The sequence below is a fragment of the Streptomyces sp. ICC4 genome (genome assembly GCF_003287915.1).
GTDB classification, from domain to species: domain Bacteria; phylum Actinomycetota; class Actinomycetes; order Streptomycetales; family Streptomycetaceae; genus Streptomyces; species Streptomyces tritrimontium.
This window is the reverse complement of sequence record NZ_CP030286.1, coordinates 3843266-3899711: the sequence shown is the minus strand read 5'-3', so window position 1 is coordinate 3899711 and position 56446 is coordinate 3843266. Positions and strand designations below refer to the sequence as shown.

Here is a 56446-nt window from a genome sequence, read left to right as displayed (position 1 = left end):
GCGTCCGGACACGCGACGGCCGGGCACTCCGCCCGTACCTCCGCGCCGGCCGATGCGGGCGATGCGGCCGGTTCGGCCCGCGAGGCGTTCGAGGAGCTCGCCGGAAGCGCCGCCGGAGCCGGCCGGGAGCGGCCCGGGCTGCCGGCGGCCGAGCCCGCCAACCCCGAGGCCGTGCTCGTCTCGCGCCCCGTCCCGGTGCGCCCTCGCACCGAGCCCGCCCGACCGGAGCCCCCGGCCCCCTCCGCGGCGGTGGTCGGCGCGCTCGGCACCGAGCCGAACGAGCGCGCCGCCGATCTGGCCGCGCACATACGGCCCCTCGGAACGGGGTTCGCCCTGATGGGGACGGGTCTCGGATTCATGGGGATGCGGCTGCGCCGAGGGCGCTGAGGCCTTCCCGCGGCGGGGCCGCGAAGCCCCTCCCCGCACCGCCGCGCCTCCCTCCCGAGACGTACGGATCGGCCGCCTCCCCCTCATGACCTACGTCTCAGGGTGGTTGCGGCCGCGGGCATACTCGGTATACATACTGAGTATGTCGATCCGCCACGGCCTTCTCGCCCTGCTGGAACGGGGCCCCCGGTACGGCTCCCAGCTGCGCACCGAGTTCGAATCACGCACCGGTTCCACCTGGCCGCTCAACGTCGGGCAGGTGTACACCACCCTCGCGCGCCTGGAGCGCGACGGCCTCGTCGCACCCGGCGGCGAGGACACGGCCGGACACACCCTCTACGCCATCACCGAGACCGGGCGGTCCGAACTGCGCGAGTGGTTCGAGCGCCCCGTCGACCGGGCCAACCCGCCCCGCGACGAACTCGCCATCAAGCTCGCCATGGCCGTCGGCGCCCCCGGCGTGAACATCCGCGCCGTCATCCAGGCCCAGCGGCACGCCACCGTCCAGGCCATGCAGGACTACACCCGGCTCAAGGCCCAGGCGCTCACCGCCATCGAGACCGGGCGCGGCGGCGAGCGCGACGACATCGCCTGGCTGCTGGTCCTGGAACAGCTGATCTTCCAGACCGAGGCCGAGGCCCGCTGGCTCGACCACTGCGAGTCCCGGCTCGTCCGGCTCGCCGCCGGCCGGGAGCTCGCACCGGCCGAGGCCGAGCCGCCCGACCACCGGGACCCCGGCCGGCCGGCCGCCGCCACCGCCGTCCCCACCACCACCCCGACCACGACCACGACCACCGACCGGACTCCGCCCCGTACCGCCCGCTCGCGGCGGGGCTGAACCACCGCTCCACCTCCCAGGGGGGAACCTTCATGCCCGACCAGCCCGTATTGCAGCTGGACAAGCTCGTCCGCACCCACGGCAGCGGCGCCACCGAGGTGCACGCCCTGCGCGGGATCGACCTCAGCGTGTACCCCGGCGAACTCGTCGCCGTCATGGGCCCCTCCGGGTCCGGCAAGTCCACGCTGCTGACCCTCGCCGGCGGACTCGACAAGCCCAGCAGCGGCAAGGTGATAGTCGAAGGCACCGACATCACCACCGCCAGCCGCAAGCAGCTCGCCGCCCTGCGCCGCCGCAGCATCGGCTACGTCTTCCAGGACTACAACCTGATCCCGGCCCTCACCGCGGCCGAGAACGTCGCCCTGCCGCTCGAACTCGACGGCGTCTCCGCCCGCAAGGCCCGCGGCAGCGCACTGGCGGCCCTGGAGGAGATGAACCTCGGGCAGCTCGCCGACCGCTTCCCCGACGAGATGTCCGGCGGCCAGCAGCAGCGCGTCGCCATCGCCCGCGCCCTGGTCGGCGACCGCCGCCTCGTCCTCGCCGACGAGCCGACCGGCGCCCTCGACTCCGAGACCGGGGAATCCGTACTCGCCCTGCTGCGCTCGCGCTGCGAGGCCGGCGCGGCCGGCATCCTCGTCACGCACGAGCCGCGCTTCGCGGCCTGGGCCGACCGCGTGGTGTTCCTGCGCGACGGCAGCGTCGTCGACGAGACCCTGCGCAGCCACGCCGACTCCCTGCTCACCGGGCAGGCGGCCGCTCAGTGATCTCCTCGTACCACTCCTGGATCGCGGCCATCCGGATAGCCCGCCGCGACGCCTGGCGCTCCAAGGGCCGCAGCTCCCTCGTGCTGGCCATGATCGCCCTGCCGATCGTCGGCGTGAGCGCCGTCGACCTCACCGTGCGCAGCTCCCAGCTCTCCCCCGAGCAGCGCGTGGAGCGCGTGCTCGGCGCCGCCGACGCCAAGGTGACCGACTCCGAGATGGGCGCGGCCATCTACCAGAGTCCCGACGCCCAGAGCTACGCCCCGGTCGGCGGATACGACAAGTACGAGCGGAGCGCCGGCGGCAACCGGGACGAGCTCGCCAAGCCCACGCCCGAACTCCCCGCCGGAGCCCAGTCCGTCAAGGACAGCAAGTCCTACGGCAAGGTCCGCACCCGGTTCGGGATCCTGGAGACCGAGCTGCGGGAGACCGACGCGGCGAACCCGCTGGTCAAGGGCCTGTGGACGCTGGAGCGCGGCCGGCTGCCGCAAGCGGCGGGCGAGATCCTCGCCACCACCGCCTTCCTGGAGGAGTCCGGCTACTTCGTCGGCTCCAGCGTCACCCCGCGCGAGTCGACCACCTCGTACAAGATCGTGGGCGCCTACGAGCTGCCCGACGCCCTGAACCAGCCGCAGCTGCTCGCCCCTCCCGGCACCCTGCTCGCCCCGCTCGACCGGGACCTGAAGGCCGCCGGCGGCCAGGGACTGCGCGCCCAGGACAGCCACCTCGTGAAGGTGGGCGGCGCCGGCTTCACCTGGGACATGGTCAAGCAGGCCAACGCCAAGCAGCTGCTCATCGAATCGCGGGTCGTGCTGATCAACCCGCCGGCCGACTCCGAGGTGCCGCTCTACACGGAGCAGCCCGGCGACCGCTGGAACCCCGGCGGATTCGTCAGCGCCACCGAACTCGCCATCCTCTCCACCGTCGTCGGCCTGGCCATGCTGGAGATCTGCCTGCTGGCCGGACCCGCCTTCGCGGTGGGCGCCCGGCGCTCGCGCCGCCAGCTCGGCCTCGTCGGCGCCAACGGCGGCGACCGGCGGCACATCCGCGCCATCGTGCTCTCCGGCGGCCTCGTCATCGGCGCCGCGGCCGCCGTCACCGGCACCGTCATCGGCGTGGCCCTGACCATCGGGCTCCGGCCCGTGCTGGAAGACACGATCGGCCAGCGCTTCGGCGGCTTCGACGTCCGCCCGCTGGAACTCCTCGCCATCGGCCTGCTCGCCGTCCTGACCGGGCTGCTGGCCGCCATCGTCCCGGCCGTCAACGCCTCCCGGCAGACCGTGCTCGCCTCCCTCACCGGCCGCCGCGGCGTGCGCCGGGCCAACCGGGTGCTGCCCGTCCTCGGCCTGCTCGCCATCGCGGGCGGCGCGGCCATCGCCCTGTTCGGCTCCGTGTCCAAGATGGGCTCCACCGTCGTCGCCGGCGGCAGCGCCATCGCCGAGCTCGGCGTCGTCGCCCTCACCCCCACCCTGGTCGGCATGTTCGGGCGCGCCGGGCGCTGGCTGCCGCTGTCGCCCCGGCTCGCGCTGCGCGACGCCGTCCGCAACCGGGGGCGTACGGCTCCGGCCGTGGCCGCCGTGCTCGCCGCCGTCGCCGGCACCGTCGCGGTGGCCACGTACCAGCACAGCAAGGACGTGCAGGCGCGCGCCGAGTACAGCGCCCATCTGCCCTACGGGGCCGGGCTGATCGAGACCAACGAGAACTCCGCGTTCCGCGACGTCACCTCGATGCGCGAGCTCCTGTCGAAGGAACTCCCGGTCAACGTGCGGGCCGATGTGGACCGCCTCGTCGTCGGCAGGCCGGGCTGCTCCTCGTACTCCTCCAGCCCGGACTGCGGGCGGGCCGAGATCATCATCCCGAAGGAGCAGCGCTGCCCGCTCTACACGGCGGAGAACGGCCCCAGCTCCTTCACCCCGGAACAGCGCAGGGAACTGCGCAACGACTGGCGGTGCGCGGACGAGCCCTTCGGCATCCGGGCACCCCTGGTCGTCGCGGACGAGAAGCTGCTCTCCGTCCTGGCCGTCGAGGACCCGGGCGCGGTGGCCGCGCTGAAGGCGGGCAAGGCCGTCTCCTTCAAGAAGCAGAACGTGCTCGCCGACAAGGTCACCGTCCGGCTGATCATGGGCCGTGACGAGCCGGTCGGGGGGTACGCCCCCGGCGAGCCGGCGCCCGGCCAGGACAAGGTGTTCGCCGCGTACCAGGCGCCCGAGTCGGCGAAGGGCTACGGCCTGGAGCTGGTGCTCCCGGCCTCGGCCGCGAAGGGCGCCGCCATCGAAACCGCACCCTTCGGCTCGTACTTCACCCTCGACGGGGGCGCGAGCTCCGAGCAGCGGCAGCGGCTGGACGGGTCCCTGGACAAGATGGGCCTGGACGCGTCCGTACGGATCGAGAAGGGCTACGAGGGCAACGACAGCCTCGCCATGCTCGCCCTGACCGTCTTCGCGGGCCTGGTCACCATCGGCGCGGCCGGCATCGCCACCGGACTGGCCCAGGCGGACGCCGAGGGCGATCTGAAGACCCTGGCGGCGGTCGGCGCACCGCCGCGGGTGCGGCGCACGCTCAGCGGCTTCCAGTGCGGGGTGGTCGCCCTGATGGGCGTCGTCCTCGGCTCGGCGGCCGGCATCCTGCCCGCGGTCGGACTGCGGCTCACCGAGCGGCGGGCCGCGGCCGACATGATCCGCACGGGCATCGAGAACGGCTACACGGCGGCCTCCGAGACCGTCCCCTACATGCCGATCGCGGTGCCGTGGGCCACGCTGGCCGGTCTGCTGGTCGCGGTCCCGCTGGGCGCGGCCCTGCTGGCCGCCCTGGTCACCCGTTCGAGCGGGGCGCTGGCCCGGCGCGAGGTCTGACGGCCGGCGGCTCCCCGCGCTCCCGCACAGGTGGTACACGGCGGCGCATTGGTGCCCCCGCACAGGGTGGATCACGCCTGTGCGGGGGCACACCGTGTGAGTACGAAGGTGTGCGAGAGAATGACGGCATGGAGATGCCGAGGAGTGAACGGTCGCAGGACAGCCCCCCGCACGGCCTGATCGTGGGGCAGGACGGGATGCCGGTCGGCGGCGCCGATGACGAGTCGCGCGAGGTCCCGGTGACGGAGATGGTCGAACAGCCCGCCAAGGTCATGCGGATCGGCAGCATGATCAAGCAACTCCTGGAAGAGGTACGCGCCGCACCTCTGGACGAGGCCAGCCGGGTCCGTCTCAAGGACATCCACGCGGCATCGGTGAAGGAGCTGGAGGACGGTCTGGCTCCCGAGCTCGTCGAGGAACTGGAGCGGCTCTCCCTGCCCTTCACCGAGGAGGCGATCCCCTCCGAGGCGGAACTGCGGATCGCCCAGGCCCAGTTGGTGGGCTGGCTGGAGGGCCTGTTCCACGGCATCCAGACGGCCCTGTTCGCGCAGCAGATGGCGGCGCGGGCCCAACTGGAGCAGATGCGCCGCGCCCTGCCCCCCGGCTCCTCCCACGAGGACGACGAGGACGGCCCGCACGGCGCGGTCCGCTCGGGCCCGTATCTCTAGGCCCGTACCTCTCACCCCTGCAGGCCCGTACCTCAGGCCCGTACCTTCAGGCCCTGGGTTCAGGTCCTGGGTTCAGGCCCTGCCGCCCGCCGTACTGAACGCACCCTCCGGGGCCGTCCGCACCCTCCGGGGCCGCGGGCGGCCCCGGAGCCGTTCGGGGCGGCGGGCGATCTCACCACGCGGCCGTAAGGGCCCGGTAAACGGCGGAACACATCCGCAACGCGGCCCCCGCATACTCAGGGCATGACGTACGACGCCATCGTCCTGGCCGGCGGCGCCGCGCGGCGACTGGGCGGGGCCGACAAGCCCGGCCTGCTCGTCGGCGGCCGCCCCCTCCTCGACCGCGTCCTCGACGCCTGCGCCGACGCGCGGACCACCGTCGTCGTCGGCGGCCGCAGGCCGACCGCCCGGCCCGTCCAGTGGGCCCGGGAGGACCCGCCCGGCGGCGGCCCCCTGGCCGCGCTGGACGCCGGGCTGCGCCGCCTGCCGCCGCGGGACGGGGGGCTGGACGTCGCCCGGGACGAGGGGCTGGTCGTCGTGCTCTCCGCCGATCTGCCGTTCCTGGACCGCGACACGGTCCGGGCCCTGCTCGACGCGCCCGGCGGCGACGGGGCCCTGCTCCGGGATCCGGACGGCCGCGACCAGCCCCTCGTCGCCGCGTACCGGGCGGAGCCGCTGCGTAGGGAAATCGCCCTGCTGGCGGCCGAGCACGGCTCCGTGACCGGCCTCCCGCTCCGCGCCCTCACCGCCGAACTCGAGCTCGCGCACGTCACCGCGGCCGCGCCGCTCGCCTCCTTCGACTGCGACACCTGGGACGATCTCGCCGCCGCTCGCGCCCGGATCAGGGAGCATGGAACCGTGCTGGAATCATGGATCACCGCTGCCAAGGCCGAGCTGGGCATCGACGTCGACGTCGACATCACGGTGCTGCTCGACCTCGCCCGTGACGCCGCCCACGGCGTCGCCCGGCCCGCCGCCCCGCTGACCACCTTCCTGGTCGGCTACGCGGCGGCCCGCGCCGAAGCCGCCGGCGCCGACCCCGCCGAGGCCGTCGCCGAGGCCTCCCGCAAGGTTGCCGACCTGGCCCTGCGCTGGGCCGCGGAGGCCGCCGAGAGCGCCGGCGCCGAAGAGACCGGGTCCGGATGACCGCCGCCTCCGACGCCGACCGCGCCCTGGACCAGGCACTCGCCCTGGTCAGCCGCAACCCGGACGGCGGCGGCCACCGCGCCGCCCCCTGGCTCCGGGCCCGCCAGACCGCCGTTCGCGCCGGGACGGTGCTCCCCGTCCGCAGCCACCGCATCCCCCTGGCCGAGGCGCTCGGCCAGGTGCTGACCGAGCCCCTGACCGCCCTCGGCGACCTGCCCTCCTTCGACACCTCCGCCATGGACGGCTGGGCCGTCGCCGGACCCGGACCCTGGAGCGTCCGCCCCGGCGGCAGCGCGCTGGCCGGCAGCGAACGCCCCGCGCCCCTGGCCGACGGCGAGGCCGTACGGATCGCCACCGGCGCCCGGGTCCCCGCCGACACCAGCGCCGTGATCCGCAGCGAGCACTCGCACGAGGCCGGCACCCAGCTGTACGCCGACCGGCCCGTCGCCACCGGCCAGGACATCCGCCCGCGCGGCCAGGAGTGCCGCTCGGGCGACCTCCTGCTGCCCTCCGGATCCCTGGTCACCCCGGCCGTCCTCGGCCTCGCCGCGGCCGCCGGGTACGACGAGCTCACCACCCGGCCCCGGCCCCGCGTCGAGATCCTGGTGCTCGGCGACGAGCTGCTCACCGAAGGCCGCCCGCACGACGGCCTGATCCGCGACGCGCTGAGCCCCATGCTGGCCCCCTGGCTGACCCGGCTCGGCGCGGAGGTGGTCTCCGTGCGGCGGCTCGGCGACGATCCGGCGGGCGCCGAGGAACTGCTGCGGGCCGTCACCTCCTCCACCGCCGACCTGATCGTCACCACCGGCGGCACCGCCTCCGGCCCCGTGGACCACGTGCACCCCGTGCTCGCCGAGGCCGGGGCCGAGCTGCTCGTCGACGGGGTGGCCGTGCGCCCCGGGCACCCGATGCTGCTGGCCCGGCTCGGCGGCCGCGCCGACACCCGCCACCTCGTGGGCCTGCCCGGGAACCCGCTCGCCGCCGTCTCCGGGCTGCTGACCCTCGCCGAGCCGCTGCTGCGCGCCCTCGCCGGCCGCGGCGCCCGCCCCCGGTACGCGGTGCCCGTGCAGGGCGGCGTACCGGGACACCCGCGCGACACCCGGCTCGTACCGGTCCGGCTGACCGACGAGCACGCCGTGCCGCTGCGCTACAACGGCCCCGCGATGCTGCGCGGGGTGGCCGCCGCCGACGGGCTGGCCGTCGTACCGCCCCACGGGGCGCGCTCCGGGCAGGACCTGGAGATCCTCGACCTGCCGTGGGCTTCAGGGGGATGTTTCACGTGAAACTGCACGGCTCCGACGCGATGGCACGCGGCGCCGACGAGAAACTCGTCTCGCGCCGCATCAAACTGCCCCGGCGCATCGTCGAGAAACCGATGCGGCAGGTCAGCCGACGGCTGTTGATGGCGCTGTTCGTGATGTGCCTGACGGTCCTGATCGTGTGGATCGACCGCGACGGCTACCACGACAACGCCAACGGCAAGGTCGACTTCCTCGACTGCGTCTACTACGCGACCGTCACCCTGTCGACCACCGGCTACGGCGACGTCGTCCCGTACAGCGACAGCGCGCGGCTGGTCAACGTCCTGCTCATCACGCCGCTCCGCGTCCTGTTCCTGATCATCCTGGTCGGAACCACGCTGGAAGTGCTGACCGAGCGGACCAGAGAAGAGTGGCGGCTCAACCGCTGGAGGAAGAACTTGCGTGACCACACGGTCGTCGTCGGCTTCGGCACGAAGGGCCGCTCGGCCCTTCAGACGCTGCTGGCCACCGGCCTCCAGAAGGAGCAGGTCGTCATCGTCGACCCCAGCGCCAAGGTGATCGACATGGCCAACTCGGAGGGGTTCACCGGGGTCGTCGGCGATGCCACGCGCTCCGACGTACTGCTGCGCGCCGAACTGCAGAAGGCCCGTCAGATCGTCATCGCCACCCAGCGGGACGACACGGCGGTGCTGGTCACCCTGACGGCCCGCCAGCTCAACCGCGGCGCGAAGATCGTGGCGGCGGTCCGGGAAGAGGAGAACGCGCCGCTGCTGCGCCAGTCGGGCGCGGACGCGGTCATCACCAGTGCGAGCGCGGCGGGCCGGCTGCTCGGGCTGTCGGTGCTCAGCCCGAGCGCGGGCACGGTGATGGAGGACCTCATCCAGCAGGGCAGCGGCCTCGACCTGATCGAGCGTCCGGTCACCAAGTCCGAGGTGGGCAAGTCGGTCCGCGACACCCACGACCTGGTCGTCAGCGTCCTGCGCGGCCACCGGCTGCTCCCGTACGACGATCCGCACGCGAGCCCGCTCCAGCTGACGGACCGTCTCATCAGCATCGTCCGCGCGGCCCCGCCGTCCTCCCCGCCGGTGGTCCTGGGCTCGGCCGAGTAGGCACGTCCGCCGCCGGCCCCGGGTGTCCGGGCGGTAGCCTCCGGCCATGCATGCGATCACCATCGAACAGCCCGGCGGTCCCGACGCCCTGGTGTGGGGCGAAGCGCCCGATCCGGTGGCCGGGGACGGCGAAGTCCTCGTCGAGGTCGCGGCCAGCGCCGTGAACCGCGCCGACGTCCTGCAGCGGCAGGGGTTCTACGCCCCTCCGCCCGGGGCCTCGCCCCATCCCGGCCTGGAGTGCTCCGGGCGGATCTCCGCGATCGGCCCCGGGGTCTCGGGCTGGTCGGTCGGCGACGAGGTGTGCGCGCTGCTGGCCGGCGGCGGCTACGCGCAGAAGGTCGCCGTCCCGGCGGGCCAGCTGCTGCCCGTTCCGGCGGGCGTGGACCTGGTGACGGCGGCGGCGCTCCCGGAGGTCGTCACGACGGTCTGGTCCAACGTGTTCATGGTCGCGGGGCTGCGCCCCGGCGAGACCCTGCTGGTGCACGGCGGGTCGAGCGGCATCGGGACCATGGCGATCCAGCTGGCCAAGGCGGTCGGCGCACGGGTCGCGGTGACGGCGGGCGGCAAGGAGAAGCTGGCGCGCTGCGCGGAGCTGGGCGCGGACATCCTGATCGACTACCGCGAGCAGGACTTCGTGGAGGAGGTCCGGGCGGCCACCGGCGGCGCCGGGGCGGACGTGATCCTGGACATCATGGGCGCCAAGTACCTGACGCGGAACGTGGAGGCGCTGGCCGTCAACGGGCGCCTCGCGATCATCGGGCTCCAGGGCGGGGTCAAGGCGGAGCTCAACCTGGGCGCCCTGCTGGCCAAGCGCGCGGCGATCACCGCCACCACGCTGCGGGCGCGTCCGCTGGAGGAGAAGGCGGCCATCGTCGCGGCCGTACGGGAGCACGTGTGGCCCCTGGTCGGGTCGGGCCGGATCCACCCGGTGGTGCACGCGACGTACCCGATGGCGCAGGCGCCCGAGGCCCACCGCGTCCTGGAGTCCAGTGCGCACGTGGGCAAGATCCTGCTGACGCTCTGACCCTCTGACGCTCTGACCCACTGCCGGCGGGGCTGGTCTCAGCCCCGCCGGGCCGGGGTGGCTACAGAGTGCGCAGCAGGACCGCCGGCGACTCGACGCAGTCCGCCACGTACCGCAGGAAGCCGCCCGCCGTGCCGCCGTCGCACACCCGGTGGTCGAAGGTGAGGGACAGCTGCACGACCTGGCGGACCGCCAGCTCTCCCCCGTGCACCCACGGCTTGGCCATGATCCGGCCCACGCCGAGCATCGCGGCTTCCGGGTGGTTGATGATCGGCGTGGAGCCGTCCACCCCGAACACCCCGTAGTTGTTCAGGGTGAAGGTGCCTCCGGTGAGGTCGGCCGGGGCGAGCTTCCCCGCCCTGGCCAGCTCCGTGAGGCGGGCGAACTCCGCCGACAGGGACTCGGCTCCCCGGGCCTGCGCGTCCCGGACGACCGGGACCATCAGGCCCCGCTCCGTCTGCGCGGCGAAGCCGAGGTGCACGGCCGGGAGCCGGACGATCTCGTTCGCCGCGAGGTCCACGGTGGAGTTGAGCTCCGGGTACCGCGCCAGCGCCGCCGTGCAGATGCGGGCCAGTACGGCGAGCACCGAGATCTTCGGCCCGCCCACCGCGTTCATCGCCGCCCGGGCCGCCATCAGCTCCGTGGCGTCCGCGTCGACCCAGCACGTGGCGTCGGGGATCTCGCGCCGGCTGCGCGACAGCTTGTCCGCGACCGCGCCCCGCACGCCCTTGAGCGGGATCCGCGTGGCGCCCTGCGGCGCGGTGGAGGCGGCGGGGGCAGGGGCGACGGCCGGAACCGGAGCCGGAGCCTGGGCCTGGGCCTGGGCCTGGGCCGCCGGGGCGCGCAGGGCCGTCTCGACGTCCGTGCGCAGGATCAGGCCCTCCGGGCCGGAGCCGCGCAGCGCGCGCAGGTCCACCCCGTGGTCCCGGGCGAGCTTGCGCACCAGCGGCGAGATGACCGGCACGGGCCCGGCGACGACGGCCGGTGCGGCGGCCGCCGGTGCCGTGACCACGGGAGCCGCGGCCGGAGCCGGTGCGGCGGGAGCCGTGGAGCCGCCTCCCGGCGCGGCGGAGCCGGGTCGCACCCGCCTCCGACGCGCCGGACGCGAATGGTCCGTCCCGTAGCCGACCAGGACGTTGCCCGAGCCGGAGGAAGCCTCCGCGGGCCCGTCGGAGAGCTCGGCCGGCTCGCCCACCGCGACGGTGATCAGCGGTGCGCCGACCGGCAGTTCCGTCCCCTCCTCGCCGAAGCGGGCGGTGACGACGCCCCCGTACGGGCAGGGCACCTCCACCATCGCCTTGGCCGTCTCGACCTCGACGACGGGCTGGTCGATGGCGACGACGTCGCCGACCTCCACCAGCCAGCGGACGATCTCCGCCTCCGTCAGCCCTTCCCCCAGGTCCGGCAGCTTGAACTCCATGACCTGCGGCATCAGTTCTCCCACTGCAGACGGGCCACGGTGTCCAGGATCCGGTCCACGCCGGGCAGGTGGTGCTTCTCCAGCATCGGCGGCGGATACGGGATGTCGAAGCCGGTCACGCGCAGCACCGGCGCCTCCAGGTGGTGGAAGCACCGCTCCGTGACGCGGGCGGCGATCTCCGCGCCCGGGCCGCCGAAGCCGCCGGACTCGTGGACCACGACCGCGCGCCCGGTCCGGCGCACGGAGGCCACGACGGTCTCCTCGTCGAAGGGGACCAGCGAGCGCAGGTCCACGACCTCCAGGTCCCAGCCCTCCTCGCGCGCCGCCTCGGCCGCCTCCATGCACACCGGCAGGGAGGGCCCGTAGGTGATCAGCGTCGCGCTCGTGCCGGTCCGCCGGACGAGGGCCTCGCCGATCCCCGGGACCGCGGCGGGCGCCTCGGGAGACCAGTCGGCCTTGGACCAGTACAGCCGCTTCGGCTCCAGGAAGACCACCGGGTCGTCGCTGGCTATCGACGCGCGCAGCAGCCCGTACGCGTCCTCGACCGTCGCCGGGGTCACGACGGTGAGCCCGGGCGTGGCCACGTAGTAGGCCTCGGAGGAGTCACTGTGGTGCTCCACGCCGCCGATCCCGCCGCCGTAGGGCACGCGGATGGTGATCGGGAGCGGCATCGCGCCGCGCGTGCGGTTGCGCATCTTGGCCACGTGGGAGATCAGCTGCTCGAAGGCCGGGTAGGCGAACGCGTCGAACTGCATCTCCACGACCGGCCGCAGCCCGTACATGGCCATGCCGACGGCCGCGCCGAGGATGCCCGCCTCCGCGAGCGGGGTGTCCGTACAGCGGTCCTCGCCGAACTCCTTCGCGAGCCCGTCCGTGATGCGGAAGACCCCGCCGAGCGCCCCGACGTCCTCGCCCATCACGTGGACGGTCGGATCCTCGGCCATCGCGTCGCGCATGGCCCGGTTCAGGGCCTGCGCCATGGTCGCCGGCTTCGTGGTCGTCGGCTTCGCCGCCACCGTGGTCATGACGGGTCCTCCTCTTCTGCCGCGTCCTGCTCGGCCGCGTCCAGCTCGGCACGGAGCATGGCCGCCTGTTCGCGGAGCCGGCCGGTCTGCTGCGCGTAGACGTTTTCGAAGAGGTCCATCGGATCGAGCACGGGCTCCGCGTTCATCCCGTCCCGGAGCGCCGCCGCCATCTCCTCGGCCGCGTCCTTGGCCGCCTGGATGCCCGCCTCGTCCAGCAGCCCGCGGGCGGTCAGCTCGCGCTCCAGCAGCTGGATCGGGTCGTGCGCCTTCCAGGCCTCCACCTCGGCGTCGCCCCGGTAGCGGGTGGCGTCGTCGGCGTTGGTGTGGGCCTCGATGCGGTAGGTGACGGCCTCGATCATGGTCGGTCCGCCGCCGGCCCGGGCCCGCCGGACCGCCTCGGACAGCACCTCGTGCATGGCGGCGATGTCGTTGCCGTCGACGAGGCGGCCCGGCATCCCGTACCCCACGGCCTTGTGGGCCAGGGTCGGGGCGGCGGTCTGCTTGGCGAGCGGGACGGATATCGCGAAGCCGTTGTTCTGGACGAGGAAGACCACCGGCGCCTGCCAGACGGCGGCGAAGTTCATGGCCTCGTGGAAATCGCCCTCGCTGGTTCCGCCGTCGCCGACCATGGCGAGGGCGACCACGTCGTCGCCGCGCAGCCGCGCGGCGTGCGCCAGGCCGACCGCGTGCGGCAGCTGGGTGGCGAGGGGGGTCGACAGCGGGGCGATCCGGCGCTCGCGCGGGTCGTAGCCGGTGTGCCAGTCGCCGCGCAGGAGGGTCAGGGCCTCCACGGGGTCCAGTCCGCGCGCCACGGCCGCGAGGGTGTCGCGGTAGCTCGGGAACAGCCAGTCCTGCTCCTCCAGGACCATCGCGGCGGCAATCTCGCACGCCTCCTGACCCACGGTGGAGGGATATACGGCCAATCGGCCCTGCCGGGTGAGGGCGGTGGCCTGGGCGTTGTAGCGGCGGCCGCGCACCAGCTCGGCGTAGCACCGGCGCATCAGCTCGGGGTCGAGCCGGTCTGCGGCCGGGGTGCCCAGCACCCGGTACGGCTCGGGGTCCGGGAGCAGCGGGGCGGCATCCGTACGGGGCCTCCAGGCGGGCGGCGGGGTGGAGCGGTGGGGGGGACGCGTGCGGTGGGCGGGAAAACCCTGCGGCTCGGACAGCCGCCGGATCGCCGCCATCGGCACGTGCAGCCAGTCGGGGCGGTGCCGGGACTCGTAACGGGCCTCGTACACCGCCTTGTCCGTCTCGTACGCGCGCAGCAGGACGGGGTCCTCGCGCGGGTCGCGGCCGGTCGTGCGGGCGTAGCCCTCGCAGAAGGCGGCCCGGCAGGCGTCCGCCCAGGCGGGGGCGAACGGCCGGTGCGAGCGGGCCGCGTAGTCGAAGGAGCGCAGTATGCCGGCGATGTCCCGCACCGCCGGCTCGGGGCGGCGGCGGTCGGCCAGCGGCCGGGCCGGCTCGCCCTCGAAGTCGATCAGCGCCCAACTGCCGTCCGCGGTGCGCAGGGTCTGCCCCAGGTGCAGGTCCCCGTGGATCCGCTGGGCGGGAACCCCGGCCCCGCGGGAGGCGGCGAGCGCGTCGAAGGCGCCGCGCAGCCCGGCCTCGTAGGGCCGCAGTGCCGGGACCTCGCGGGCGGTGGCGGCCAGCCGCGCGGTCATCCCGGCGGCCAGCCGGGCCGTCTGCTCCGGGCCGAGCGCGAGGGTGGGCAGGGCCCCGGCCAGCGCGCTGTGCACCTCGGCGGTGGCCCGGCCGAGCGCGTGCGCCTCGGCGGTGAAGTCGGCCCCGGTGCGCAGCCGGTGCAGCGCGAGCTGCCAGCCGTCGTCGGAGCCGCGCAGGTAGGGCTGGAGCACGCCCAGGGTCAGCGGTTCGGAGCCGGGCAGTTCGGCCTCGTACCAGGCGACCGGCGCGGGCACCCGGGTGCAGCCGGCGGCGGCCAGGGCCCGGGGCAGCTCCAGGTCCGGGTTGACTCCGGGGCCGACCCGTCTGAACACCTTCAGGATGTACGAATCCCCGTAGATCAGCGAGGAGTTGGTCTGCTCCCCGGACAGTGGCCGGGGGGTCGGCGCCTCGGGGATGACGGTGGCCGGGTCCCGGTCGAAGCGGAGCGGGCCGAGCGTCCCGGGGGAGCGCAGCCGTTCCAGCAGCAGCGAGGCGAGCCGCGGATCGCCCAGTCCCTCGTAGACCGACTGGCCGGCGTACGGGCCCTGCTCGGCGCGGCCGATCAGCGCGGGCGCGAGCGCGGGCGGCAGCGGGCTCGGGCGCACCCCGAGCAGCAGTTGGTAGCAGTCCCCGTCCACGTCCAGCAGCAGGTGCAGGAGCCCCGGCGTGGATCCGGGCGGCAGCAGTTCGGCCGCCGAGATCGTCCTCAGCCGTCCGATGGCGCGGCCCTTGCCCGCGAACCAGCGCTGTGCGGGCAGCCAGGCCCGCAGCATCGGTTCCAGTGGGCCGAGCCCGGTGGCCCGGTCGGCCGTGAGCCGATTCCGGGCGGATGCAGCCTCCGACATGGCGTCGCGTCCTTTCCCCGGGCCGTCAAAGAATGCGCAAGTGTCCCGGATCGCGGTGGTTGCTTCTCCGGTGTGGGCGAGTGTCGGGTCAGGATGGTCCGTACAGGGGCGGGCGATTGACCCATTCGCCGCGCCCGCCCCCGGGCCGGGCTGTTATTCGGAGCGCAGGCGGAACCAGTAGAAGCCGTGGCCCGCCAGGGTCAGCAGGTACGGCCACTCGCCGATCGGCGGGAAGCGGACGTCACCCGTCAGCTCCACCGGGACCCGTCCGTTGAACGACTGCAGATCCAGCTCCGTGGGCTGCGCGAAGCGCGAGAAGTTGTGCACGCACAGCACCAGGTCGTCCCCGTACTCGCGCAGGAACGCGAGCACCGCCGGGTTCGACGACGGCAGTTCGGTGTACGAGCCGAGTCCGAAGGCGGGGTTCGCCTTGCGGACTTCGATCATCCGGCGGGTCCAGTGCAGCAACGACGAGGGCGACGCCATGGCCGCCTCGACATTGGTGACCTGGTACCCGTGGACCGGGTCCATGATGACCGGCAGGTTCAGCCTGCCCGGATCGCACGAGGAGAAACCGGCGTTGCGGTCCGGCGTCCACTGCATCGGGGTGCGCACCCCGTCGCGGTCGCCGAGCCAGATGTTGTCGCCCATGCCGATCTCGTCCCCGTAGTAGAGGACGGGCGACCCGGGCAGCGACAGCAGCAGGGCCGTGAACAGCTCCATCTGGTTGCGGTCGTTGTCCAGCAGCGGGGCGAGGCGGCGCCGGATGCCGATGTTGGCCCGCATGCGCGGGTCCTTGGCGTACTCGGCGTACATGTAGTCGCGCTCTTCGTCGGTGACCATTTCGAGGGTCAGCTCGTCGTGGTTGCGCAGGAAGATGCCCCACTGGCAGCGGTCCGGGATCGCCGGGGTCTTGGCCAGGATCTCGGAGACCGGGTAGCGGGACTCTCTTCGCACGGCCATGAAGATGCGCGGCATGACGGGGAAGTGGAAGGCCATGTGGCACTCGTCCCCGCCCTTCGTGAAGTCGCCGAAGTAGTCGACGACGTCCTCGGGCCACTGGTTGGCCTCGGCGAGCAGCACGGTGTCCGGGTAGTGCGCGTCGATCTCGGCGCGGACCGCCTTGAGGAGGGTGTGCGTGCGCGGCAGGTTCTCGCAGTTGGTGCCCTCCTCGGCGTACAGGTAGGGCACGGCGTCGAGGCGGAAGCCGTCGATCCCGAGGTCGAGCCAGAACCGGAGCGAGGAGACGATCTCCTCGACGACGGCCGGGTTCTCGTAGTTGAGGTCCGGCTGGTGGGAGAAGAACCGGTGCCAGTAGTACTGCTTGCGGACCGGGTCGTACGTCCAGTTCGAGGTCTCGGTGTCGACGAAGATGATGCGGGCGTCCTGGTACTGCTTGTCGTTGTCGGCCCACATGTAGTAGTCGCCGTAGGGCCCGTCGGGGTCCTTGCGGGACTGCTGGAACCACTCGTGCTGGTCGCTCGTGTGGTTCATGACGAAGTCGATGATCACCCGCATGCCGCGGGTGTGCGCCGCGTCCACGAACTCCACGAAGTCGGCGAGGTCGCCGAACTCCGGGAGCACGGAGGTGTAGTCGGCGACGTCGTAGCCCCCGTCGCGGAGGGGGGAGGCGAAGAACGGCGGCAGCCACAGGCAGTCGACGCCGAGCCACTGCAGGTAGTCCAGCTTGGCGGTGAGCCCCTTGAGGTCACCCACGCCGTCGCCGTTGCTGTCGTGGAAGGAGCGGACGAGGACCTCGTAGAAGACCGCCCGCTTGAACCAGTCGGGATCGCGGTCCTTGGCGGGGGTGTCCTCGAAGGTGTCGTGGACGGGATCGTTGATCATCATGTGGTGGGTGACCCTCCGGTGGGCGGGGACGGTCGCAGAGCTGCCAACACGTGCGCGGGCGTACGGCCCGGCTCTAGGCGCACGTAGTTCGCCCTGCCCCAGTGATAGGTCTCGCCGGTGAGCTCGTCGCGCACCGCGAGGGACCCGTGCCAGTCGAGGCCGAGTACCGGCATGTCCAACGAGACCGTCGCCTCCTGGGTGTGGTGCGGATCGAGGTTGACGACCACCAGTACGGAATTGGCTCCGGCGTGCTTCGAATAGGCGATCACCTGTTCGTTGTCGGTCGGATGGAAATGGATGTCGCGCAGCTGCTGGAGCGCCGGGTTGCGCCGGCGCAGCCGGTTCAGGGCGGTGATCAGCGGGGCGATCGTGCGGCCCTCGCGGTCGGCGGCGGCCCAGTCGCGCGGCCGCAGCTCGTACTTCTCGGAGTTCAGGTACTCCTCGCTGCCCTCCTTGACGGCGGAGTTCTCGCAGAGCTCGTAGCCGGCGTAGACCCCCCAGGTGGGGGAGAGGGTGGCGGCGAGCACCGCGCGGACCTCGAAGGCGGGGCGGCCGCCGTGCTGAAGGTACGCATGCAGGATGTCGGGGGTGTTGACGAAGAAATTCGGCCGCATGACGGAGGCGGAGCGGGTGTCCGCCAGTTCGGTCAGGTACTCGGTGAGCTCGGCCTTCGTGTTGCGCCACGTGAAGTACGTGTAGGACTGCTGGAAGCCGACGGCGGCCAGGGCCCGCATCATCGCGGGGCGGGTGAAGGCCTCGGCGAGGAAGATCACGTCGGGATCGGTCTTGTTGATGTCCGCGATCACCTTCTGCCAGAAGACCACCGGCTTGGTGTGCGGGTTGTCGACCCGGAAGATGCGGACGCCGTGGTCCATCCAGTGCCGCAGCACCCGGACCGTCTCCCCGATGATGCCGGCCATGTCGGTGTCGAAGTGGATCGGGACGATGTCCTGGTACTTCTTCGGCGGGTTCTCCGCGTACGCGATCGTGCCGTCGGCGCGGTGGCGGAACCACTCCGGGTGCTTCTCCACCCACGGATGGTCCGGAGAGCACTGCAGGGCGAAGTCCAGCGCCACCTCGATCCGCAGCTCGCGGGCCTTGGCGACGAAGGCGTCGAAGTCCTCGATGGTGCCGAGCTCCGGGTGGACCGCGTCGTGGCCGCCCTCGGTGGAACCGATGGCCCACGGCACGCCCGGATCCCAACTCCCGGCGGACAGGGTGTTGTTCGGGCCCTTGCGGTACGTGCTGCCGATGGGGTGGATGGGCGGCAGGTACACGACGTCGAAACCCATGGCGGCGATGGCCGCCAACCGCTCGGCGGCGGTGCGGAAGGTGCCGCTGACGGGCGCCGCGCCGGGCTCCAGCACCGCCCCCTCCGACCGGGGGAACATCTCGTACCAGGAACCGAAGAGCGCCCGCTTGCGCTCGATCAGCAGCGGCAGCGGCTTGGAGGCGGTGACCAGCTCCCGGTACGGGCGCTTGGCGAGCGCCGCCGCGGCGGCCGGCGCCAGGGCCGCCGCGTACCGCGCGGAGACCTCCCGGTCCTCGTCGCGCATCGCGTCGGCGGCCGCGAGCACGTGCTCGCGCCCGTCGCGCTTGGGAACCTTCGCCGCGGCCCGCTCGTACAGCTCGGCGCCTTCGAGGAGCGTCAGCCCCGGGTCGATCCCGGCGGGGATCTTGATCGCCGCGTGGGCCCGCCAGGTGGCCACCGGGTCACTCCACGCCTCGACGGTGTACGTCCACCTCCCTTCCACCTCGACGGACACCCGGGCCCCCCACCGGTCGGTGCCGGGAGCGAGCTCGGACAGGGGCACGGGGGGCCGCAGCCGCCCGCTCGGATCTCGGAGCACGACATGGGCCGCCACGGCGTCGTGCCCCTCGCGGAACACGGTGGCGGAAATCTCGAATACCTCGTCCACGACCGCCTTGGCGGGTCTGACGCCGCAGTCGACGGCGGGGCGGACGTCCAGCACGGGAATGCGACCGATCATGATGGGATCACCTGGGGGCAGTTCGCAGGGCTCGGTGACGACAGGCCAGCCGGCATGGCGGCTGGTAGTGCACGCTCTGTTCGCTCTGTTTCTAGCCGCTCGGAAGACGGCTGGGCTGCGGGCATGGCCGCTCCTGTCCGCGTTCACTCGGGTGGCGGGAGAGGTCGGGGAGGGGGTGCGCCGTGCGCGTACCCGGGAGCCCTGCCCACTCCAGCCCGGCCCAATCCGTGTGTTCGGTTAACTACTCGTACGTAGCCGCACGGTCGTCGCGCAGCTCCGGCCCGAGATTCGCCGATGCTGCGTCAACTCGGAAAGGACTACCGGAGGTCCACGCCGATCCACGCTCGCGCGCGGGCCGCCGGAGGGGCGATGGAGGCGCCATGGCCGGGAGGGGGAGGCGCCGCTAGCCTTCCGAGGGTGACGCTCGCGGTGCACAGCGTGGTGCGGCCGCTTCGATCCGTAATCCCCTGCGAAGGTGGAACGCGTGAAGGCTATCCGTCGATTCACCGTGCGCCCCGTCCTCCCCGAAACCCTGTCGCCGCTCGCCGACCTCGCGCGCAACCTGCGCTGGTCCTGGCATACGGAGACCCGTGAGCTCTTCCAATCCGTCGATCCCGAGGGCTGGCAGGCCGCCGGCGGGGATCCCGTCCGGCTGCTCGGCACCGTCTCCGCCGCGCGCATCGAGGAGCTCGCCGCGGACCGGCGGTTCCTGCGCCGGCTCGCCGTCGCCGCCGCCGACCTCGATGACTACGTCCACGGCGGGAGGTGGTACCAGGGCCACGAGGCCGCCGCGGACCTGCCCGCCGGCATCGCCTACTTCTCGCCCGAGTTCGGGATCACCGCCGCCCTGCCCCAGTACTCCGGCGGCCTCGGCATCCTCGCCGGGGACCACCTCAAAGCCGCCAGCGACCTCGGCGTACCCCTCATCGGCGTCGGACTGCTCTACCGCCACGGGTACTTCCGACAGTCCCTGTCCCGGGACGGCTGGCAGCAGGAGCACTACCCGGTGCTCGACCCCAACGAACTGCCCGTCTCGCTCGTGCGCGAGGAGGACGGGTCGCCCGCCCGGGTGTCGCTGAGCCTGCCCGGCGGGCGGGCCCTGCACGCCCACGTCTGGCAGGCCCGCGTCGGCCGGGTGCCGCTGCTGCTCCTCGACTCCGACGTCGAGGACAACGACGCCGCCGCCCGCGAGGTGACCGACCGCCTCTACGGCGGAGGCAGCGACCACCGCCTGCTGCAGGAGATGCTCCTGGGCATCGGCGGGGTGCGGGCCGTGCGGACCTACTGCCGGATCACCGGGCATCCCGACCCCGAGGTGTTCCACACCAACGAGGGGCACGCCGGGTTCCTGGGACTCGAGCGCATAAGGGAACTGGAGGGACAGCGGGGGCTGGGCTTCGACGCCGCCGTCGAATCCGTGCGGGCCGGCACCGTCTTCACCACCCACACGCCCGTCCCCGCCGGCATCGACCGCTTCGACCGGTCGCTGGTCGCCCGCCACTTCGGCGAGGGCGGCGAACTGGCCGGCGTACCCGTCGACCGGATCCTCGCCCTCGGCGCGGAGACCTACCCCGGAGGCGACCCCGGGGTGTTCAACATGGCCGTGATGGGACTGCGCCTGGCCCAGCGGGCCAACGGCGTCTCCACCCTGCACGGCGCCGTCAGCCGGGAGATGTTCGCCGGGCTGTGGCCCGGCTTCGACCCCGCCGACGTGCCCATCACCTCCGTCACCAACGGGGTGCACGCCCCGACCTGGGTGGCACCGGAAGTGGTCAAGCTCGGCGCGCGCCAGATCGGCGCCGGGCGCACCGAGGACGCCCTGTCCGTCGGCGGCTCGCAGCGCTGGGACGCCGTCGCCGACATCCCCGACCAGGACGTCTGGGACCTGCGCCGGGTGCTCCGGGAGCAGCTGGTCCAAGAGGTACGGGACCGCCTGCGGGCCTCCTGGCGCCAGCGCGGGGCCGCCGCCGCCGAACTGGGCTGGGTGGACTCGGTCCTCGACCCGGACGTGCTGACCATCGGCTTCGCCCGCCGGGTCCCGTCCTACAAGCGGCTCACGCTGATGCTGCGCGACCCGGACCGGCTGCGCCGCCTGCTGCTGGACCCGGACCGCCCGGTGCAGATCGTGGTGGCGGGCAAGGCGCACCCGGCCGACGACGGCGGGAAGCGGCTCGTCCAGGAGCTGGTGCGGTTCGCCGACGACCCGCGCGTGCGCCACCGGATCGTCTTCCTGCCCGACTACGGCATGGCCATGGCACAGAAGCTCTACCCGGGCTGCGACGTCTGGCTCAACAACCCGCTGCGCCCGCTCGAGGCCTGCGGGACCAGCGGGATGAAGGCGGCGCTCAACGGCTGCCTGAACCTCTCGGTCCTGGACGGCTGGTGGGACGAGTGGTTCGAGCCGGACTTCGGCTGGGCCATCCCGACCGCCGACGGCCTGGGCTCGGACGAGGACCGGCGCGACGACCTGGAGGCGAACGCCCTCTACGACCTGATCGAGGGCCGGGTCGCGCCCCGGTTCTACGACCGGACCGGGCGCGCGGCGCTCCCGGTGCGCTGGATCGAGATGGTCCGGCGCACCCTCGTCTCACTGGGGCCCAAGGTGCTGGCGGGACGGATGGTGCGGGAGTACGTGGAGCGGCTCTACGCTCCGGCCGCCCTCGCCCACCGCGCCCTGACCCCGGAGGCGGCCCGCGACCTCGCCTGGTGGAAGGGCCGGGTCCGCGCGGCCTGGCCGCAGCTCACCGTCGAGCACGTGGAGGCGCTGACGGCGGGCCCGGTCGGCGGCACCGCCGAACTCGGGGCCACCCTCACCCTGCGCGTGCAGGTCTCGCTCGACGCGCTCGCGCCCGAGGACGTCGAGGTGCAGGCCGTCGCGGGCCGGGTCGACGCGCAGGACGTGATCCAGGGCGGGCGTGCCTTCCCGCTCAAGCCGGCCGGCGGGCCCGACCTGGAGGGGCGCTGGCTGTACGAGGGCCCGCTGGCCCTCGACCGTACGGGGCCCTTCGGCTACACCGTGCGGATCCTGCCGACGCACCCGCTGCTGGCGACCCCGGCAGAACTGGGCCTGGTCGCCGGACCGGTGGACACGGACGCGGGAGGCGGCGTACTCCTGCGCTAGTGCTGTGACCGGAAAGGTTCACCGGGTCGCGGCGCCCGGCACGGCACCTCGCCGCGTTGTCGGACCACACCGGTACGTCCAGTACGAGGCGTGGTCCTCCGCTTTGCGATGCACCGCACCGGACACCGCGACCCGGCAAACCTTCCCGGCCACAGCACTAGCGAAAGGGCCCGCCCGGGGTCGGGCGGGTTCAGGGGACGGGCGGCGGGTCCACCAGCCGCCCGTCCTCCACCAGCATCCCGGCCCGTTTGACGCTGCGCAGGGACGGGATCACCTCCACGTGGCCCACGCCGTCCACCGCGCCGATCCGCTCGGTCAGGTACGTGTAGAGCGCGTCGGTGTCCCGGCACACCACCACCGCCATCAGGGAGGCCGCCCCGGTCACGGCCGCCGCGAACGCCACCTCGCGGTGGCCCGCCAGGGCGGCCCCCACCTGCGCCAGCCGGGCCGGCGGGACGGTCAGCACGAGCGTCGCCTCCGCCTCGTAGCCGAAGAGCGCGGGGACGAACTCCACGTCGAAGAAGAGCGCCCCGCGATCGCGCAGCCGCTCCAGGCGGCGCCGCGCGGTGGACTCCGACAGCCCGGTGGCGCGCGCCAGTTCCGGATACCCGGCGCGGCCGTCCCGGCCCAGCACCGCGAGCAGTGCGAGCTCCTGCGCGTCGAGGGCGTACGGGGCGTCGCGGTCGCCCGACTCCTCGGGCCCGGGCCCGGGCGGGGCGGCGGGCCGTTGCAGGGCGGCGATCTGGTCGGGGCGCAGCACGTCCAGACCCACCCAGGAATCGGGGCCGCCGAAGAACTTCCGCAGGATGGTGTGGGCGCTGATGCCGGTCACCCGCCGGGTGCGCGGCAGCTTCTCCATAGGCCGTCACCGAGTCCCGCGACCCGCGGGCCAAGGGCCTGGACCTGCCCGGCACGGCCGCCTTCACCACCGCCGCCGCCACCGTCACCTACGCCCTGATCCGGGTCGGCGAGAACGGCTGGAGTTCCGCCACCACGCTGGGCCTGTTCGGTCTGGGCGCGGCCGCCTTCGCCGCCTTCGTCCTCGTCGAACTGCGCAGCTCCCGGCCGATGCTGGACCTGTCGCTGTTCCGCAGCCCGTCCTTCGTCGCGGTCATGGCCGCCTCCCTGCTGATGTCGGGCGCCGCCTTCGCGTACCTGATGTACGTCTCCCTGTGGCTGCAGACCGCCGAGGGCATGGGCCCGGTCGGCGCCGGGCTGGCCCTGGTGCCGCTCAGCCTGGCCGGCTTCTTCGTGGCCGCCGCGACGGGCAAGCTGATGCACGCCGTCTCGTACCGGATCACCATCGGCGGCGGGCTGTTCCTCATCGGCGCCGGCGCCCTGCTCCAGGGCTGGATGCTGGACGCCGGGGACGGCTGGACCGCGCTGGTGCCCGGCCTGCTCGTCACCGGCGTGGGCGTGGGCATGATCTCCCCGGCCGTGGCGGCCGCCGCGATGGGCTCGGTGCCCCCGGCCCGGGTGGGCATGGCCGGCGGCGCGCTGAACACCGCGCGGCAGCTGGGCACGGCGCTGGGCATCGCGGTGCTCGGCGCGGTCTTCCAGGCCGGGCTGGCGGACGGGCTCGAAGGCTCGGGCCGGCCGCACGGCACCGCCGAGGCGCTGGCCGCCGACGGCGCGGGCAAGGTGCTGGCGGCGGCGCCGGAGGCCGCGGGCTGGGTGGAGGCGGCCTTCGCGAGCGGGCTGCGCGAGACCTTCTGGGTCTCGGGAGCGATGGGCCTCGCGGGGGCGCTGATCTTCCTGGTGCTGTTCCGCACCACCGCCGCGCAGCCCCCGGCGGACCGGCGGGGCCCGGCCGGGGCCGGGGCCGCCGCGGGGGTCGGCGAACCCGCCGCCGGAGCCGCGGAGCGCGCCGCCGTCTGAGCCGCCTCGGCGGCGCCGTACGCGGCCGTGCACCCCGGATCCTGCGCGGATCCGGGGCGCGAGGGGCGCGCCCGCCGCGGGGCGACCGGGAGGGTGAACCTTCGAACGCGCCTGCGTGCCACATCGCTCCGGCGTGACCGTCCGCTCCTACGCTGCCCGCGGATGCCAACCGGACCAGGCATCCGAGGAACCCGTGTACCCCGAGGAACGGACCCCCCATGCGTCTTCGCTCCACCGCAGCCGCTCTCGTCGGCGCGCTCGCGCTCGTCCTGCCCGCCGCCGGGCTGTCCTTCGCCAACGACCACGACGACCGCGAGAACCTCGGCACGCTGTACTACCGGTACACCGACGAGGACGGCGACCGCCGCAACGGACAGATCCATCCGGCGGACAACGACACCTGCTACCGGCTGACGCACACCACCGAGAACCGGCCCGCGTTCGAGGTGAAGAACGAGACGGAGTCCCTCGCGGTGGTCTACAGCAACCGCAACTGCGGCGGGGTGCCGGAGGCGTCGCTGGAGCCGGGTGAGCGGCTGCGGGACACGGACGTGGCCTCCGTCTACTTCAAGCCCGTCGACGACGACCGCCACGAGGGCCGCCACGACGGGCGCGACGACGACCGCGAGGACGGCCGGCACGACGGCCGGCACGACGGACGCGACGACGACCGCCGTGACGACCGCCGTGACGACGAGCGCGACGACGAGGACCGCAGCCACGGCGGCCGCGCGGCCGAGGCCCCGGCCCGGCAGATGACGCCGGACATCCTCGACTCGGTCTTCCGCTCCATCGGCTGATCCCCGGCCGGCAGAACGCCGCAGGACCCGGCACCCCTCGGGGTGCCGGGTCCTCCCGCATGCGCCGGGCGCCTCAGCCGGCCGCGCCGCAGCCCCGCGCCTCAGCCGGCCGTGGGCCGCCCCGCGCCGGCCGCCAACCAGCGCACCACGTCCGCCGCCGCGTACGGCTCGGCGTCCGGCGCCAGCGCCGGCAGGAACGAAAGGTCCTTGCCGATGGTCACCAGCGGGGGCTCGATCCGGCCGTGCGGCCGCCGCTGCGCCAGCCCGATGGTGGCCAGCAGGCCGTTGCACAGGCACTGGCGGCCCTGGGTGTCGGCGGCGTCGCCGCCCTTGCGGACGTACGCGGCCACCGGCTCGGCCGCGCACCGGTAGACCAGGCCGCGGGGGCCCCGTACGGCAGTGCGCAGGAACCCGAGGTCGCAGACGCGGCGCCGGGCCGCGGCCACCTCCGGCTCGGCGACGGTCCCGGGCAGGTCGGCCACCTTGAAGGGGAAGGACGTCGGCGAGGCCTCCGGGTCGTTGCGGACCGAGAGGGTGCCGGCGTGGGCCCGGCCCAGCAGCTCCTCGCGCAGGTGGCGGGCCATCCCGGACTCCTCGCACAGCGCGAACGCGCTGCCGACCTGGACCCCGGCCGCCCCCTCGGCGAGGGCCCCGGCCACCGCCTCGGGGCTGGCCTGGCCGCCGGCGAGCCAGAACGGCAGCCCGAGCGCCGCCATTTTGGCGAGATCCGGGGTGTCGCGCGGCCCGTAGACCGGCTCGCCTTCCTCGTCGAGCTTCATCGGGCCGCGCGGCGGGGCGCTGTGGCCGCCCGCCGTGCTGGTTTCGATCACGAAGCCGTCGGGGCGGGTGGCCTCGTCCCGGGCCAGGTAGGTGGCGAGCACCGGGAGGGAGACGATGGCCAGCACCCGGGGGCGGCGCAGCGGGCCGGGCAGGTGCCCGGCGAGCAGGGCGCCGGGGTCGAAGAGGTGTTCCAGGGGCTCTTCCCCATGAGGTCCTCCTTCCACGTGGACCTTGTTCACGCAGCGTTCGTAGCGCGCCAGCCGCGTGGCGAGGGCAGGGATCTGACCGGGGACTCCCGCGCCCACGAGCACGTAGTCGACGCCTGCCAGGATCGCGCCGAACATCGCGGGGGCGGTGGCGAGCTGGATCTTCTCCAGGTAGTTGATGCCGATGACACCTTCGTGTCCCTCCTTGGCGAGCCAGACCTCGACGAAGTTGCCGAGGACGGTGAGGATCTCCGCCTGCGCCCCGCCCGTCGCCCGCAGCCGCGGGGTCGTGCGCATGGGGACGCCGTCCGCGAGGCCGTCCTCGCGGAAGTAGCAGTCGATGGCGGTCTGGGCGAGCTCGGGGAGCGGGAAGGCGGCCAGGGCCCGGCGGGCGTGGCCGCCGGGGTCGCCGGTCTGCAGTACGCGGGCCAGTACGACGTCCAGGGCCGTGCCGGAGACCACGCCCAGCTGGCCCTCGCCGGAGACGGCCTTCGCCAGGCGCCAGCCGGAGACTCCGACGCCCATGCCGCCCTGGATCAGCCAGGGGTGGCGGGCGGCGGGGGCGGTCGCGGGGGTCTGCGGCATGGGTCACGTCCTCGGGGATCACCCGAACCTACGGTTCCGTAGGTTCGCTGTTTTCCACTATGACGCCGGCCCGGCCCGCCGGAAGGCGCCGAAGGTCCCGGCCCTGGGGGGACGTGGACCCTCGTGGGCAGGGGCCAATGGAACAGGGCCGCCCGGGGAGGTTTCCTCCCGGGCGGCCCCGTGGTCTAGCGGGTCAGCTCTGGTTCACGTTCGGCCCCGGTGCGGGTCAGAAGGTGAGCTTCCAGCTGTCGATCTTGCCGGTGTCGATGTTCGCGTTGTCGTTGACCCGGAGCTTCCACACTCCGTTGGCGACCTCGGAGGAGGCGTTGACCGTCACGGACTTGATGATGTTGTCCGCGCTGCCACCGGTGCGGTTGTGCAGGTTGTACAGGGTGCCGTCGGGGGCGACCAGGTCGACCTTCAGGTCACCGATGTAGGTGTGGAGGATGTTCAGGTCCACCTTGAGGGTGCTCGGGGCGTTGCCCGTGCGGTTCACGGTGATCGGGGAGTCGACGGTCGCGTTGTCGGCGATCGCGTAGTCGGTGGTGTTCTCGAAGACGTTCGGCTGCGAGGTGCCGACCGTCCAGGTGAACGCCGCCGTTCCGGTCTTGCTCTGCGAGTCGGTCACCGTGACGGTCACGTTGGACGTGCCCGCCGTGGTGGCCGTACCCGAGATGAGGCCGTTGGAGGAGTTGATCGACAGCCCGGCCGGCAGGCCGGTCGCCGCGTAGCTCAGGGCACCGGGGTTGGTGCTGGTGGCCTGGACCTGCAGGCTGACGGCGCTGCCCGTGACGGTGGTCTGGTTGCCCGGGTTGGTGACCGTGACACCGCTGACGATGCGCGGGCCGACGTTGATCGCGGCCCAGGCGTTGGCGGTGTTGTTGTACGTGGTCGAGCCGGCGCCGTACAGGTCGGCGGCGGCCGTCAGGGTGGCCGTACGGGCGGCCTCGTAGTTGGTGTTCGACCTGAACAGACCGGTGGTCAGGGCGCGGAACCAGATCTTGGACGCGGCGTCGCGGCCGATCGCGGTGACCGGGAGGCCGTCGGAGGTCGGCGAGTCGTAGCTGACCCCGTTGACGACCTTGGCGCCGGAGCCCTCGGAGGCCAGGTAGTACCAGTGGTTGGCCGGGCCCGAGGAGTAGTGGACGTCGATCGAGCCGATGCCCGAGTACCAGGCGTCCTTCGAGGAGCCGTCCTTGCTCGGCTTGTCCATGTAGCGCAGCGGGGTGCCGTTGCCGCGGATGTCGATCTTCTCGCCGACCAGGTAGTCGCCGACGTCCTGCGGGTTGGCGGCGTAGAACTCGACGGCTGCCGCGAAGATGTCGGAGGTCGCCTCGTTCAGACCACCGGGCTCACCGGCGTAGGTCATGTTGCCGGTGACCGAGGTCAGACCGTGGGTCATCTCGTGCGCTGCCACGTCGGTGGAGGTCAGCGGCTTGGCGTTGCCGTCACCGTCGCCGTACGTCATGCAGAAGCAGGAGTCGCTCCAGAAGGCGTTCACGTAGTTGTTGCCGTAGTGGACCCGGCTGTACGGGGACACGCCGTCGTTGCGCAGGCCGTTGCGGCCGTGCACGTTCTTGTAGTAGTCCCACGTCACCTGCGCGCCGTAGTGGGCGTCGGCGGCGGCCGTCTCCAGGTTGGCCGGCAGGCCGTTGCCCCAGATGTCGTCCGGTCCGGAGAAGAGCGTGCCGGTGCCGGAGCCGGTGCCGCGGTTGAGGTTGTACGTCTTGTGGCTGCCGCGCGCGGCGTCGGTCAGGGTGAAGTTGCTGCCCGACGCGGAGGTCCCGAGGGTCACCTGGCCGCTGTACATGGTGTTGCCGGTGCCGGTCTCGATGGCCTGCCACTCGGTGATCTTGGCGCCGGTCTTGGCGTTGGTCACCACGTGCAGTTCGTTCGGGGTGCCGTCGTGCTGGAGGCCGCCGACGACGGTCTCGAAGGCGAGGACCGGAACGCCCTCGGCCGCCCAGATCACCTTGCGGGCGCCCTTGGAGGCCTTGACCTCCTTGGAGCCCTCGGCGCCGGCGGCGGCCACCGCCTGGCCCTCCGCGGCGGACGGCGTGACGGTGGCGTTGGTGTCCGCGACCTTGATGTCGTGGTTGGTGGCCTTGGTGACGCTCTTGGTGACGCCGTCCTTGGCGTGGATGGTGAGGTCACCGCCGAGCACCGGTATGCCGTCGTAGGTGCGCTCGTACGTGGTGTGGGTGGTGCCGTCCGCGTCCTTGACCACGTCGCGGACGATGAGCTTCTCCGAGCCGGCGAGGCCGAGGCCCTTGGCCGCCTGCACGGTGGTGGAGTTGGCCTCGGCGAGGAGCGTCGCACGCTCCGAAGCGCTGAGTGCGCGGTTGGCCGCGCCCGGGTTGGCCTGGACGACCGAGCCGGCCTGCGACGCGGTGGCGTCGGCGGTGGCGGTTCCGGTCTGGATGCCTACGGCGAGGAGAGCGGCCGCGGCAACAAGCGCGCCGGCCGTGGTGGCACGCCGCTGGGGGGTGGGACTCAACGCAGACTCCTTCTGCAAGGGGGGTTCCGGATGGCTGGGTGGGCCTCCGGGCAGATCGGGCTGGTGCGAAGAACGGTCGAAGAGTGCCACTTGGGCGACGTGATGTCAGGGGCGCGTCAAAAGGTTGGCTGGAAACGGTTCGTTGTCCGAAGAGACGTATCCGGTATCCGGAACATTCACTTTGGTGTGGGAGAGAAGCGCCCAATATCCGGAATGTGCAATACCGCCTTCTAACGCTTGGGCAACAAGACGTCGGGTTCCCGAAAACGGCATTTACCGTACGGGTGTTTGTCGTACTGTTTCCCGGTGCGTCGGATGTCTGCTGCCTGGGGAAGCCGTGGGCCCGCGCCAACGTCATAGACCACGTGCCAGGGGGGCCCATGAGGCATGTCCATATTCCTGTGCAAAGAGTGGCCCGGAGGGCGCTCGAATCGGCGCATCCGGTTCGAGGGCTCGGAGACAAAGCGCGCTGGTACCTGCCCGCGGCGGTCACCGCTGACCTCATCGGCGCGGGCGTGCCCGTCGGCCTGGTCTTCGAGGCCGCGCAGCAGGTCCGGCCGCTGTACTGCGCCCTCGGCGCGGCCCTGGCCTGGAGCGGTGTGCAACTGCTCCGCCGGCGGTACGCGGCCCGGGTGCTCGGAGAGTCCCGGGGAGTTCTCCCGGTCGTACACGACTGGCTGATTCTCATCGGCGTGCTCGCCGTGGCCCGCGTGGTCACCGGCGAAGACACCCCCCGGCTGTCCGCGCTCGGCGCCCTGCTGCCCGCTCTGCTCGTCACCGTCGCCTGCCACAAACTGACCTACCGCCACCTCTCCGCCGCCCGCCGCGAGGCCCAGGCCGTGAGCCGGGTGCTGGTCGTCGGCGAGCCCGATTCCGCCGAGTCCGTCATCGGCCACCTCGCCGCGCGCACCGACCACCCGTACGTCGTCGTCGGCGTCGTGCCGGTCGGCCCCGGCGAGCTGGAGAGCGGTGTGCCCGTGGCCGCCCGGCTCGGCTCCGCGATGGCGCAGGCCCCGACAGGGGACTCCGTCGTCGTGCTCGGCGCCGTCGCCGCCCACCGCGCCGATCTGGTGCTCGTCGCCCCGGGGGCGCGGCTCGGGGGCGAGCGGCTGCGCCGGATCGCCTGGGCCCTGCACGACGCCGGGCTGGAACTGGCGGTCTTCCCGGGGCTGGTGGAGGTCTCCGTCAAGCGGCTGGAGACGCTGTCCGCGGGCGGCCTGGCCATGCTGCGGGTGGTGCCGCCGGTCGGCCGGGGGATGCAGACCCTGCTGAAGTCGGTACTGGACCGGGCCGCCGCCGGGATCGGACTGGTCCTGCTGTCACCGGTGTTCCTGGCGATGGTCCTCGCGATCCGCTTCGGCTCGCGCGGACCGGCCTTCTACCGGCAGCGGCGCATAGGCCGCGACGGGGAGCCGTTCGTCATGTGGAAGTTCCGCACGATGGTCGTCGACGCGGACGCGCTGAAGGCGGATCTGTCCGGATCCAACGAGAACGACGGCCTGATGTTCAAGATGCGCCGCGATCCGCGCGTGACCCGGGTGGGCCGGCTGCTGCGGCGCACCTCCATGGACGAACTGCCGCAGCTGATCAACGTGGTGGCCGGGGACATGTCCCTGGTCGGCCCGCGCCCGCCGCTGCCGGAGGAGGTGGCGAAGTACGACGAGGTCGAGCTGCGCCGGCTCACCGTGCGGCCCGGGATGACCGGGCTGTGGCAGATCAGCGGTCGCTCCGACCTGTCCTGGGACGAGACCATCCAGCTCGACCTCCAGTACGTCGACAACTGGTCCTTCACCAGTGACGTCGACGTCATGGGCCGCACGCTCCGCGCCGTGGTCGACGGTCGCGGAGCGTACTGAGGCCGACTTGGGATCAGCTCCGCTTCTCACCCTGCTCGCGCCACCACGCGTACGTGGAGGCGATGCCGTCCCGCAGCGGGACGGCGGGCTTCCAGCCCAGCGCGCGCAGGCGGGTGACGTCCAGCAGCTTGCGGGGCGTCCCGTCGGGCTTGGAGGTGTCCCAGTCGAGCCTGCCCCGGAAGCCGGTCACCTCGGCGACCGTCTCGGCGAGTTCCTTGATGGTGAGGTCCTCGCCGCAGCCGATGTTGACCGGCTCGGCGCCGTCGTACTCGCGCAGCAGGACGGCGCAGGCGGCGGCCAGGTCGTCGACGTGCAGGAACTCCCGGCGGGGCGTGCCCGAGCCCCACAGCGTGACCTCCTCGCGCCCCTCGGCCGCGGCCTCGTGGAAGCGGCGGACGAGGGCGGGCAGGACGTGCGAGGACTCCAGGTCGAAGTTGTCGCCCGGGCCGTACAGGTTCGTCGGCATGGCCGAGATGTACGAGGCCCCGTACTGCTTGCGGTACGACTGGACCTGGACGATGCCGGCGATCTTCGCCAGGGCGTACGCCTCGTTCGTGGGCTCCAGCGGGCCGGTCAGCAGGGCGTCCTCGCTGATGGGCTGCGGCGCGAGCTTGGGGTAGATGCAGGAGGAGCCGAGGAACAGCAGCCGGCCGACGTCCGCGGCGTGCGCGCCGGCGACGACGCTGAGCTGGATCTTGAGGTTGTCCTCGAGGAACTGCACCGGGAAGGTGCTGTTGGCCATGATCCCGCCGACCTTGGCGGCCGCCAGGACGACGGCGTCGGGCCGGACGTCGGCCAGGTACGCCGCGGTCGCCGCGGCGTCGCGCAGATCGAGGTCGGCGCGGCCGCGGGTGAGCACCTCGTATCCGTCGGCGGTGAGCCGGCGGACGACCGCGGACCCCACGAGACCGCGGTGGCCGGCGACGAAGACGCGGGCGTTCGGAGGCAGGAACGGCGAACTTGTCATACCGCCGATGATGCCAGTCCGCCGGCCGCGGGTTTACGGGGGAGTCACCGCCCCGGCGGCCTCCCCGGCCACGGCCGGGGAGGCCGCCGCCGGCCGCCGCCTCCACACCGTGGATGCGGCGGACTGCGTTCCGCATGAGCCGTGTACGGTACCCATCCAGTCCTCTCGGGGCGGGGCCGCCTGCCGTACCGGCCGCTCAGGGGCGAAGCCGCAGCCCCAGTACAACAAGACCGCAACGATCCCCAGGGGGGACCCAATGGGCAAGACCGCGCTGATCACCGGCGTCACCGGGCAGGACGGCTCGTACCTCGCAGAGCTGCTGCTCTCCAAGGGCTACACGGTGCACGGTCTCGTGCGGAGGTCCTCCAGCTTCAACACGGAGCGGATCGACCACATCTACCAGGACCCGCAGACGGCGAACCGGTCCTTCGTGCTGCACCACGCGGACCTCTCCGACGGCGTGGCCCTGGTGAACCTGCTCCGCGAGATACGCCCCGACGAGGTCTACAACCTCGGCGCCCAGTCGCACGTGCGCGTCTCCTTCGACGCCCCGCTGTACACGGGCGACGTGACCGGCCTCGGGGCGCTGCGGCTGCTGGAGGCGATCCGGGCCAGCGGGATCGACACCCGCATCTACCAGGCCTCGTCCTCGGAGATGTTCGGCGCCACCCCGCCCCCGCAGAACGAGTCCACGCCGTTCCACCCGCGCAGCCCGTACGGCGCCGCGAAGGTGTTCGCGTACTGGACGACGGTGAACTACCGCGAGGCCTACGGCATGTTCGCCGTCAACGGGATCCTCTTCAACCACGAGTCCCCGCGCCGCGGCGAGACCTTCGTGACCCGCAAGATCACCCGCGCGGTCGCCCGGATCCGGGCGGGCCTGCAGGAGAAGCTCTACCTCGGCAACCTCGACGCGGTCCGCGACTGGGGCTACGCCCCGGAGTACGTGGACGCCATGTGGCGGATGCTCCAGCAGGACGAGGCCACCGACTACGTCGTGGCCACCGGCGTCGCCGCCACCGTCCGCGAGTTCGTCGAGGCCTCCTTCGCCCACGCCGGTCTCGACTGGAACGACCACGTTCGCTACGACCCCAAGTACGAGCGCCCCAGCGAGGTCGACGCCCTCATCGGCGACGCCTCCAAGGCGAATGAGCTGCTCGGCTGGAAGCCGACGGTCCTGGTGGCCGAATTGGCCAAGATCATGGTCGACTCCGACATCCGCCAGGTCGAGGACCAACTGGCGGGCGTGAGCGTTCGCATCGACCGCTAGGGCTTATATTTCGCCTAACGATTGCCGTGTCCCGGTCATTCGTGGAGCAATCCACGGGCCTGACCGGGGCAAACCCGCCATATGTCCGAAGTGCACCATCCGCACTGAACCTTCTTGATTCCAAGTTGGTATGCAATGGGTCAAGTGCGGTGACCAGGCCCTCGCGTGAGCCCTAGTCTGCGCCAGAACATATGGCTGATCTGATACTTGTCGAACCAGCCATTCAAACCGGGCAATAGCCCTGGGGGGCTCATGCGTAGATCCAGAGGGCTGACTGCTGCCCTCGTCCTGTCACTGGCCGGTGCCGGCACCGGCCTGGGCCTCGTGCTGATACCCGAGGCGTCGGCCATCACGCAACCGGTGGCCTTCACCGCCGACAACCTGCCGACGTGGCAGCCGAACGGCATCGTCTGGGCCATGGACCAGGCGGGCGGCACGGTCTTCGCCGGCGGCACCTTCTCGGCGGTCCGCCCGCCGGACGGCGCGGCCGGCGCGGAGCAGGAAGCCGTGAACTTCGTCGCGCTCGACGCGGCGACGGGCGCCCCGAGCTCGTGCAAGCTCTCCTTCACCGTCGGCGACGGCAGCGCGACCGTGCGCGCCCTCACCGTCTCGAAGGACAAGAAGACCCTTTACGCGGGCGGCTACTTCGGCGCCGTCAACGGCACCCCGGTCTCCAGCGTCGCCGCGATCGACATCGAGACCTGCACCCCCAAGGCCTCGTTCCACCCGAACTTCCCGGCCACCGTGCGGGCGCTCGCCGTCACCGACGACACCCTGTACGCGGCCGGCGACTTCAGCAACGTCGAGGGCCAGACCCGCGAGCGGTTCGCCGCGGTCGACGCCGCCTCCGGAGCGCTGAAGCCCTTCGTCGCCAACGTCGACGAGCCCGGCCGCGCGGTCCAGGTCAGCAACGACGGCAAGAACGTCCTGCTCGGCGGCGACTTCTTCACGGTCAACGGCTCCAACAGCCACGCGCTGGCCGTCGTCAACGCCACCACCGGCGCCGTGACCAAGACGTACTCCAACATCCCGGCGAACTCGGTCGTCAAGCACATCGCGGCCGACTCGACCGGCTACTACACCGGCAACGAGGGATCCGGCGGCGGAGTCTTCGACGGCCGCATCGGCCTCGCCACCAACTTCTCCGAGAAGTGGCGCGACCGCTGCCTCGGCGCCACCCAGTACGTCCTGCCGTACGACGGAGTCCTCTACAGCTCCTCGCACGCGCACGACTGCTCCCTCGAGGGCCAGTTCCCCGACGGCAAGCGCCACTTCCTGCTCGCGCAGCTGACCGACCACGAAGGCGCCGCCCCCGCGCCCGCGGACGGCTTCGTGCGCAGCCCCCGCAAGCTCGGCTGGCACCCCAACGCCAACGACGGCCTCGGCGAGGGCATCGGCCCGCGCGTCATGACCATCGCGGAGAAGAGCAGCACCAAGTACATGTGGGTCGGCGGTGAGTTCACCCTCATCAACGGCAAGGCCCAGCAGGCCCTGACCCGCTTCGCCTCCACCGGCGACGTCGCCGCCCCGACCACCCCGGTCTCCAGCGTCTCCAGCGTCAAGCCGGGCGAGGTCCAGGTCCGCTGGCGCGCCAGCTACGACCAGGACGACAGCAAGCTGACCTACCGCGTCTACCGCAACGGGTCCGCGACCCCGGTCGCCACCCTCACCGCGGAGTCCCTGGAGTGGCAGCGCCAGCAGGCCTCCTGGACCGACGCCACGGTCAAGGCCGGCCTGTCCTACAGCTACCGCGTCACCGCGACCGACGCGGCGGGCAACACCAGCGCCCTGTCGGCCAGCACCTCGGTGACGGTCCCGTCCTCGGTGCTCGCCTACCCCAACCAGGTCCGCGCCGACGGCGCCAACCTGTACTGGCGCTACGACGACACCGTCAGCCCGTACGTCGCCGACTCCTCGGACGGCGGCAACACCAGCGGCATCCAGCTCAACGCCCCGGCGCTGCGCCAGACCCCGGGCGCGGTCACCGGTGCCAGCACGGCCATGGGCTTCAACGGCACCAGCCAGAAGGTGTACAGCGACCACCGCCAGACGGTCGGCAGCTCGTACTCCATCGAGACGTGGTTCAAGACGAACTCCACGCGCGGCGGCAAGCTGATCGGCTTCGGCACCAACACCGACCGCAACAGCGGCCTGTACGACAAGCACGTCTACATGACCAACAACGGCCGGATCGTCTTCGGGACCAACCCCGGCAGCGTGAAGACCATCTCGACCGGTCTGCTCGACACGTTCAACGACAACAAGTGGCACCACGTCGTCGCGACGCAGGGCCCCGCCGGCATGGCGCTGTACGTGGACGGACAGTCCAAGGGCACGCTCAACGTCACGGGCTCCCAGCAGTTCGAGGGCTTCTGGCACGTCGGCGGCGACAACCTCAGCGGCTGGCCGACCAAGCCGTCCAGCAACTTCTTCGCCGGCCAGATCGACGAGACGGCCGTCTACCCGAAGGTGCTGACCCAGGCCCAGGTCAAGAACCACTTCGACCTGGCCAAGGCCGCCACCGACACCGTCTCCAAGGTCACCACGACCGAGGACACGTACATCAACCAGGGCGCGCCCAGCACCGCCTACGGCACCGTGAGCTCGCTCGCCGTGCGCGGCACCTCGGCCTACGAGACGTACCTGCGCTTCGACATCCCGGCGGCCCCGGCCGGCCAGGTGCTGAAGTCGGCTTCGCTGCAGATCAAGACCTCGACCGCGGCGGGTGCCGGCACCACCGACACCGTCTCCGTGGTCCCGGTCACCGGTACCTGGAGCGGCGCGGGCACGACCTTCAAGACCAAGCCCACCCTCGGCACCACCCCGCTGGGCTCCCTGGCGGGCGCACCGGACGGCTCGGCCATCCAGAACGTGCAGCTGGACACGGCTGCGCTCTCCTCGGTCCTGGGCACCAGCTACAGCCTGGGCCTGACGAGCACGGGCACCGACCCGCTGTGGATCTGGTCCTCGGAGGCGACGGCCGCGGACGCGGCACCGCAGCTGGTCCTCACCTTCGGCGCGAAGTAACCGCTTGACGGAGCGCGGGGCCCGGCCGCGGGTGCGGCCGGGCCCCGCGCACCCATCTCATACGTACGGGAGCCACCTGATGTACCGACGCTCCGCAGCGGCTGCTGTCCTGCTGGCCGCCGCCCTGACGCTGACCGCCTGCAGTTCGGGCGGGGACGGCAAGGCCGACGCCTCGGCCGCGAAGCCCAAGCCTCCGGCCGAATCGCCGGCCGCCGACCCGGCGGACGCCACGGCGCCGCCCTCGACGGACGCGAAGCCGACGGGCCCCGTCCTGCCGGACGCGAAGCTGACGCCGAAGACGGGCAGCTTCACCGCGACGGAGAAGCAGTACCTGAGCGGCCGGGTCCCGGAGAAGATGGACCCGGCGGCCGTCCTGCAGACCGGCCAGGAGTCCTGCCAGCGGGTGGAGCGCACCGCGAAGCGGGACAAGGACGCGGCGGTCGGCTCCATCGTGGCCGGGGAGATCCCGGCCGCGAAGGACGCGATCACGCACCTGTGCCCGGAGCAGAAGCCGGTCCTCGCGGCGGCGGAGAAGGGCTTCCCGGACGGCACGAAGCAGTCCCCGGCCGCGGGCGGCTACCGCGCGCTGACCCAGAGCACGACGTGCACCTGGGAGGCCAGGGGCAAGGACGGCTCCGTCCTCGCCTCGGGCCCGGAGACCCCGCCGAAGGCCGGCGACAAGATCACCGCGACGATCCCGCCGGGCACGACGGAGTTCGTCTCGAACGGCTGCTACGCCTGGATCCCCTCCTCTTAACGCGCCCCTCGCACGCCTCGGCCCTGGCGGGCCACTCCTTCTTCACGCGCCCCTCGCACGCCTCGGCCCTGGCGGGCCTCCTGGGCTTCGCGCCGCTGCGCCGGACTCCGTCCGTCGGCGGCCGGGCCCGGGGCCGGGGCCGTCGGAGTGGGAAGCGCCCCCTTCCGTCACTCTTTGACTGGGAGGGGGCGCTTTCGTGCGCCCGGCCCCGTGCGCCCGGGTTCGACCTGCCTGCCGAACGGAAGGCTCGGGCCGCCGCCGGCAAACCGGAGTGGTTCGGCGAGGACGACCTCTACCCGGAGGTTAGGCCTGCCCTCTCGCGGCTCCGCGCGGACGGCCTGGGGCTGGGCATCGCCGGAAACCAGACCGTTCGCGCAGGCGGGCTGCTGCGCGAGCTGTTCACCAAGGACGTGGACCTGATCGGCACCTCGGACGACTGGGGCCGCGTCGAAGCCGGAGCTCGAGTTCTTCGAGCGCGTCGCCGCGGTCGTCCCGGCCGAACCCGCGGAGATCCTCTACGTCGGCGACCGGATCGATAACGACCTTCGCCCCGGCGCCGCTGCGGGCATGCACACCGCGCTCGTCCGCCGGGGCCCGTGGGCGATGATCCAGTGGAACACCGAGGAGGCCCTGACGCTGCCGACGTTCCGCGTCGAGAGCCTTGCCGAGCTGTCCCCCCGGATCGCCGAGTTCAACGAGCAAGCGCGCTGACCTTCCCCGCCCATGTCGCCGTCATGGGTGAGGGCAACGCGACCGCCGTCCGGCCCGGTCGCATGGCTGCCGCCGTGATGGCGTACGCGCTGGACGGTGACCGGTCCCTGACGGCCGAGGGCTGACCCCGCGACGCCTGTCAGCCGAGGAGAGGCGCGCGGGGCCGACGCCGCCCGGACGCCGATCCTCGCTGCGGGGCGGCTACTGCAGCTCGGCAAGGGCGCCCATGACCAGTGCGCGGGCGTCAGCCCCGTAGACGGCCATGCGGCGCAGCTCCTCGAATGCCTTCAGGTAGAGCCCGACTTCAGACGGCTGGGTGATGTTGACCTCGGCCGAGAGCAGTTCCACGGACACGAACGCGTCGTCGTAGACGTGGAACGTCTCCACCGGCCACATCGTGCGTGGCTCCACCGTGCGCGGGATCACCCCCAGGGACACCGCTGGCAGGGCTCCGGCGGTCAGCAGGTAGCCGAGCTGGGCAGCCGTCGCGTCCGGGTTGCCCATCCGGTAGTACAGGGCCGTCTCCTCGACCACGAGGACGGCGCGGCGGCCCGGGTCGTGGATGATCCGGGATCGGTCCACGCGCGCGCGTGCGGCTTCGTCGCCCTCCTCCGGGTAGCCCCGGAAGCGTGCGATGGTGCCGAGCAGGCCGGCCGCATAGCCCTCGGCCTGGAGCACGCCGGGCACGAGCGTGGACGAGTAGATCCGGAACAGCTGAGTCTCGGCGAAGATCCGGGGCCACGAGTTCTGGAGCTTCTTCAGTTCCTGCACCTGGTGGCGCCACTCGCTGTACATGGACTCGGCGCTCATGGACCGGACGACGAGGTCCGCCGCCTCATCGGGATGGCCGCAGGCACCGCACCAGCGGCGGATGTCTCCTGCTGAGGGAGCCGTGCGTCCGTTCTCGATGCGGGACGTCTTGGAGTGGTGCCAGCCACAGAGGCCGGCCAGCTCGGCGACGGTCAGCCCCGCGCCTCTGCGTAGGTCGCGTAGCCGTGCGGCTACGGCTTCGCGGGCGGCCTGCGCGGAGGACGACGGGGAGGCGGGCATCGAGCGTCGGACCGTCCTGTCAGATCTTGTACTCGGCGTGCGGCGTGGCCCGCGCCCAGACCGTCTCGAAGGCCTCGGTGCACAGCTTCGCCGAGACGGGATCGCTGGTGATCTCTTCGCCGAGCGACGATCCGTCGCCAGCAAAGTGGTTCCAGTGCACCCACTCACCGTCGAACAGCCAGAAGTCGTTCCCGGGAGGCGCGATGTCCGACGCTCGGCGCCGTGGCAGCCACCGCACGTCCTCGCCCGCGGCGACATTCGTGAACGTCGAGTCGTACAGGAACCGGGTGTACTCGCTGGCCGGCTCCGAGACGATGCGGGCCCGGCGGATCTCAATCCCGCGGCCTACCGCGTCCACCACGAGGTCAAGCCACGGGCGCCACCAGGCCGCCCGGTCGGCCGGATCGTGCCGGTAGCCCGTACGCCAGGCCACGAATGGGCCGGTCTCGTAGTCCACGGCGTAGGAGTCGCGCATCTCCAGGTGGAATGCCGTGGTGCATCCGGCCATCAGCTCATCGAAGGTGGGCGTCGAGGACATCGCATGCCTCCCTGATCATGTGCAGCATGCGGGCCGGGAGGCGGATCACGCCTTCTCCTTCAGGGATTCCTACGGCGTGGCCCGGTACTTCGGTGGCCGCGCACTCGGCCTCCAGCTCCGGCCCCGGTAGCCACCCCTGGAGCACCAGCTCCGCATGTTCCAGGTCAGCTCAGGCAGTTGGGCTCTGCTTGTCTCCGGTTTTGGGGTCGATTCCCACGAACAGTAGCGGCATGCCAGCCTCCTGTATCGGCCTGTGCACTTCCGTGCACCAGCGTTGTGGCCGAGCCATGGCCGGTCAAGGTGTGGATGTGGCCAACCTCCCAGGCGAGTTGGGGGGTGCACAAATCTGCACATCGCTGGCTCCGTCGCGCGCTGCTCCGCCACGCTCTGAGCACCACCCGCTGACGACGGTAGGGAGCACCGGCATGGAAGTGCCCGAGGAAGGCACGAGTGTGGAGCTCGAATACGAGGATCATCCTCTTCTGCACAGGCAGGTCCGCGACCCCAAGACCGGGCGCGAGGGCCAGGTGATGGCCGTCATGCGGCAGACCCTCGGCCACACGGCCGGGCGTCGCCGCGAGGCCCTCACCGCGTACGTCCGTCCCGCCGGCGGGGGGCCCGAGTTCACTGCGGCCCCCGACGGTCTGGAGCCCGTGTGAGCACGCCCCCCACGTACCCGGCGGGCCGGTGGACCGCTCCGGCCCGGTGCCCTGAATGCGATGCGAAGCCCCTGCCGCTCGGCGGCCCTGAGGGTGGCGCCCTCGTCCACAACGAGGGCTGCAAGAAGGCCCGCTGACCCTGCACTCCGACTCATGGGAGAAGCATGTCCAGTCCGACCCCGACACCCCCGCCGCCGTGCAGCGCCGGCAAGGGCGAAACCCCGACACCCGCAGCCACGGGCAGCGTGCTCACCGCGGCGCCCGGCGACCGCGACGCCCGCGGTCTCCTCGGCGCCGACGAGTTCACTGCCGTCACCGCGACGCTCGCACGGAACCAGTCGGACTTCGGCTGGGTGTACGCCGAGCAGGTCATCGTCGAGACCCTCAAGTTCGTGGCTGCGGCCGCCCGGAGCGACGAGCGCCTCGTGCCGTCCCCAATCGTTGACGAGGGCTTCCACGCGCTCCTCGTGAACACCGAGATCCACCACGCACTCAGCGCCCGCCTCGGCGTCTTCGTGCACCACTACCCGGCCGTCGACGGCGCACCGCCGATCGCGCCCGGCTGGGCACAGCGGACCGTCGACGCGATCCGGCGGGCCGGCTTCACCGAGGACAAGGAGATGTGGACGTGATCACGACGGAGTACCGGACGTCCGCGACGGACGTCACCACCTGCGAGGCCTGCTGGCGCGAGCCGGTCGAGACCGCCCGGGCCGCCACCCACACGCACGGCCGGGACCTGCTGTGCATCCCCTGCGCCGAGGCCGGCTACGTGCCGCGCGTGGTCCTGTTCTCGCCGCTGGGCATCTACGGCCTGTCGGCGCGGCGCCTGAAGATGGGCAAGCACGGCGCCCCCGGCGGGCCCTCGATGCCGCCGGACCCCGGTCCGCCGCTGCCCTCGCCCGCGTCCACGCCTTCGGGGGCCAGCGCGCGCACCCGGTCGGCGAGGCCCTCGCCGTACAGGACCGGCTCGGCGCCCAGCGAGCGCAGGTAGTCGTGGTTGTGCTCGCCCGCCGAGCCGATGACGCGCCGGCCGAGCGCGGCGGCGATGTGCACGCCCAGCGCACATGTGCCGACGGCGGCGGGGTGGGTGAGGTCGAGGGGGAGGGCGAGGGCGCGGGGGAGGCATCGGGCACGTCGTCATTGTCCCCCGGTGGGCGGGACGTGGTGTTCCGGGAGGGCCGGGATGCGGAAAGGGCTTGATCGCGGGTGAGGGGGCGGCAAGCATCGCCGTATGACAGAAGTGATCGCAGTCGCCGTCATCACCTTCCTCGCCGTCATCAGTCCCGGCGCGGACTTCGCCATGGTCGTCCGCAACAGCTACCTGTACGGGCGGCCCACCGGCCTGTTCGCGGCCGCCGGGGTCGCGGCCGGGGTACTGGTGCACGTCTCGTACACGATGCTCGGGGTCGGCCTGCTGATCGCCTCCTCCGCCGAGCTGTTCACGGTGATCAAGCTCGCGGGTGCCGCGTACCTGGTGTGGGTCGGGATACGGACCTTCCGGGCGCGGGCCGAGGTGACCGTGGACCTGGAGGAGAAGGGCGGGCTGACGCCGTTCGGGGCGCTCAGGAGCGGCTTCCTGACCAATGTGCTCAATCCGAAGACCACGCTGTTCGTCGTGTCCACCTTCACCCAGGTGGTCGGGCCGGGGACTGCGGTGTGGCAGCAGGCCGGGTACGGGCTGTTCATGTCGGTGGCGCACCTGGGCTGGTTCTCGGCGGTGGCGCTGTTCTTCTCCAACTCCCGGCTGCGCGACCGGATGCTGAAGGCGCAGAAGGCGCTGAACCGGGCCATCGGCTCGGTGCTGGTGGGTCTCGGGGTGGGGCTGGGCTTCGCCCGCTGAGAGCGGGAGGGAGGTCTGGCGGAGGGTGTTACCTGTCGGTAGCGTGGTCGGCATGGGTGCCGAGAGCGATGCCGGGCGTGATGTCGAGCGTGACGTCGAGCGTGACGTCGACGGGTTCTACGAGCGGGTCGGCGCGGGGCGGTTCCTGGCCAGCGCCCACACGCGCGGGCCGTGGGACCCCGGTTCGCAGCACGCCGGTCCGCCGGCCGCGCTCCTCGGCCGGGCGATCGAGGAGCGGCCGGGCGCGCGGGACGACATGCGGATCGCCCGGATCACGTACGAGGTCCTGCGCCCGGTGCCGATCGGTCCGCTGGAGGTGACCACCAGCGTGCTCCGGGCCGGGCGCGGCACCGAGGTCGTCGAGGCCGCGCTCGCCCCCGCCGGGGCCGCGCCCGTGATGCTGGCGCGCGCCCTGCGGATCCGGGTGGCGCGGGAGTCCGTACCGGCCGTCGTGCCCGGGCCGGAGCTGCCGCCGCCCGGGGAGGTGGGGGTGACTCCGTTCTTCCCGGTGCCGTGGGAGCGGGGCTATCACGCGGCGGTGGAGACGCGCTTCACCGAGGGTGCCTTCGTCGAACTGGGGCCGGGCACCTGTTGGATGCGGATGAAGGTGCCGCTCGTGGCAGGGGAGGAGACCCGGCCGCTGGACCGCGTCCTGGTCGCCGCGGACTCGGGCAACGGCATCAGCTCCGTCATGGACTTCGGGCGGTACGTCTTCGTCAACGGCGACCTGACCGTCCATCTGCACCGCCATCCGGTGGGCGAATGGGTCTGCGTGGAGGCCCGTACGAGCGTGGACGGGGCCGGCATCGGCCTCGCGGACGCCCGCCTGCACGACGAGAAGGGCCCGATCGGGCGGAGCGCGCAGAGCCTCTTCGTCGCGCCCCGGGGCTGACTCGGGCCTGATGCGGGGCTGACGCGGGGCCGGGCCGGGGGTCGGGGGCGCACCGCGGCGCACAAGAGCCCTGCCCGAACCGGTTTCTCCGGGGGCCTTCGAACGGGATGATTCGACACGGGGTGGTGGGAGCCCCGGGAAAAGCCGTTCGATGGGGGAAGGTTGGCGGGTGCGCAGACTCTGGGTGGTCGGTGGAATCAGCTTCGGGGCGTGCCTGTGCTTTCTCGCCCTGCTCGTGGTCGGTACGTACTCCGCCGCCGCGGGCATCGCGAGCGGCGGAGGCCGTGCCGTGGGCCTCGCGAAGGGGGCCGTGCCGGGGAAGTACCAGACCCTGGTGCAGAAGTGGGGCAACCTCTGCCCGACGCTCACCCCGGCGCTGCTGGCGGCGCAGCTCTACTCGGAGAGCGGCTGGAACCCGGGTGCGGTGAGCCCGGCCGACGCGCGGGGCATCGCGCAGTTCATCCCGGGCACCTGGGCGACGCACGGCATCGACGGTGACGGCGACGGGGACCGCGACATCTGGGATCCGAACGACGCGATCCCGTCGGCGGCTTCGTACGACTGCGATCTGGCGCGGTACGTGGCCAAGGTGCCCGGGGACCCCGTCAAGAACATGCTGGCGGCCTACAACGCCGGTCCGGGCGCGGTGACGCAGTACCAGGGCGTCCCGCCGTTCCGGGAGACGCAGGGGTACGTGAAGACCATCACCACGCTCGCCAAGAGCTTCGAGGCGCCCGTCGGGCGGGTGGCGCCGTCCCAGCAGGCCGCCGGGGCCATCTACTTCGCGCAGAAGCAGTTGGGGACGCCGTACCTGTGGGGCGGGAACGGCACGCCCGACCAGGACGGGCGGTTCGACTGCTCGGGGCTGACCAAGGCCGCGTACGAGTCGGTGGGGGTCGACCTGCCCCGGGTGGCGAACGACCAGTACAACGCGGGGCCGCACCCCTCGCGGGCCGAACTGCTGCCGGGTGACCTGGTGTTCTTCTCTGATGATCTGACGAACTCTCGGGAGATCCGGCACGTCGGGCTCTACGTGGGCGGCGGGTACATGATCAACGCCCCGTTCACCGGCGCCGTGATCCGTTTCGACAAGATCGACACCCCCGACTACTTCGGTGCGACCCGCGTGACGAAGGACGGCGCGGAGGCGCTGCCGAGGCGGGAAACAGCCGGTAGCGCAGCGTGAACCCAAGGCCCTGAGCTGCGACGATGAGTCACTCTTCGATAACGTTGAGGTGATCATTCGGTGGAGAGCGGAACGTAGCCGCCAGAACGGGCGTTCCATGGTCACTGGGGACGCGAGACAACCGGAATGATCACCGGGGGGAGCAGGGACGCACACAGGGGTGCGTCCGCGGGGGTACCAAGGCAAGGGCAAGGGGCCGCATCACCATGGCTGGACTCACAACTGGTGGGCCGAACGTGGATGTAAGCCTGCTGTACGGAATCAACGGACTGGCCCGGCGGGCCCCGGACTGGCTGGACCGGGCGGTCTACGCGGTCGGCGAGTACGGGATCCTGCTCACCCTCGTGCTCCTGGTCCTGTGGTGCTGGCGCGGAGCGCGCCGGCAGGACGAGGCGGCGGCGGTCGAATCCCTCACCGCGCTCGTGTGGGCTCCCCTCGCCGCGGCGGGCGCGCTGCTCCTGAACGTCCCGCTGCGGGAGTTCGTGGGCCGGCCGCGGCCGGCCCAGCAGCACGGCGGGGTCGACGTGCTGGATCCCGGCGCCGGGATCGGGCACAGCCCCTTCTCCTTCGTCAGCGACCACACCACCCTCGCGATGGCCCTGGGCGTCGGCCTGTTCATCGCCCACCGCAAGCTCGGCTTCGTGGGGATCGCCCTGGCCCTGATCGAGGGCTTCACCCGGGTCTACGTGGGCGTGCACTACCCGACCGACGTCATCGGCGGACTCGCGCTGGGCACGGCGGTGGTGCTGCTGCTCGCCCCGCTCGCGATGGCGCTGCTGACCCCGGTGGTGCGGGCGGTGGCCCGGTCCCCGCGGCTGGGCGTACTGGTCCGGGCCGGCGGGCGGGCGCTGCCCCGGCCGCTGGACCTCGCGCCGACCCCGCCGCCGGCGCGCGGCCACGAGAGCGACCTCGCGGCCTGAAGGGCGCCCGACGGGAGCCTGACGGGAGCCCCAGGGGCCTGACGGGCCGGCACCTGGCGGCCGTCAGCCGAGGGCGTACGCGTTCCACACGAACATCACCACGGCCGCCAGCAGGCACAGCGCCGCGCCGCCGAAGCACAGACGCACGGCTGTCGGGCGGGGGCGCGGGCTCACGGGTCGCCGCCGTCCGTGCCCTCGGCGGCTTCGGCCGCGTCGGTGCGGCGGTACTGGGAGCGCAGCCACAGTCCGGTGGCGACGGCCGCGGAGATGGTGACCCCGATGGCCAGGGCCACATCGCCCGGCCCGTCCGCCGTCCCGACCGGTCGGGCCCAGGCCGTGGCGGCCGGGGCGAGCGCGATGAGCAGTGCCCAGAGCAGGGCGGCGAGGCGGGGCGCGGGTCCGGGCATGAGTCAAGGGCATCCGCTCCCGGGCGCGTCGGCCAGCCGGGCCGTCCGAACGGGCGACCCGCAGGCCGGGGGCGATCGGGGCGGGGCGCGGTGCCGGGCGCGAACGCCCTACCGGGCGGTGGCGTGCCCGGCGGCGTCCTTGCGGGCCAGGTCGCGGGAGCGGCGGGCCGGGCCGCGCCAGCCGCAGGTGCAGACGGCCAGACAGAACGCGCCGCGGTCCGAGGTGCTCGTGTCGTGTCCGGCGGGCTCGTGGCCCACCGGTCCCCCGGGATCGCGGGGCAGCGGTACGGCGGAAAGCGGAGGGACGAGGGTCGCTTCGGTGTGCGGTTCCACGCGACCACGGTACCGGGCCGGGGCGGGGTGGGGGACTGCCTTGCACCGGTCGCTTCTCCGACGGCCGGACGGGGCCCGGAGCCCGCCCGGATTCCGGGTGGAACGGGCCAGGAGCAGGCCGGAAGCAGGCCGGAAGCAGGCCGAGAGCAGGCCCGGATCAGCCGCGGATCAGGCCCGGATCAGCCCCGGATCAGGCCCGGAGCCCGCCCGGAGCCTGCCCGGACCGGGCCCCGGACCCGTTCCCGGACCCGTTCCCGGCGCGGCCGGGCGCGCGGCGCACCACCGGGGCGGGAGAACCGGCGTGCGCGCGGTGCCGTGCGCCGTGCGCACGGTTCACGGGTGGTTCGGGCCGTGTTCGCGCGCCGTTCGTGCGGGGCCCCCGGCCGTGACGGGAGGCCCCGGACCTCGTTAAGCGGAGCGGGTGGGCCTCGGGCAGACAGCGGTCACGCGTTGGGGGTTGGCAGGCGATGGTGGTGCACCAGCACAGGCGGAGGCCGGGGCGCGCGGGTCGGACGGCGTTCGCGGTCGGCCTGGCTCTCTCGGTGGCGGCGTTGAGCGGATGCGGCGGCGACGCGGCCGCCGGCGACGACCGGCCCGCCGACGACCCCGCGGCGGCGGTCCGCGCAGCCGCGGACACGCTGGCGAAGACCGGCAGCGCGCGGGCCCGTACGGCGATGGAAATGGCGACCGGCGGCACCCGGGTCACGATCCGGGGCGAGGGCGGGGTCGACTTCAAGAGCCGGATGGGCCAGCTCCTGGTGATGCTCCCGGACGACGCCAAGGGCAAGGCCGAGCACCGGCCCATGACCGAGCTGCTGGTGCCCGGCGCGCTCTACATGAAGAACCGGGGCGCCGGCGTTCCCGACGACAAGTGGGTGCGGGTCGACACGACGGCCCTCGCCGACGGGAACCTCGTCACGGGCGGGGCCACCGATCCGATGGCCGCCGCGGAGCTGCTGCGCGGCGCGCAGGCGGTGACGTACGTCGGCGAGACCGAGGTGGCCGGGACCAAGGTGCGGCACTACCGGGGTACGACCGACATCGCGCGGGCCGCCGCGGCCGCCTCGCCCGCGGTGAAGGGGTCCCTGGAAGCCGCGGCGAAAGGGTTCAGCAAAGACGCGGTGCCCTTCGACGCCTACCTCGACGCCGAGGGCCGGCTGCGGAAGGTCTGCCACCGCTTCACCTATGTCAACAATGGCGTGATCGATGTGTCCTCCACCACGCTGCTCTACGGCTTCGGGACCCCGGTCACCGTCGTTTTGCCGGCAGAAGAGGACATTTACGCGGGAAAGATCGCCGACTAGTCGGCGGGACCCGTACGGGGCGGCGCGATCGGGCCATGGCCGGCCATTGGTCCGGTGTGGGGGGGGCCGGAAATGGTCCATCCGTGTCATGCGCGCCGGGCCGCGTGCTCCCTACGCTGAGAACCGAGCGCCGACGACCGGACGACGGCAGAGAGAGGTGACACGAGTGACTCCCGCTGGCGCCATGACGGTGCAGGACAACGTGGCCCTCGCCGAGATCGAGATGTGCGGCGAGCTGATCATCGCGGCCTCGGCCGCGGTCGAGGAGCGGCTCAGTCAGGACCGGATCGACGAGGTGCTGATGGGCATCTGCTCCGGCTGACTCCGCCGACCCGCTCCACCCTGTACGTCTCCGGGGTGCTCCGGCCCGACCCGCGCCCGCCGCGGTCAGGTGCGCAGCAGCCGGGCGATCGCCTTCGTCGCTTCCTCCACCTTGGCGTCGATCTCGCCGCCGCCCTTGACGGCCGCGTCCGCGACGCAGTGGCGCAGGTGCTCCTCCAGCAGCTGGAGCGCGAAGGACTGCAGTGCCTTCGTGCTCGCCGAGACCTGGGTGAGTATGTCGATGCAGTAGACGTCCTCGTCGACGAGGCGCTGGAGGCCCCGGATCTGGCCCTCGATCCGCCGGAGCCGCTTGAGGTGCTCGTCCTTCTGGTGGTGGTAGCCGTGCACCGCGCCCGCTTCGGCTCCGGAGCCCTCCGCCTGGATGGCAGTCATGCGTCCTCCCGTGGTCCGGATCGAGGGGTGTATACCCCTCATGGGTATAGGGTACCGGCCCCCGGTCGCGGGGGCAGGGGCCCGTGGTCCTCACTCTGCCTGATGGAGGACACTGGGGAACTGCCGGTTAGCCGTGGCCGGGGGATGCGCCTAGCATCAGCCTGACCGAATCCAATGCACCCCGAGGACCTCACGTGCGATTTCGTCTGACCCCCAGGGAGACGAGCTTCTACGACATGTTCGCCGCATCCGCGGACAACATCGTCACGGGCTCGAAGCTCCTGATGGAACTGCTCGGAGCGGACTCCTCCGCCCGAGCCGAGATCGCGGAGCGGATGCGGGCAGCGGAGCACGCGGGGGATGACGCCACCCACGCGATCTTCCACCAGCTCAACTCCTCCTTCATCACGCCGTTCGACCGCGAGGACATCTACAACCTGGCGTCCTGCCTCGACGACATCATGGACTTCATGGAAGAGGCGGTCGACCTGGTCGTCCTCTACAACGTGGAGGAGCTCCCCAAGGGCGTCGAGCAGCAGATCGAGGTACTGGCGCGCGCGGCCGAGCTGACCGCCGAGGCCATGCCCCACCTGCGCACCATGACGAACCTGACCGAGTACTGGATCGAGGTCAACCGCCTCGAGAACCAGGCCGACCAGATCCACCGCAAGCTGCTCGCCCAGCTCTTCAACGGCAAGTACGACGCCATGGAGGTGCTGAAGCTCAAGCAGATCGTCGACGTGCTCGAAGAGGCGGCCGACGCGTTCGAGCACGTCGCGAACACGGTGGAGACCATCGCGGTCAAGGAGTCCTGAACCTCGTGGACACCTTCGCTCTGATCGTGACCATCGGTGTCGCGCTCGGATTCACGTACACCAACGGTTTCCACGACTCTGCGAACGCGATCGCGACCTCGGTCTCGACCCGCGCGCTGACCCCGCGCGCCGCGCTCGCCATGGCCGCGGTGATGAACCTCGCCGGCGCCTTCCTCGGCAGCGGGGTCGCCAAGACGGTCAGCGAGGGCCTGATCGAGACGCCCCACGGGAACCGGGGCATGTGGATCCTCTTCGCGGCGCTGGTCGGCGCGATCGTGTGGAACCTGATCACCTGGTACTTCGGCCTGCCCTCGTCCTCCTCGCACGCGCTGTTCGGCGGCATGGTGGGCGCGGCGCTGGCGGGCGGCACCGAGGTGCTCTGGTCGGGAGTGGTCGACAAGGTCGTCATCCCGATGTTCGTCTCGCCGGTCGTCGGCCTCGTCGTCGGCTACCTGGTGATGGTCGCCATCCTGTGGATGTTCCGCCGGGCCAACCCGCACAAGGCCAAGCGCGGATTCCGCATCGCGCAGACGGTCTCGGCGGCCGGCATGGCGCTGGGTCACGGTCTGCAGGACGCGCAGAAGACCATGGGCATCGTGATGATGGCCCTGGTCATCGCCGACGTGCAGAACGCGGGCGACGAGATCCCGGTCTGGGTCAAGATCGCCTGTGCCGTGATGCTCTCGCTGGGTACGTACGCGGGCGGCTGGCGCATCATGCGCACCCTCGGCCGCAAGATCATCGAGCTGGACCCGCCGCAGGGCTTCGCGGCGGAGACCACCGGCGCCTCGATCATGTTCGGTTCGGCGTTCCTCTTCCACGCGCCGATCTCCACGACCCACGTGATCACCTCGGCGATCATGGGCGTGGGCGCCACCAAGCGCGTGAACGCGGTCCGCTGGGGCGTCGCCAAGAACATCATCCTGGGCTGGTTCATCACCATGCCGGCGGCCGCGCTCGTGGCGGCCGTCAGCTTCTGGATCGTGAACCTGGCCTTCGTGAACTAGCCGTACGGGCAGCAGCGCGACGGCGGAACGAAAGCGGGCCGGCTCCCCCCACCCAGGGGGAGCCGGCCCTTTCGCCTTGCGGTGGCACCGCCATGCAGCACCGCAGGACGCTCATCACATCCGGGTCTAGCCGAAGCGGCCCGAGATGTAGTCCTCGGTCGCCTGGACGGACGGGTTCGAGAAGATCCGGTCCGTGTCGTCGATCTCGACGAGCTTGCCGGGCTGGCCGACCGCGGAGAGGTTGAAGAAGGCGGTTCGGTCCGAGACGCGGGCCGCCTGCTGCATGTTGTGCGTCACGATGACGATCGTGAAGCGCTCCTTGAGCTCGCCGATCAGGTCCTCGATGGCGAGGGTGGAGATCGGGTCGAGGGCCGAGCAGGGCTCGTCCATCAGGAGGACCTGGGGCTCGACCGCGATGGCGCGGGCGATGCACAGGCGCTGCTGCTGGCCGCCGGAGAGGCCGGAGCCGGGCTTGTTCAGGCGGTCCTTGACCTCGTTCCAGAGGTTGGCGCCCTGGAGGGACTTCTCGACGATCTCGGCGAGCTCGGACTTCTTGAAGGAGCCGTTGAGCCGCAGGCCCGCCGCCACGTTGTCGAAGATCGACATGGTGGGGAAGGGGTTCGGGCGCTGGAAGACCATGCCGACCGTGCGGCGGACCGCGACGGGGTCCACGCCGGGGCCGTACAGGTTCTCGTCGTCCAGCAGCACCTTGCCCTCGACGCGGCCGCCGGGGGTGACCTCGTGCATGCGGTTCAGGGTGCGCAGGAAGGTGGACTTGCCGCAGCCGGAGGGGCCGATGAAGGCGGTCACGGAGCGGGGCTCCACGGTCATCGAGATGTCGTCGATGGCCTTGTGGGTGCCGTAGAAGGCGGACAGTCCGCTGACGTCGATTCGCTTGGCCATGATGGTTACTTCGCTTTCATGTGGTCACCGCGGCGGAGCCGCTAATGGACTCGCTTTTAGCGACCGGTCTTCGGGGCCTTCCAGCGGGCGATGCCGCGAGCCACCAGATTGAGGATCATGACGAAGGCGATCAGGACGAGCGCTGCGCCCCATGCCCGGTCGTAGGAGGCTTCACTGCCGACCTTGTACTGCTCCCAGATGTAGAGGGGGAGCGAGGACTGAGGGCCTTCGAAAGGGTTGTTGTTGATCAGCTGGGTGCCGAAGACCAGCAGCATGATCGGTGCGGTCTCGCCGGCGATACGGGCGACGGCCAGCATCACGCCGGTGGAGATACCGCCGATCGCGGTGGGGAGCACGACCTTGAGGATCACGCGCCACTTCGGCACACCGAGGGCCAGGGCGGCCTCGCGCAGCTCGTTCGGGACGAGCTTGAGCATCTCCTCGGTGGAGCGGACCACGACGGGCATCATCAGGATCGACAGGGCCATCGAGCCGGCGAAGCCGGAGGGGCCGAAGCCGAGCATCAGGTTCCACGTCGTCAGGATGAACAGACCCGCGACGATGGAGGGGATGCCGGTCATGACGTCGACGAAGAAGGTGACGGCCTTGGCGAGCGAGCCCTTGCCGTACTCGACCAGGTAGACGGCGGTCAGCAGGCCGATGGGGGCCGAGATCGCGGTGGCCAGGGCGACCTGCTCGATGGTGCCGAGCAGTGCGTGGTAGACGCCGCCGCCGGGCTCGAAGCTGGTCACGCCGTTCATCGAGTGGCCGAGGAAGTCCCCGTCGAGGACCGTCATGCCGCGGCTGATCGTCGTCCACAGCAGCGAGAGCAGCGGGACGAGGGCGAGGACGAAGCAGACCCAGACGACGGAGGTGGCGACCCGGTCCTTGGCCTGACGGCGGTTCTCGACGATCGAGCTGGCGGTGTACGTGACGATCACGAAGAGGATGGCCGCGAGCAGACCCCACTGGATCTTGCTGTCGAGGCCGAAGAGGGTGCCGAGGCCACAGCCGAGGGCGACCGAGAGGACGGCGATGCCGGCCGGGGCCCAGCGGGGCAGGTGGCCCTGCGTCAGGCTGCTGGGGGCGGCGGACTTGGTGGCCCGGGAGGGGCGCGGGTCCTGGAGTGCGTGGCTCATCAGGCGTTCGCCCCCGAGAAGTCCTTGCGACGGGCGATGATCAGCCGGGCTGCGCCGTTGACCAGCAGGGTGAGCAGGAAGAGCACGAGGCCGGAGGCGATCAGTGCGTCGCGGCCGAACTGGTTGGCCTCGTCGAACTTCGCGGCGATGTTCTGCGCGAACGTGCCGCCGCCCGGGTCCAGGATGTGGCCGGAGATCAGGAAGCTCGGGGAGAGGACGGTCGCGACGGCCATCGTCTCGCCGAGCGCGCGGCCGAGGCCCAGCATCGAGGCGGAGATGACACCGGAGCGGCCGAAGGGCAGCACCGACAACCGGATGACTTCCCAGCGGGTCGCGCCGAGGGCCAGTGCGGCTTCCTCGTTCATGCGCGGGACCTGCAGGAAGACCTCGCGGCTGACGCTGGTCACGATCGGCAGGATCATGATCGCGAGCAGGATGCCGACGGTGAAGAGCGAGCGCGCGACGCCGACCTGGGTCTTGTCGAAGACGTAGGTCCAGCCCATGTACTCGTCGAGCCAGAAGTTCAGCCCCGCGAGCTGCGGGACGAGGAAGAGGGCGCCCCAGATGCCGTAGATGATCGACGGCACGGCGGCCAGCAGGTCGACCACGTAGGCGAGCGGGGCGGCCAGCTTGCGCGGCGCGTAGTGCGAGATGAAGAGGGCGATGCCGACGGCGATCGGAACCGCGATGGCCATCGCGATGATCGAGCTGACGACGGTGCCGAAGAGCAGGACGGCGATGCCGAAGACGGGGGGGTTGCCCGAAGCGTTCCAGTCGAACGTGGTGAGGAAGTTGCCCTCGTTGTCCGCCAGAGCGATGGACGCGCGGTAGGTGAGGAAGGCGGCGATCGACGCCATGATCACCAGGAGCAGGATGCCGGAGCCCTTGGAGAGGCCGGCGAAGATCTTGTCACCGGCGCGGCCGGTGGACCTTCCGCTCTTGGAGACAGGCGGAGCCGTGTCTATCTGGGTGGGTGTGGTGGAAGCCATGATCTTTCCGGTCTGGATGGGGGGCAGGCCCCCTGGCGGCGGTGCACCGGATCCCCTGGGTGGAGGGGAGGGTCCCCGGGCCGGTCCGCTCCCCGGACGGGGGGAGCGGACCGGATGGTCCGGGGGTCTTTATCAGGCGAGCTTCGCGATGACTTCGCGGACCTTGGCGTTGATCTCGGCCGGGATCGGGGCGTAGCCGTTCTCCAGCAGGATCTTCTGGCCCGCGTCGGACGCGGCGTAGTTCAGGAAGGACTTCAGGGTCGGGAGCGTCTCGGCCTTGTTGCCCTTGTCGCAGACGGCCTCGTAGGTCACCAGGACGATCGGGTAGGCACCCTCGGCCTTGGTGGCGTAGTCGAGCTTCAGTGCCAGGTCGTCGCCGGTGCCGGAGATCTTGGCGGCGGCGATGGCCTTGGAGGCGTTCTCGCCGGTGGCCTTGACCGGAGCGGCGGCGCCCGTGTTCACGTCCACGGTCTTGATGCTCTGCGAGGAGGCGTAGGAGAGCTCGAAGTAGCCGATCGCGCCGTCAACGGCCTTGACCTGCGAGGCGACACCGGAGGAGCCGGAGGCGGCCTGGCCACCCGGGGCCGCCCACTTCTTCGCGGGGTCGAACGTCCAGGCCTCGGGAGCGGCGGCCTTGAGGTACTTGGTGAGGTTCTCGGTGGTGCCCGAGTCCTCGGAGCGGTGGAACGCCTGGATCGCGGTGGCGGGAAGCGTGACGCCGGGGTTCAGCTTCTTGATCGCCTCGTCGTCCCACTTCTTGATCTTGTCGCTGAAGATCGCGGCGAGGGTGGGGGCGTCCAGCGTCAGCTTGTCCACGCCGGCGACGTTGAAGCCGATGGCGATCGGGCCGCCGACCATCGGGAGGTCGATGCCCTGGCCGCCGGTGCAGATCTTCTTCGATTCCTCGACCTGGTCGGGCTTCAGCGCGGAGTCCGTACCGGCGAAACTGACCGTGCCCTGGTTGAAGGCGACGATGCCCTCACCGGAGGAGACCGACTTGTAGTTGACCTCGACGCCGGAGCAGGCGGCCATGTAGTTCTTGACCCACAGGTCCACCGCGTTCTTCTGCGCGGAGGAGCCGGAGCCGAGGAGCTTGCCCTTGGCGCCGTCGCACTTGATGTCGCCCGCAGCGGCGGAAGGCTTGCCCGAGGCGCCGGCGTCGTTCTTGGTGTTGTCGTCCGAGCCGCACGCCGTGAGGACCAGGGCGCCGGACACGACGAGCGCCCCGAGGGCGGAGGCACGAAGCATGTTCTTGCGCTGAAGCTTCACTTTCGGGTGTTTCCTTCCAGAAGCCGCCGGCCGCTTTCTGCGTCCGGGCGGCGTGCGAAGAGGACTACGTCGGTTGCCCGGGAGAGCCGCTCGCCTTGGCGGCGGCCCGTCCCTTGCTCCTACGAAGTTAGGCAGATCAGGTGAAGCGGCCGACCGGGGTAAGTGAACGGATGGTGAACCGTGGCGGACGGGGTGGTGTGTCCGGACGGGGACACCACCGGACGTCATCTTCCGTTATCCGGCCGTTACCGTAGCGTGATCGCCCGGGCTCCCCGGAACCACGCCTCAGACGCATGCCCTCAGACCTCGCCCTCAGACGCCGGCGTGGCTGGTTTTCGGCTGCCAGATGTGGTGGAAGGTGGCGCGCGAGGCCTCGACCTCGTGGCGCTGGTCCGCGTGCAGGACACCGAGGGCGTAGGCCGTGGCCGGGGCGATACGAGGGGTCCGCGCGGCCGTGGCCGACGCGCCGGCCGCCTCCGCCGCGTCCCGGTGGCGGTCCAGGGCCTCGCCGGCGGCCGCCAGCCGGGCCACGTCCTCGCCCAGCGCCTCGCGTGCGTAGCGGTGGACCCGCAGCAGGCGGCGCACCTCGTTCCACGGGCCGTCGTGATCCGCGTTGTACGGGTGGGAGGGGCAGGGGGACGGCAGCGAGGCCACCGCCCCGCACAGGCGGGATTCGGCCACCGCTGCCAGCGGGGCCAGGACGTCGTCCACCGTGCCGCGGGCCGCGACCGGTTCCAGCGGGACCTCGGAGGCCAGCACCGCCACCGCGTCCGCGACCGCGTGGAAGCGGGAGGAACCCAGCGCCTGGAGGGTCGCCGAGTGGGCGCGGGTGCGCGACAGGGTCAGCTGGCGCTCCAGCAGGGCGCCCGCGCGCGCCGAGCCCACGGTCAGCGAGCCCGCCGCGCCGCGCGGCGCCGGGACCTCGGGGGTCCCCGTGAGCCGGTGCAGGGCGTCCATCAGCCGGGCCAGCCGGGCGGCGTGGCCGTGCTCGTCGGCCAGCGTCGAGGAGAGCCAGACCAGCTCGGTGCGCAGCGAGTCCGCCCACGAGGAGTCGGCCACCGCTCTGAAGGTGGCCAGCGAGGACGAGATGCGGCGCGCCGCCCCCCGCAGGCTGCGCGCCGCCTCACTGCCTTCGGCGGCTCCGCTCACTGCGCTTTCGTCGTGCAGGCGCAGCCCCCGCAGGAAAGCGGTGGCCTGCGCGCGCAGGTACGTACCGAGTACGTCGCCTGCCATCAGGTCATGGTTTGGCTGAGCCACGCCGGCGCCTCCGGGCGTCTATGAGCATCTCCTGAACGTGCCGCAGCGGCTGGCCCTCGCTGTCGGTGCTGTGCCGGGTCCATTCGCCGTCCGGGCCCAGGTGCCAGGAGGTGGTGGCGTCGGACATCCCGGTTTCCAGCAGCCGGTCCAGTGCCGCGCGGTGGCCCGGGTCGACGACCCTGACCAGTGCTTCGATACGGCGGTCGAGATTGCGGTGCATCATGTCGGCGCTGCCGATGTACACCTCGGGTTCGCCGCCGTTGCCGAAGGCGAAGACCCGGGAGTGCTCCAGGAAGCGGCCGAGGATGGAGCGGACCCGGATGTTGTCCGAGAGCCCGGGGACCCCGGGGCGGATCGCGCAGATGCCGCGGACCCAGATGTCGATGGGCACGCCGGCCTGCGAGGCCCGGTAGAGCGAGTCGATGAGCGCCTCGTCGACGATCGAGTTCATCTTGAGGCGCACGTACGCGGGGCGGCCGGCCCGGTGGTGGGCGGCCTCCTTGTCGATCCGGGAGATCAGGCCGTCGCGCAGCGAGCGCGGGGCCACCAGCAGCCGGCGGTAGGTCTCGCGGCGCGAGTAGCCGGACAGCCGGTTGAAGAGGTCGGAGAGGTCGGCGCCGACCTGGGAGTCGGCGGTGAGCAGGCCGAGGTCCTCGTAGAGCCGTGCCGTCTTGGGGTGGTAGTTGCCGGTGCCGACGTGGGAGTAGCGGCGCAGCGTGTCGCCCTCCTGGCGGACGACGAGCGAGAGCTTGCAGTGGGTCTTGAGGCCGACGAGGCCGTAGACGACGTGGCAGCCGGACTCCTCCAGCTTGCGCGCCCATTTGATGTTGGCCTGCTCGTCGAAGCGGGCCTTGATCTCGACGAGTACGAGGACCTGCTTGCCGGATTCGGCGGCGTCGATCAGGGCGTCGACGATCGGGGAGTCGCCGGAGGTCCGGTACAGCGTCTGCTTGATGGCGAGGACGTCCGGGTCGGCGGCGGCCTGCTCCAGGAAGGCCTGCACCGAGGTGGAGAAGGAGTCGTACGGGTGGTGCAGCAGCACGTCCCGCTCGCGCAGCGCGGCGAAGATGTCGGGCGCGGACGCGGACTCGACCTCGGCGAGGTCGCGGTGCGTGCCGGCGACGAACTTCGGGAACTTCAGCTCCGGGCGGTCCAGCGAGGCGATCCCGAAGAGCGCGGTCAGGTCCAGGGGACCGGGCAGCGGGTACACCTCGGAGGGGTTGACCTTCAGCTCCTGCACGAGGAGGTCCAGGACGCCGGGGTCGATGGACTCCTCCACTTCCAGGCGGACCGGCGGGCCGAAGCGGCGGTTCCTGAGCTCCTTCTCCAGGGCCTGCAGGAGGTTCTCGGCGTCGTCCTCCTCGACCTCGAGGTCCTCGTTGCGGGTCACGCGGAACATGTGGTGCGCGAGCACCTCCATGCCGGGGAACAGCTCCTCCAGGTGCGCGGCGATGACGTCCTCCAGGGGGACGTAGCGCTGCGGGGAGGCCTCCAGGAAGCGGGAGAGGAGCGGCGGGACCTTGACGCGGGCGAAGTGGCGGTGGCCGCTGACGGGATTGCGCACGACGACGGCCAGGTTCAGGGACAGGCCGGAGATGTACGGGAACGGGTGCGCGGGGTCGACGGCCAGCGGGGTGAGCACCGGGAAGATCTGGTTGCGGAACAGGGTGAAGAGGCGCGCCTGCTCCTTCTCGGTGAGGTCGGGCCACCGGATGAGGTGGACGCCCTCCTCGGCGAGCTGCGGGGAGATGTCCTGCTGGAAGCAGGCGGCGTGGCGGGCCATGAGCTCGCGGGAGCGGGTCCAGATGAGGTCGAGGACCTCACGGGGCTGCAGGCCTGAGGCCGAACGGGTGGCGACGCCGGTCGCGATGCGGCGCTTGAGGCCGGCGACGCGGACCATGAAGAACTCGTCGAGGTTGCTCGCGAAG

48 protein-coding genes and 3 pseudogenes (2 of these 51 cut by a window edge) are annotated in these 56446 nt (G+C 72.0%); 28 read left to right on the top strand and 23 right to left on the bottom strand.

All coding sequences use genetic code 11. From position 1 onward, the window contains the following. From DRB89_RS18040 to DRB89_RS18000, 9 genes are all read left to right on the top strand, one after another. Positions 1 to 387, top strand: the 3' portion of a protein-coding gene (locus DRB89_RS18040) for a hypothetical protein (RefSeq protein ID WP_162688628.1). It extends 114 nt beyond the left edge of the window; 387 of the gene's 501 nt are visible here — the last part of the coding sequence; the start codon falls outside the window, past its left edge; the stop codon is at positions 385 to 387. Positions 388 to 529: 142 nt separating this feature from the next. Next, positions 530 to 1225, top strand: coding sequence for a PadR family transcriptional regulator (locus DRB89_RS18035; RefSeq protein ID WP_112446708.1), 696 nt, complete (start codon positions 530 to 532; stop codon positions 1223 to 1225). A 32-nt stretch (positions 1226 to 1257) separates the two neighbouring features. Further along, positions 1258 to 1989 carry an ABC transporter ATP-binding protein gene (locus DRB89_RS18030; RefSeq protein ID WP_112446707.1) on the top strand — a complete coding sequence of 244 codons (732 nt, stop codon included), beginning with the start codon at positions 1258 to 1260 and terminating at the stop codon, positions 1987 to 1989. Continuing rightward, positions 1986 to 4838, top strand: a complete 2853-nt coding sequence (locus DRB89_RS18025; RefSeq protein WP_112446706.1) for an ABC transporter permease — start codon at positions 1986 to 1988, stop codon at positions 4836 to 4838. Before DRB89_RS18030 ends, DRB89_RS18025 begins: the two co-directional genes overlap by 4 nt. 128 nt (positions 4839 to 4966) lie before the next feature. After that, complete coding sequence (locus DRB89_RS18020) at positions 4967 to 5506, top strand: bacterial proteasome activator family protein (protein WP_112446705.1); 540 nt, start codon at positions 4967 to 4969, stop codon at positions 5504 to 5506. A gap of 243 nt (positions 5507 to 5749) precedes the next feature. Continuing rightward, complete coding sequence (locus DRB89_RS18015; protein ID WP_112446704.1) at positions 5750 to 6652, top strand: NTP transferase domain-containing protein; 903 nt, start codon at positions 5750 to 5752, stop codon at positions 6650 to 6652. Then, positions 6649 to 7935 (top strand): molybdopterin molybdotransferase MoeA, encoded by a 1287-nt coding sequence (locus DRB89_RS18010; RefSeq protein ID WP_112446703.1) that lies wholly within the window; start codon positions 6649 to 6651, stop codon positions 7933 to 7935. Before DRB89_RS18015 ends, DRB89_RS18010 begins: the two co-directional genes overlap by 4 nt. Further along, positions 7923 to 9023 (top strand): potassium channel family protein, encoded by a 1101-nt coding sequence (locus tag DRB89_RS18005; protein WP_112446702.1) that lies wholly within the window; start codon positions 7923 to 7925, stop codon positions 9021 to 9023. Before DRB89_RS18010 ends, DRB89_RS18005 begins: the two co-directional genes overlap by 13 nt. Before the next feature lie 46 nt (positions 9024 to 9069). After that, positions 9070 to 10047 carry an NAD(P)H-quinone oxidoreductase gene (locus DRB89_RS18000; protein WP_112446701.1) on the top strand — a complete coding sequence of 326 codons (978 nt, stop codon included), beginning with the start codon at positions 9070 to 9072 and terminating at the stop codon, positions 10045 to 10047. 61 nt (positions 10048 to 10108) lie between these two features. On the opposite strand, the gene DRB89_RS17995 is transcribed toward DRB89_RS18000, so the two are convergent. The 6 genes and pseudogenes from DRB89_RS17995 to DRB89_RS17975 all read right to left on the bottom strand — a co-directional run bounded on the left by DRB89_RS17995 (position 10109) and on the right by DRB89_RS17975 (position 18838). Next, positions 10109 to 11479, bottom strand: coding sequence for a dihydrolipoamide acetyltransferase family protein (locus DRB89_RS17995; RefSeq protein ID WP_112446700.1), 1371 nt, complete (start codon positions 11477 to 11479; stop codon positions 10109 to 10111). Next, positions 11479 to 12492 carry an alpha-ketoacid dehydrogenase subunit beta gene (locus DRB89_RS17990; protein ID WP_112446699.1) on the bottom strand — a complete coding sequence of 338 codons (1014 nt, stop codon included), beginning with the start codon at positions 12490 to 12492 and terminating at the stop codon, positions 11479 to 11481. Before DRB89_RS17990 ends, DRB89_RS17995 begins: the two co-directional genes overlap by 1 nt. Then, the gene (gene pdhA, locus DRB89_RS44615) at positions 12489 to 13676 is read right to left on the bottom strand and encodes a pyruvate dehydrogenase (acetyl-transferring) E1 component subunit alpha (RefSeq protein WP_239516810.1); all 1188 of its coding nucleotides are present in this window, start codon (positions 13674 to 13676) and stop codon (positions 12489 to 12491) included. Before pdhA ends, DRB89_RS17990 begins: the two co-directional genes overlap by 4 nt. Before the next feature lie 1041 nt (positions 13677 to 14717). Continuing rightward, positions 14718 to 14927 (bottom strand): annotated as a pseudogene (locus DRB89_RS44610) (glycosidase); the annotation flags it as partial. Between the two features lie 225 nt (positions 14928 to 15152). Beyond that, complete coding sequence (treS, locus tag DRB89_RS17980; protein ID WP_112449337.1) at positions 15153 to 16847, bottom strand: maltose alpha-D-glucosyltransferase; 1695 nt, start codon at positions 16845 to 16847, stop codon at positions 15153 to 15155. Continuing rightward, positions 16844 to 18838 carry an alpha-1,4-glucan--maltose-1-phosphate maltosyltransferase gene (locus DRB89_RS17975; protein WP_112449336.1) on the bottom strand — a complete coding sequence of 665 codons (1995 nt, stop codon included), beginning with the start codon at positions 18836 to 18838 and terminating at the stop codon, positions 16844 to 16846. The genes treS and DRB89_RS17975 overlap by 4 nt, the downstream gene beginning before the upstream one ends. 484 nt (positions 18839 to 19322) lie before the next feature. On the opposite strand from DRB89_RS17975, the gene glgP reads away from it, so the two are divergent. Further along, on the top strand, positions 19323 to 21959 hold the full coding sequence (glgP, locus tag DRB89_RS17970) for an alpha-glucan family phosphorylase (protein WP_112449335.1): 2637 nt from the start codon (positions 19323 to 19325) through the stop codon (positions 21957 to 21959). Between the two features lie 190 nt (positions 21960 to 22149). On the opposite strand, the gene DRB89_RS17965 is transcribed toward glgP, so the two are convergent. Next, on the bottom strand, positions 22150 to 22818 hold the full coding sequence (locus DRB89_RS17965) for an Lrp/AsnC family transcriptional regulator (RefSeq protein WP_112449334.1): 669 nt from the start codon (positions 22816 to 22818) through the stop codon (positions 22150 to 22152). A 38-nt stretch (positions 22819 to 22856) separates the two neighbouring features. On the opposite strand from DRB89_RS17965, the gene DRB89_RS17960 reads away from it, so the two are divergent. Together DRB89_RS17960 and DRB89_RS17955 are read left to right on the top strand one after the other, a co-directional pair. After that, positions 22857 to 23837 (top strand): MFS transporter, encoded by a 981-nt coding sequence (locus DRB89_RS17960; RefSeq protein WP_112449333.1) that lies wholly within the window; start codon positions 22857 to 22859, stop codon positions 23835 to 23837. 218 nt (positions 23838 to 24055) lie between these two features. Next, entirely contained in the window at positions 24056 to 24637 is a 582-nt protein-coding gene (locus DRB89_RS17955; protein WP_112449332.1) for a hypothetical protein, read from the top strand. A gap of 101 nt (positions 24638 to 24738) precedes the next feature. On the opposite strand, the gene DRB89_RS17950 is transcribed toward DRB89_RS17955, so the two are convergent. Together DRB89_RS17950 and DRB89_RS17945 are read right to left on the bottom strand one after the other, a co-directional pair. Continuing rightward, entirely contained in the window at positions 24739 to 26208 is a 1470-nt protein-coding gene (locus tag DRB89_RS17950; protein ID WP_112449331.1) for a nitronate monooxygenase, read from the bottom strand. A gap of 226 nt (positions 26209 to 26434) precedes the next feature. Then, a complete protein-coding gene (locus tag DRB89_RS17945) occupies positions 26435 to 28705 on the bottom strand; it encodes a M4 family metallopeptidase (RefSeq protein ID WP_112449330.1) in 2271 nt (756 codons plus the stop codon). Between the two features lie 380 nt (positions 28706 to 29085). Between DRB89_RS17945 and DRB89_RS17940 the strand changes: the two genes are divergently transcribed. Further along, positions 29086 to 30561 (top strand): sugar transferase, encoded by a 1476-nt coding sequence (locus DRB89_RS17940; protein WP_112449329.1) that lies wholly within the window; start codon positions 29086 to 29088, stop codon positions 30559 to 30561. Positions 30562 to 30574: 13 nt separating this feature from the next. Here DRB89_RS17940 and DRB89_RS17935 read toward each other — a convergent pair whose 3' ends face one another. Further along, positions 30575 to 31528, bottom strand: a complete 954-nt coding sequence (locus tag DRB89_RS17935) for a GDP-L-fucose synthase (RefSeq protein WP_112449328.1) — start codon at positions 31526 to 31528, stop codon at positions 30575 to 30577. 256 nt (positions 31529 to 31784) lie between these two features. On the opposite strand from DRB89_RS17935, the gene gmd reads away from it, so the two are divergent. The 4 genes and pseudogenes from gmd to DRB89_RS17915 form a co-directional block, all read left to right on the top strand. Continuing rightward, complete coding sequence (gmd, locus tag DRB89_RS17930; protein WP_112449327.1) at positions 31785 to 32798, top strand: GDP-mannose 4,6-dehydratase; 1014 nt, start codon at positions 31785 to 31787, stop codon at positions 32796 to 32798. Between the two features lie 252 nt (positions 32799 to 33050). After that, entirely contained in the window at positions 33051 to 35825 is a 2775-nt protein-coding gene (locus DRB89_RS17925) for a LamG-like jellyroll fold domain-containing protein (protein WP_112449326.1), read from the top strand. A gap of 79 nt (positions 35826 to 35904) precedes the next feature. Then, the gene (locus DRB89_RS17920; RefSeq protein ID WP_112449325.1) at positions 35905 to 36582 is read left to right on the top strand and encodes a hypothetical protein; all 678 of its coding nucleotides are present in this window, start codon (positions 35905 to 35907) and stop codon (positions 36580 to 36582) included. Between the two features lie 215 nt (positions 36583 to 36797). Continuing rightward, positions 36798 to 37293: pseudogene (locus DRB89_RS17915) on the top strand (HAD family hydrolase); the annotation flags it as partial. 201 nt (positions 37294 to 37494) lie between these two features. Here the strand turns inward: DRB89_RS17915 and DRB89_RS17910 are convergent. Genes DRB89_RS17910 through DRB89_RS44605 form a run of 3 tightly spaced genes read right to left on the bottom strand, consistent with a single transcriptional unit; the run spans position 37495 to position 39044 of the window. Next, complete coding sequence (locus tag DRB89_RS17910) at positions 37495 to 38343, bottom strand: helix-turn-helix transcriptional regulator (RefSeq protein WP_112449324.1); 849 nt, start codon at positions 38341 to 38343, stop codon at positions 37495 to 37497. A gap of 19 nt (positions 38344 to 38362) precedes the next feature. Next, positions 38363 to 38881, bottom strand: coding sequence for a DUF6879 family protein (locus DRB89_RS17905; RefSeq protein WP_112449323.1), 519 nt, complete (start codon positions 38879 to 38881; stop codon positions 38363 to 38365). Then, positions 38856 to 39044, bottom strand: coding sequence for a hypothetical protein (locus DRB89_RS44605; RefSeq protein ID WP_112449322.1), 189 nt, complete (start codon positions 39042 to 39044; stop codon positions 38856 to 38858). The genes DRB89_RS17905 and DRB89_RS44605 overlap by 26 nt, the downstream gene beginning before the upstream one ends. Before the next feature lie 262 nt (positions 39045 to 39306). Here DRB89_RS44605 and DRB89_RS17895 point away from each other — a divergent pair, with 262 nt between their 5' ends. The 3 genes from DRB89_RS17895 to DRB89_RS17885 all read left to right on the top strand — a co-directional run bounded on the left by DRB89_RS17895 (position 39307) and on the right by DRB89_RS17885 (position 40534). Continuing rightward, positions 39307 to 39540, top strand: a complete 234-nt coding sequence (locus DRB89_RS17895) for a hypothetical protein (RefSeq protein ID WP_112449321.1) — start codon at positions 39307 to 39309, stop codon at positions 39538 to 39540. 164 nt (positions 39541 to 39704) lie between these two features. Continuing rightward, positions 39705 to 40172, top strand: coding sequence for a hypothetical protein (locus tag DRB89_RS17890; RefSeq protein ID WP_162688626.1), 468 nt, complete (start codon positions 39705 to 39707; stop codon positions 40170 to 40172). Further along, positions 40169 to 40534 (top strand): hypothetical protein, encoded by a 366-nt coding sequence (locus DRB89_RS17885; RefSeq protein ID WP_239516206.1) that lies wholly within the window; start codon positions 40169 to 40171, stop codon positions 40532 to 40534. Before DRB89_RS17890 ends, DRB89_RS17885 begins: the two co-directional genes overlap by 4 nt. Here the strand turns inward: DRB89_RS17885 and DRB89_RS44600 are convergent. Continuing rightward, a pseudogene (locus tag DRB89_RS44600) lies at positions 40444 to 40629 on the bottom strand (NADP-dependent oxidoreductase); the annotation flags it as partial. The gene DRB89_RS17885 and the pseudogene DRB89_RS44600 sit on opposite strands and share 91 nt — an antisense overlap. Positions 40630 to 40774: 145 nt before the next feature. Between DRB89_RS44600 and DRB89_RS17875 the strand changes: the two are divergent. From DRB89_RS17875 to DRB89_RS17860, 4 genes are all read left to right on the top strand, one after another. Beyond that, positions 40775 to 41383 (top strand): LysE family transporter, encoded by a 609-nt coding sequence (locus DRB89_RS17875; protein ID WP_112449298.1) that lies wholly within the window; start codon positions 40775 to 40777, stop codon positions 41381 to 41383. Between the two features lie 52 nt (positions 41384 to 41435). Continuing rightward, a complete protein-coding gene (locus tag DRB89_RS17870; RefSeq protein WP_112449299.1) occupies positions 41436 to 42275 on the top strand; it encodes a thioesterase family protein in 840 nt (279 codons plus the stop codon). 169 nt (positions 42276 to 42444) lie between these two features. Continuing rightward, positions 42445 to 43461 (top strand): bifunctional lytic transglycosylase/C40 family peptidase, encoded by a 1017-nt coding sequence (locus tag DRB89_RS17865; RefSeq protein WP_275431900.1) that lies wholly within the window; start codon positions 42445 to 42447, stop codon positions 43459 to 43461. Between the two features lie 206 nt (positions 43462 to 43667). Then, the gene (locus tag DRB89_RS17860; protein WP_112449300.1) at positions 43668 to 44381 is read left to right on the top strand and encodes a phosphatase PAP2 family protein; all 714 of its coding nucleotides are present in this window, start codon (positions 43668 to 43670) and stop codon (positions 44379 to 44381) included. 170 nt (positions 44382 to 44551) lie between these two features. On the opposite strand, the gene DRB89_RS17855 is transcribed toward DRB89_RS17860, so the two are convergent. Further along, positions 44552 to 44788, bottom strand: coding sequence for a hypothetical protein (locus DRB89_RS17855; protein ID WP_112449301.1), 237 nt, complete (start codon positions 44786 to 44788; stop codon positions 44552 to 44554). 108 nt (positions 44789 to 44896) lie between these two features. Further along, positions 44897 to 45121: a hypothetical protein gene (locus DRB89_RS17850; RefSeq protein WP_112449302.1), complete on the bottom strand. Its 225-nt coding sequence runs from the start codon at positions 45119 to 45121 to the stop codon at positions 44897 to 44899. A 467-nt stretch (positions 45122 to 45588) separates the two neighbouring features. On the opposite strand from DRB89_RS17850, the gene DRB89_RS17845 reads away from it, so the two are divergent. After that, positions 45589 to 46425 carry a hypothetical protein gene (locus DRB89_RS17845; protein ID WP_204357754.1) on the top strand — a complete coding sequence of 279 codons (837 nt, stop codon included), beginning with the start codon at positions 45589 to 45591 and terminating at the stop codon, positions 46423 to 46425. A 184-nt stretch (positions 46426 to 46609) separates the two neighbouring features. Continuing rightward, on the top strand, positions 46610 to 46747 hold the full coding sequence (locus tag DRB89_RS43735) for a hypothetical protein (RefSeq protein ID WP_204357755.1): 138 nt from the start codon (positions 46610 to 46612) through the stop codon (positions 46745 to 46747). A 65-nt stretch (positions 46748 to 46812) separates the two neighbouring features. On the opposite strand, the gene DRB89_RS17840 is transcribed toward DRB89_RS43735, so the two are convergent. Further along, positions 46813 to 47139, bottom strand: coding sequence for a metal-sensitive transcriptional regulator (locus DRB89_RS17840; RefSeq protein ID WP_112449303.1), 327 nt, complete (start codon positions 47137 to 47139; stop codon positions 46813 to 46815). A 194-nt stretch (positions 47140 to 47333) separates the two neighbouring features. Here DRB89_RS17840 and DRB89_RS17835 point away from each other — a divergent pair, with 194 nt between their 5' ends. Together DRB89_RS17835 and DRB89_RS17830 are read left to right on the top strand one after the other, a co-directional pair. Then, a complete protein-coding gene (locus DRB89_RS17835; protein WP_112449304.1) occupies positions 47334 to 47954 on the top strand; it encodes a DUF47 family protein in 621 nt (206 codons plus the stop codon). A gap of 5 nt (positions 47955 to 47959) precedes the next feature. Then, positions 47960 to 48961: an inorganic phosphate transporter gene (locus tag DRB89_RS17830; RefSeq protein WP_112449305.1), complete on the top strand. Its 1002-nt coding sequence runs from the start codon at positions 47960 to 47962 to the stop codon at positions 48959 to 48961. A 126-nt stretch (positions 48962 to 49087) separates the two neighbouring features. On the opposite strand, the gene pstB is transcribed toward DRB89_RS17830, so the two are convergent. The 6 genes from pstB to DRB89_RS17800 all read right to left on the bottom strand — a co-directional run. Continuing rightward, entirely contained in the window at positions 49088 to 49864 is a 777-nt protein-coding gene (gene pstB, locus DRB89_RS17825) for a phosphate ABC transporter ATP-binding protein PstB (protein ID WP_112449306.1), read from the bottom strand. Positions 49865 to 49920: 56 nt separating this feature from the next. Next, complete coding sequence (gene pstA, locus DRB89_RS17820; protein WP_112449307.1) at positions 49921 to 51003, bottom strand: phosphate ABC transporter permease PstA; 1083 nt, start codon at positions 51001 to 51003, stop codon at positions 49921 to 49923. Further along, positions 51003 to 51992 (bottom strand): phosphate ABC transporter permease subunit PstC, encoded by a 990-nt coding sequence (gene pstC / locus DRB89_RS17815; RefSeq protein ID WP_112449308.1) that lies wholly within the window; start codon positions 51990 to 51992, stop codon positions 51003 to 51005. Before pstC ends, pstA begins: the two co-directional genes overlap by 1 nt. A 132-nt stretch (positions 51993 to 52124) precedes the next feature. After that, a complete protein-coding gene (pstS, locus tag DRB89_RS17810; protein ID WP_112449309.1) occupies positions 52125 to 53261 on the bottom strand; it encodes a phosphate ABC transporter substrate-binding protein PstS in 1137 nt (378 codons plus the stop codon). A 312-nt stretch (positions 53262 to 53573) separates the two neighbouring features. Further along, positions 53574 to 54494, bottom strand: a complete 921-nt coding sequence (locus DRB89_RS17805) for a CHAD domain-containing protein (protein WP_112449310.1) — start codon at positions 54492 to 54494, stop codon at positions 53574 to 53576. 4 nt (positions 54495 to 54498) lie between these two features. After that, positions 54499 to 56446, bottom strand: the 3' portion of a protein-coding gene (locus DRB89_RS17800; protein ID WP_204357756.1) for an RNA degradosome polyphosphate kinase. The gene runs 383 nt beyond the window's last position; 1948 of the gene's 2331 nt are visible here — the last part of the coding sequence; its start codon lies off the right edge, out of view; the stop codon is at positions 54499 to 54501.

Excerpts from the sequence above, each read along its gene's own strand:
- DRB89_RS17860 (WP_112449300.1), top strand. The coding sequence starts at position 43,668 with ATGGCTGGACTCACAACTGGTGGGCCGAACGTGGATGTAAGCCTGCTG.
- DRB89_RS18000 (WP_112446701.1), top strand. The coding sequence starts at position 9,070 with ATGCATGCGATCACCATCGAACAGCCCGGCGGTCCCGACGCCCTGGTG.
- DRB89_RS17870 (WP_112449299.1), top strand. The coding sequence starts at position 41,436 with ATGGGTGCCGAGAGCGATGCCGGGCGTGATGTCGAGCGTGACGTCGAG.
- DRB89_RS17840 (WP_112449303.1), bottom strand. The coding sequence starts at position 47,139 with ATGACTGCCATCCAGGCGGAGGGCTCCGGAGCCGAAGCGGGCGCGGTG.
- DRB89_RS17845 (WP_204357754.1), top strand. The coding sequence starts at position 45,589 with ATGGTGGTGCACCAGCACAGGCGGAGGCCGGGGCGCGCGGGTCGGACG.
- DRB89_RS17995 (WP_112446700.1), bottom strand. The coding sequence starts at position 11,479 with ATGCCGCAGGTCATGGAGTTCAAGCTGCCGGACCTGGGGGAAGGGCTG.
- DRB89_RS18010 (WP_112446703.1), top strand. The coding sequence starts at position 6,649 with ATGACCGCCGCCTCCGACGCCGACCGCGCCCTGGACCAGGCACTCGCC.
- pdhA (WP_239516810.1), bottom strand. The coding sequence starts at position 13,676 with ATGGCGGCGATCCGGCGGCTGTCCGAGCCGCAGGGTTTTCCCGCCCAC.
- DRB89_RS18020 (WP_112446705.1), top strand. The coding sequence starts at position 4,967 with ATGGAGATGCCGAGGAGTGAACGGTCGCAGGACAGCCCCCCGCACGGC.
- DRB89_RS17950 (WP_112449331.1), bottom strand. The coding sequence starts at position 26,208 with ATGCCGCAGACCCCCGCGACCGCCCCCGCCGCCCGCCACCCCTGGCTG.
- DRB89_RS17910 (WP_112449324.1), bottom strand. The coding sequence starts at position 38,343 with ATGCCCGCCTCCCCGTCGTCCTCCGCGCAGGCCGCCCGCGAAGCCGTA.
- DRB89_RS17925 (WP_112449326.1), top strand. The coding sequence starts at position 33,051 with ATGCGTAGATCCAGAGGGCTGACTGCTGCCCTCGTCCTGTCACTGGCC.
- DRB89_RS17975 (WP_112449336.1), bottom strand. The coding sequence starts at position 18,838 with ATGATCGGTCGCATTCCCGTGCTGGACGTCCGCCCCGCCGTCGACTGC.
- DRB89_RS17805 (WP_112449310.1), bottom strand. The coding sequence starts at position 54,494 with ATGGCAGGCGACGTACTCGGTACGTACCTGCGCGCGCAGGCCACCGCT.
- DRB89_RS17875 (WP_112449298.1), top strand. The coding sequence starts at position 40,775 with ATGACAGAAGTGATCGCAGTCGCCGTCATCACCTTCCTCGCCGTCATC.
- DRB89_RS17890 (WP_162688626.1), top strand. The coding sequence starts at position 39,705 with ATGTCCAGTCCGACCCCGACACCCCCGCCGCCGTGCAGCGCCGGCAAG.
- DRB89_RS17920 (WP_112449325.1), top strand. The coding sequence starts at position 35,905 with ATGTACCGACGCTCCGCAGCGGCTGCTGTCCTGCTGGCCGCCGCCCTG.
- DRB89_RS17955 (WP_112449332.1), top strand. The coding sequence starts at position 24,056 with ATGCGTCTTCGCTCCACCGCAGCCGCTCTCGTCGGCGCGCTCGCGCTC.
- DRB89_RS43735 (WP_204357755.1), top strand. The coding sequence starts at position 46,610 with ATGACGGTGCAGGACAACGTGGCCCTCGCCGAGATCGAGATGTGCGGC.
- DRB89_RS17940 (WP_112449329.1), top strand. The coding sequence starts at position 29,086 with ATGAGGCATGTCCATATTCCTGTGCAAAGAGTGGCCCGGAGGGCGCTC.
- DRB89_RS18035 (WP_112446708.1), top strand. The coding sequence starts at position 530 with ATGTCGATCCGCCACGGCCTTCTCGCCCTGCTGGAACGGGGCCCCCGG.
- DRB89_RS17905 (WP_112449323.1), bottom strand. The coding sequence starts at position 38,881 with ATGTCCTCGACGCCCACCTTCGATGAGCTGATGGCCGGATGCACCACG.
- pstA (WP_112449307.1), bottom strand. The coding sequence starts at position 51,003 with ATGAGCCACGCACTCCAGGACCCGCGCCCCTCCCGGGCCACCAAGTCC.
- pstC (WP_112449308.1), bottom strand. The coding sequence starts at position 51,992 with ATGGCTTCCACCACACCCACCCAGATAGACACGGCTCCGCCTGTCTCC.
- DRB89_RS17990 (WP_112446699.1), bottom strand. The coding sequence starts at position 12,492 with ATGACCACGGTGGCGGCGAAGCCGACGACCACGAAGCCGGCGACCATG.
- DRB89_RS18030 (WP_112446707.1), top strand. The coding sequence starts at position 1,258 with ATGCCCGACCAGCCCGTATTGCAGCTGGACAAGCTCGTCCGCACCCAC.
- DRB89_RS17965 (WP_112449334.1), bottom strand. The coding sequence starts at position 22,818 with ATGGAGAAGCTGCCGCGCACCCGGCGGGTGACCGGCATCAGCGCCCAC.
- pstB (WP_112449306.1), bottom strand. The coding sequence starts at position 49,864 with ATGGCCAAGCGAATCGACGTCAGCGGACTGTCCGCCTTCTACGGCACC.
- DRB89_RS18015 (WP_112446704.1), top strand. The coding sequence starts at position 5,750 with ATGACGTACGACGCCATCGTCCTGGCCGGCGGCGCCGCGCGGCGACTG.
- gmd (WP_112449327.1), top strand. The coding sequence starts at position 31,785 with ATGGGCAAGACCGCGCTGATCACCGGCGTCACCGGGCAGGACGGCTCG.
- DRB89_RS17895 (WP_112449321.1), top strand. The coding sequence starts at position 39,307 with ATGGAAGTGCCCGAGGAAGGCACGAGTGTGGAGCTCGAATACGAGGAT.
- treS (WP_112449337.1), bottom strand. The coding sequence starts at position 16,847 with ATGATGATCAACGATCCCGTCCACGACACCTTCGAGGACACCCCCGCC.
- DRB89_RS17855 (WP_112449301.1), bottom strand. The coding sequence starts at position 44,788 with ATGCCCGGACCCGCGCCCCGCCTCGCCGCCCTGCTCTGGGCACTGCTC.
- DRB89_RS18005 (WP_112446702.1), top strand. The coding sequence starts at position 7,923 with ATGTTTCACGTGAAACTGCACGGCTCCGACGCGATGGCACGCGGCGCC.
- DRB89_RS17935 (WP_112449328.1), bottom strand. The coding sequence starts at position 31,528 with ATGACAAGTTCGCCGTTCCTGCCTCCGAACGCCCGCGTCTTCGTCGCC.